The organism is Aeromonas sp. MR7, assembly GCF_963899385.1.
GTDB classification, from domain to species: domain Bacteria; phylum Pseudomonadota; class Gammaproteobacteria; order Enterobacterales; family Aeromonadaceae; genus Aeromonas; species Aeromonas bestiarum.
In genome coordinates, this window is the sequence record NZ_CAWQXH010000003.1 from 1 (window position 1) to 57671 (window position 57671).

54 protein-coding genes, 1 tRNA gene and 1 pseudogene (1 of these 56 running past the window's edge) are annotated in these 57671 nt (G+C 58.2%); 28 read left to right on the forward strand and 28 right to left on the reverse strand.

Features of this window, described 5'->3' with window-relative positions; translation table 11 throughout:
- The first annotated feature begins 396 nt into the window (after positions 1-396).
- Both rapA and rluA read left to right on the forward strand, forming a co-directional pair.
- On the forward strand, positions 397-3264 hold the full coding sequence (gene rapA / locus AACW87_RS01565) for an RNA polymerase-associated protein RapA (RefSeq protein ID WP_241326387.1): 2868 nt from the start codon (positions 397-399) through the stop codon (positions 3262-3264).
- Positions 3265-3373: 109 nt separating this feature from the next.
- Positions 3374-4030, forward strand: coding sequence for a bifunctional tRNA pseudouridine(32) synthase/23S rRNA pseudouridine(746) synthase RluA (gene rluA, locus AACW87_RS01570; RefSeq protein ID WP_043142040.1), 657 nt, complete (start codon positions 3374-3376; stop codon positions 4028-4030).
- Between the two features lie 58 nt (positions 4031-4088).
- Here rluA and AACW87_RS01575 read toward each other — a convergent pair whose 3' ends face one another.
- The 5 genes from AACW87_RS01575 to AACW87_RS01595 all read right to left on the reverse strand — a co-directional run bounded on the left by AACW87_RS01575 (position 4089) and on the right by AACW87_RS01595 (position 8852).
- A complete protein-coding gene (locus tag AACW87_RS01575) occupies positions 4089-4277 on the reverse strand; it encodes a hypothetical protein (RefSeq protein WP_080741189.1) in 189 nt (62 codons plus the stop codon).
- Between the two features lie 58 nt (positions 4278-4335).
- Positions 4336-6267: a putative bifunctional diguanylate cyclase/phosphodiesterase gene (locus AACW87_RS01580; protein WP_098980676.1), complete on the reverse strand. Its 1932-nt coding sequence runs from the start codon at positions 6265-6267 to the stop codon at positions 4336-4338.
- A 23-nt stretch (positions 6268-6290) separates the two neighbouring features.
- Entirely contained in the window at positions 6291-6788 is a 498-nt protein-coding gene (locus tag AACW87_RS01585) for a molybdopterin-binding oxidoreductase (RefSeq protein WP_172955411.1), read from the reverse strand.
- A 96-nt stretch (positions 6789-6884) separates the two neighbouring features.
- Positions 6885-8519: a chaperonin GroEL gene (gene groL, locus AACW87_RS01590; protein WP_043554921.1), complete on the reverse strand. Its 1635-nt coding sequence runs from the start codon at positions 8517-8519 to the stop codon at positions 6885-6887.
- 39 nt (positions 8520-8558) lie between these two features.
- The gene (locus AACW87_RS01595; protein WP_005318973.1) at positions 8559-8852 is read right to left on the reverse strand and encodes a co-chaperone GroES; all 294 of its coding nucleotides are present in this window, start codon (positions 8850-8852) and stop codon (positions 8559-8561) included.
- Between the two features lie 233 nt (positions 8853-9085).
- Here AACW87_RS01595 and AACW87_RS01600 point away from each other — a divergent pair, with 233 nt between their 5' ends.
- Entirely contained in the window at positions 9086-10438 is a 1353-nt protein-coding gene (locus AACW87_RS01600) for an MATE family efflux transporter (RefSeq protein ID WP_445206840.1), read from the forward strand.
- A gap of 24 nt (positions 10439-10462) precedes the next feature.
- Here the strand turns inward: AACW87_RS01600 and AACW87_RS01605 are convergent, their stop codons facing one another.
- Complete coding sequence (locus tag AACW87_RS01605) at positions 10463-10939, reverse strand: FxsA family protein (protein ID WP_043142052.1); 477 nt, start codon at positions 10937-10939, stop codon at positions 10463-10465.
- A 451-nt stretch (positions 10940-11390) separates the two neighbouring features.
- Between AACW87_RS01605 and aspA the strand changes: the two genes are divergently transcribed.
- The 3 genes from aspA to AACW87_RS01620 all read left to right on the forward strand — a co-directional run bounded on the left by aspA (position 11391) and on the right by AACW87_RS01620 (position 15566).
- On the forward strand, positions 11391-12833 hold the full coding sequence (aspA, locus tag AACW87_RS01610) for an aspartate ammonia-lyase (protein WP_098980678.1): 1443 nt from the start codon (positions 11391-11393) through the stop codon (positions 12831-12833).
- Between the two features lie 127 nt (positions 12834-12960).
- Positions 12961-14280, forward strand: a complete 1320-nt coding sequence (locus AACW87_RS01615; RefSeq protein ID WP_042872604.1) for an anaerobic C4-dicarboxylate transporter — start codon at positions 12961-12963, stop codon at positions 14278-14280.
- Between the two features lie 200 nt (positions 14281-14480).
- Positions 14481-15566: a porin gene (locus AACW87_RS01620; RefSeq protein ID WP_241326388.1), complete on the forward strand. Its 1086-nt coding sequence runs from the start codon at positions 14481-14483 to the stop codon at positions 15564-15566.
- A gap of 88 nt (positions 15567-15654) precedes the next feature.
- On the opposite strand, the gene mdtH is transcribed toward AACW87_RS01620, so the two are convergent.
- Positions 15655-16848, reverse strand: coding sequence for a multidrug efflux MFS transporter MdtH (gene mdtH, locus AACW87_RS01625; protein ID WP_241326389.1), 1194 nt, complete (start codon positions 16846-16848; stop codon positions 15655-15657).
- A gap of 209 nt (positions 16849-17057) precedes the next feature.
- On the opposite strand from mdtH, the gene AACW87_RS01630 reads away from it, so the two are divergent.
- Positions 17058-17957: a LysR family transcriptional regulator gene (locus AACW87_RS01630; RefSeq protein ID WP_043142060.1), complete on the forward strand. Its 900-nt coding sequence runs from the start codon at positions 17058-17060 to the stop codon at positions 17955-17957.
- Positions 17958-18008: 51 nt separating this feature from the next.
- Here AACW87_RS01630 and AACW87_RS01635 read toward each other — a convergent pair whose 3' ends face one another.
- Entirely contained in the window at positions 18009-19778 is a 1770-nt protein-coding gene (locus tag AACW87_RS01635) for a M4 family metallopeptidase (RefSeq protein ID WP_043142062.1), read from the reverse strand.
- Positions 19779-20130: 352 nt separating this feature from the next.
- Between AACW87_RS01635 and AACW87_RS01640 the strand changes: the two genes are divergently transcribed.
- Genes AACW87_RS01640 through AACW87_RS22595 form a run of 3 tightly spaced genes read left to right on the forward strand, consistent with a single transcriptional unit; the run spans position 20131 to position 21452 of the window.
- Positions 20131-20685, forward strand: coding sequence for a GNAT family N-acetyltransferase (locus tag AACW87_RS01640; RefSeq protein ID WP_043554929.1), 555 nt, complete (start codon positions 20131-20133; stop codon positions 20683-20685).
- 55 nt (positions 20686-20740) lie between these two features.
- A complete protein-coding gene (locus AACW87_RS01645) occupies positions 20741-21292 on the forward strand; it encodes a GNAT family N-acetyltransferase (RefSeq protein WP_043554930.1) in 552 nt (183 codons plus the stop codon).
- Entirely contained in the window at positions 21258-21452 is a 195-nt protein-coding gene (locus tag AACW87_RS22595) for a hypothetical protein (RefSeq protein WP_445206841.1), read from the forward strand. The genes AACW87_RS01645 and AACW87_RS22595 overlap by 35 nt, the downstream gene beginning before the upstream one ends.
- Before the next feature lie 99 nt (positions 21453-21551).
- On the opposite strand, the gene AACW87_RS01655 is transcribed toward AACW87_RS22595, so the two are convergent.
- The 3 genes from AACW87_RS01655 to AACW87_RS01665 form a co-directional block, all read right to left on the reverse strand.
- A complete protein-coding gene (locus tag AACW87_RS01655; protein WP_043142271.1) occupies positions 21552-21785 on the reverse strand; it encodes a hypothetical protein in 234 nt (77 codons plus the stop codon).
- 309 nt (positions 21786-22094) lie between these two features.
- On the reverse strand, positions 22095-23144 hold the full coding sequence (locus AACW87_RS01660; RefSeq protein WP_241326390.1) for an oxidoreductase: 1050 nt from the start codon (positions 23142-23144) through the stop codon (positions 22095-22097).
- 102 nt (positions 23145-23246) lie between these two features.
- A complete protein-coding gene (locus AACW87_RS01665; protein WP_043142070.1) occupies positions 23247-24410 on the reverse strand; it encodes a multidrug effflux MFS transporter in 1164 nt (387 codons plus the stop codon).
- A 236-nt stretch (positions 24411-24646) separates the two neighbouring features.
- Here AACW87_RS01665 and rdgB point away from each other — a divergent pair, with 236 nt between their 5' ends.
- Both rdgB and hemW read left to right on the forward strand, forming a co-directional pair.
- Positions 24647-25243, forward strand: a complete 597-nt coding sequence (gene rdgB, locus AACW87_RS01670) for an RdgB/HAM1 family non-canonical purine NTP pyrophosphatase (protein ID WP_241326391.1) — start codon at positions 24647-24649, stop codon at positions 25241-25243.
- 82 nt (positions 25244-25325) lie between these two features.
- Positions 25326-26471 carry a radical SAM family heme chaperone HemW gene (gene hemW, locus AACW87_RS01675; RefSeq protein WP_241326392.1) on the forward strand — a complete coding sequence of 382 codons (1146 nt, stop codon included), beginning with the start codon at positions 25326-25328 and terminating at the stop codon, positions 26469-26471.
- A gap of 117 nt (positions 26472-26588) precedes the next feature.
- Here the strand turns inward: hemW and AACW87_RS01680 are convergent, their stop codons facing one another.
- The 3 genes from AACW87_RS01680 to zntR all read right to left on the reverse strand — a co-directional run bounded on the left by AACW87_RS01680 (position 26589) and on the right by zntR (position 27935).
- Entirely contained in the window at positions 26589-26807 is a 219-nt protein-coding gene (locus AACW87_RS01680) for an alternative ribosome-rescue factor A (protein ID WP_043554937.1), read from the reverse strand.
- Between the two features lie 134 nt (positions 26808-26941).
- Positions 26942-27508 carry a dihydrofolate reductase family protein gene (locus AACW87_RS01685; RefSeq protein WP_241326393.1) on the reverse strand — a complete coding sequence of 189 codons (567 nt, stop codon included), beginning with the start codon at positions 27506-27508 and terminating at the stop codon, positions 26942-26944.
- Entirely contained in the window at positions 27498-27935 is a 438-nt protein-coding gene (zntR, locus tag AACW87_RS01690) for a Zn(2+)-responsive transcriptional regulator (protein ID WP_043142084.1), read from the reverse strand. Before zntR ends, AACW87_RS01685 begins: the two co-directional genes overlap by 11 nt.
- A 420-nt stretch (positions 27936-28355) precedes the next feature.
- Here zntR and purH point away from each other — a divergent pair, with 420 nt between their 5' ends.
- From purH to AACW87_RS01760, 15 genes and pseudogenes are all read left to right on the forward strand, one after another.
- Positions 28356-29948 (forward strand): bifunctional phosphoribosylaminoimidazolecarboxamide formyltransferase/IMP cyclohydrolase, encoded by a 1593-nt coding sequence (gene purH / locus AACW87_RS01695; protein ID WP_241326394.1) that lies wholly within the window; start codon positions 28356-28358, stop codon positions 29946-29948.
- Positions 29949-30065: 117 nt separating this feature from the next.
- On the forward strand, positions 30066-31355 hold the full coding sequence (purD, locus tag AACW87_RS01700; RefSeq protein WP_241326395.1) for a phosphoribosylamine--glycine ligase: 1290 nt from the start codon (positions 30066-30068) through the stop codon (positions 31353-31355).
- A gap of 280 nt (positions 31356-31635) precedes the next feature.
- Positions 31636-32010, forward strand: a complete 375-nt coding sequence (locus tag AACW87_RS01705; RefSeq protein WP_043142093.1) for a cytochrome b562 — start codon at positions 31636-31638, stop codon at positions 32008-32010.
- Positions 31991-32554, forward strand: a complete 564-nt coding sequence (locus AACW87_RS01710) for a cytochrome b/b6 domain-containing protein (protein ID WP_241326396.1) — start codon at positions 31991-31993, stop codon at positions 32552-32554. Before AACW87_RS01705 ends, AACW87_RS01710 begins: the two co-directional genes overlap by 20 nt.
- 608 nt (positions 32555-33162) lie before the next feature.
- Complete coding sequence (locus tag AACW87_RS01715) at positions 33163-34608, forward strand: site-specific integrase (protein WP_241326397.1); 1446 nt, start codon at positions 33163-33165, stop codon at positions 34606-34608.
- Entirely contained in the window at positions 34601-35611 is a 1011-nt protein-coding gene (locus AACW87_RS01720) for a DUF6387 family protein (RefSeq protein WP_241326398.1), read from the forward strand. Before AACW87_RS01715 ends, AACW87_RS01720 begins: the two co-directional genes overlap by 8 nt.
- 98 nt (positions 35612-35709) lie before the next feature.
- Positions 35710-35940: a helix-turn-helix domain-containing protein gene (locus AACW87_RS01725; RefSeq protein WP_212540074.1), complete on the forward strand. Its 231-nt coding sequence runs from the start codon at positions 35710-35712 to the stop codon at positions 35938-35940.
- A gap of 17 nt (positions 35941-35957) precedes the next feature.
- Positions 35958-36123: pseudogene (locus AACW87_RS01730) on the forward strand (ogr/Delta-like zinc finger family protein); the annotation flags it as partial.
- Positions 36124-36134: 11 nt separating this feature from the next.
- A complete protein-coding gene (locus AACW87_RS22600) occupies positions 36135-36290 on the forward strand; it encodes a hypothetical protein (RefSeq protein ID WP_445206842.1) in 156 nt (51 codons plus the stop codon).
- On the forward strand, positions 36287-36919 hold the full coding sequence (locus tag AACW87_RS01735; protein WP_241326399.1) for a GPO family capsid scaffolding protein: 633 nt from the start codon (positions 36287-36289) through the stop codon (positions 36917-36919). The genes AACW87_RS22600 and AACW87_RS01735 overlap by 4 nt, the downstream gene beginning before the upstream one ends.
- A 13-nt stretch (positions 36920-36932) precedes the next feature.
- Entirely contained in the window at positions 36933-37898 is a 966-nt protein-coding gene (locus AACW87_RS01740; protein WP_241326400.1) for a P2 family phage major capsid protein, read from the forward strand.
- Between the two features lie 4 nt (positions 37899-37902).
- Positions 37903-38628, forward strand: coding sequence for a hypothetical protein (locus tag AACW87_RS01745; RefSeq protein WP_241326401.1), 726 nt, complete (start codon positions 37903-37905; stop codon positions 38626-38628).
- A 389-nt stretch (positions 38629-39017) separates the two neighbouring features.
- Positions 39018-39185 carry a host cell division inhibitor Icd-like protein gene (locus tag AACW87_RS01750; RefSeq protein WP_241326402.1) on the forward strand — a complete coding sequence of 56 codons (168 nt, stop codon included), beginning with the start codon at positions 39018-39020 and terminating at the stop codon, positions 39183-39185.
- Positions 39182-39433, forward strand: coding sequence for a hypothetical protein (locus AACW87_RS01755; protein ID WP_125601595.1), 252 nt, complete (start codon positions 39182-39184; stop codon positions 39431-39433). The genes AACW87_RS01750 and AACW87_RS01755 overlap by 4 nt, the downstream gene beginning before the upstream one ends.
- Positions 39430-42150: a DUF927 domain-containing protein gene (locus AACW87_RS01760; RefSeq protein ID WP_241326403.1), complete on the forward strand. Its 2721-nt coding sequence runs from the start codon at positions 39430-39432 to the stop codon at positions 42148-42150. The genes AACW87_RS01755 and AACW87_RS01760 overlap by 4 nt, the downstream gene beginning before the upstream one ends.
- A gap of 41 nt (positions 42151-42191) precedes the next feature.
- Here the strand turns inward: AACW87_RS01760 and AACW87_RS01765 are convergent, their stop codons facing one another.
- From AACW87_RS01765 to rpsU, 6 genes are all read right to left on the reverse strand, one after another.
- Positions 42192-43877 carry an ATP-dependent nuclease gene (locus AACW87_RS01765; RefSeq protein WP_241326404.1) on the reverse strand — a complete coding sequence of 562 codons (1686 nt, stop codon included), beginning with the start codon at positions 43875-43877 and terminating at the stop codon, positions 42192-42194.
- A gap of 1614 nt (positions 43878-45491) precedes the next feature.
- Positions 45492-45568: transfer RNA gene (locus AACW87_RS01770), tRNA-Ile, on the reverse strand.
- A gap of 196 nt (positions 45569-45764) precedes the next feature.
- Positions 45765-47660: an RNA polymerase sigma factor RpoD gene (gene rpoD / locus AACW87_RS01775; RefSeq protein ID WP_290019324.1), complete on the reverse strand. Its 1896-nt coding sequence runs from the start codon at positions 47658-47660 to the stop codon at positions 45765-45767.
- 183 nt (positions 47661-47843) lie between these two features.
- Entirely contained in the window at positions 47844-49631 is a 1788-nt protein-coding gene (gene dnaG, locus AACW87_RS01780) for a DNA primase (RefSeq protein ID WP_043142101.1), read from the reverse strand.
- Between the two features lie 88 nt (positions 49632-49719).
- Positions 49720-50163, reverse strand: coding sequence for a GatB/YqeY domain-containing protein (locus AACW87_RS01785; protein WP_043554942.1), 444 nt, complete (start codon positions 50161-50163; stop codon positions 49720-49722).
- A 15-nt stretch (positions 50164-50178) separates the two neighbouring features.
- On the reverse strand, positions 50179-50394 hold the full coding sequence (gene rpsU, locus AACW87_RS01790) for a 30S ribosomal protein S21 (RefSeq protein ID WP_005309452.1): 216 nt from the start codon (positions 50392-50394) through the stop codon (positions 50179-50181).
- 179 nt (positions 50395-50573) lie between these two features.
- Between rpsU and tsaD the strand changes: the two genes are divergently transcribed.
- The gene (gene tsaD, locus AACW87_RS01795) at positions 50574-51587 is read left to right on the forward strand and encodes a tRNA (adenosine(37)-N6)-threonylcarbamoyltransferase complex transferase subunit TsaD (protein ID WP_241326405.1); all 1014 of its coding nucleotides are present in this window, start codon (positions 50574-50576) and stop codon (positions 51585-51587) included.
- A gap of 88 nt (positions 51588-51675) precedes the next feature.
- Here the strand turns inward: tsaD and rpoS are convergent, their stop codons facing one another.
- The 8 genes from rpoS to ispD form a co-directional block, all read right to left on the reverse strand.
- Positions 51676-52659, reverse strand: a complete 984-nt coding sequence (rpoS, locus tag AACW87_RS01800) for an RNA polymerase sigma factor RpoS (RefSeq protein WP_042872653.1) — start codon at positions 52657-52659, stop codon at positions 51676-51678.
- A 47-nt stretch (positions 52660-52706) separates the two neighbouring features.
- Complete coding sequence (locus AACW87_RS01805; protein WP_241326406.1) at positions 52707-53750, reverse strand: peptidoglycan DD-metalloendopeptidase family protein; 1044 nt, start codon at positions 53748-53750, stop codon at positions 52707-52709.
- A gap of 9 nt (positions 53751-53759) precedes the next feature.
- Complete coding sequence (locus AACW87_RS01810; RefSeq protein ID WP_043142110.1) at positions 53760-54341, reverse strand: YqaA family protein; 582 nt, start codon at positions 54339-54341, stop codon at positions 53760-53762.
- Positions 54338-54955 carry a protein-L-isoaspartate(D-aspartate) O-methyltransferase gene (locus AACW87_RS01815; RefSeq protein WP_043142113.1) on the reverse strand — a complete coding sequence of 206 codons (618 nt, stop codon included), beginning with the start codon at positions 54953-54955 and terminating at the stop codon, positions 54338-54340. Before AACW87_RS01815 ends, AACW87_RS01810 begins: the two co-directional genes overlap by 4 nt.
- A gap of 4 nt (positions 54956-54959) precedes the next feature.
- Positions 54960-55721 (reverse strand): 5'/3'-nucleotidase SurE, encoded by a 762-nt coding sequence (gene surE / locus AACW87_RS01820; RefSeq protein ID WP_043142115.1) that lies wholly within the window; start codon positions 55719-55721, stop codon positions 54960-54962.
- On the reverse strand, positions 55702-56760 hold the full coding sequence (gene truD, locus AACW87_RS01825; RefSeq protein ID WP_241326407.1) for a tRNA pseudouridine(13) synthase TruD: 1059 nt from the start codon (positions 56758-56760) through the stop codon (positions 55702-55704). Before truD ends, surE begins: the two co-directional genes overlap by 20 nt.
- The gene (ispF, locus tag AACW87_RS01830; RefSeq protein ID WP_042872662.1) at positions 56760-57236 is read right to left on the reverse strand and encodes a 2-C-methyl-D-erythritol 2,4-cyclodiphosphate synthase; all 477 of its coding nucleotides are present in this window, start codon (positions 57234-57236) and stop codon (positions 56760-56762) included. The genes truD and ispF overlap by 1 nt, the downstream gene beginning before the upstream one ends.
- A gap of 168 nt (positions 57237-57404) precedes the next feature.
- Positions 57405-57671, reverse strand: the 3' end of a protein-coding gene (gene ispD / locus AACW87_RS01835) for a 2-C-methyl-D-erythritol 4-phosphate cytidylyltransferase (protein ID WP_098980695.1). It continues 420 nt past the right edge of the window; the window shows 267 of its 687 coding nt (coding positions 421-687); its start codon lies beyond the right edge, outside the window; it ends in the stop codon at positions 57405-57407.

A 57671-nucleotide genomic window follows, 5' to 3' on the forward strand; every position in this document is an offset into this window, starting at 1 on the left:
GTGTTGCTGCGGGAGTGGAATTCTACTCAACCGCCTTCTCGAGTCAAGCCTTATTTTCAAAGGCTTTTCGAGGCACCGACTGGGGTGTTTGCGTTGCCGCTTGCCCTGTCGATGTGGCGCATTATAGGGATCTGGATCACGCTGGCAAGAGATGTTTCGAATTAAATTCGAATTATTAGCTCAACCGCTCATCAATCCACCAAAAAGCCTATTTATCCCGCAATAAGACGCTCATTTGACGACATAGAGCTGTCTTCAGTGATGCCTTGCCGGTTACAGATCAAGGTTGTGGTGATTTGGTGTCACCACATCTATATGCATGGTGATCGAGGTCACGCCTTCGGGTAACATAGCGCCCCTTTGCGATTCACACACTCTTGGGCTTTGGAGAGTTTAATGCCTTTTGCACTTGGCCAGCGTTGGATTAGTGATACAGAGACGGATCTGGGGTTGGGGACTGTCGTTGCTGTTGAAGGACGCATGGTGACCCTGTTGTTTCCGGCTACCGGTGAAAACCGCATGTATGCCAAAGAAGAAGCGCCGGTCACCCGGGTCAGCTTCAATGTGGGCGATCAGATAGCCAGTCATGAAGACTGGACCATGACGGTCGAAGAAGTGCAGGAGAAAAACGGTCTGCTTATATATGTAGGTGTACGCACCGACAACGATGAGCCCGTTGCCCTCAAGGAAGTGTTTCTCAACAACTTCATCAAGTTCAACAAGCCGCAGGATCGCCTGTTCGCCGGTCAGATTGACCGTATGTCCCGTTTTACCCTGCGCTACGAAGCCCTGATCAACCAGCACCAGCGGCGGCGCAATCCGACCCGAGGTCTGGCCGGCGGCCGGGTCAGCCTGATCCCGCACCAGCTTTATATCGCCCATGAAGTGGGCCACCGCTACGCTCCGCGCGTGTTGCTGGCTGATGAAGTGGGCCTGGGCAAGACCATAGAAGCGGGCATGATCATCCATCAACAGCTGCTCTCGGGGCGTGCCCATCGCGTGCTCATCCTGCTGCCCGAGACTCTCCAGCACCAGTGGCTGGTCGAGATGCTGCGCCGCTTCAACCTGCACTTCTCCCTGTTTGACGAGGAGCGCTGCATCGAGGCGTTCGCCGATGCGGAGAACCCCTTCGAAACCGAACAGCTGGTGATCTGCAGCCTCGACTTCCTGCGCAAGAAGCGTCGTCGCTTCGAACAGGTGCTGGAAGCCGAGTGGGATCTGCTGGTTGTCGACGAGGCGCACCACCTGGAGTGGAGCGAGGAGGCCCCGAGCCGCGCCTACGAGATGGTGGAAGCGTTGGCCGAACAGGTGCCTGGCGTACTGCTGCTGACCGCGACCCCGGATCAGCTGGGCCACCAGAGCCACTTTGCCCGTCTGCGCCTGCTCGATCCCGAGCGCTTCTACGACTACGACGCCTTCCTCACCGAGGAGCAGGCCTATGGCCAGGTCGCCAGCGCCGCCCAGGAGCTGCTGGATGGCGAGAGCCTGAGCGACGAAGCGAAGCAGATCCTCGCCAGCCAGCTGGAAGGGCTGGATCTGAGCGATGCCGCCGCCCGCCAGCAGGCCGTCGCCACGTTGCTGGATCAGCACGGCACAGGCCGGGTGCTGTTTCGCAACAGCCGCGCCAATATTCAGGGCTTCCCGGAGCGTCACCTCAACGTCTACCCCATGCCGCTGCCGGAGCAGTACAAGACCGCCATCAAGGTGATGGGCATGATGGGCGGCAACGGCGGTGAGCTGCAGACTCGCGCCCTGCGCTACCTCTATCCGGAGAAGATCTTCCAGCAATTTGAAGGCGAGAACGCAACCTGGACCCAGTTTGATCCCCGCGTTGACTGGCTGCTGGAGCTGCTGCTCTCGGCCCGCCAACAGAAGGTACTGGTGATCTGCTCGGAAGCGGCTACCGCCATCGCGCTGGAAGAGGCGCTGCGTACCCGTGAAGGGATCCGCGGCACAGTATTCCACGAAGGAATGTCCATTCTGGAGCGGGACAAGGCCTCGGCCTATTTCGCCCAGCAAGAGAGCGGTGCTCAGGTGTTGCTCTGTTCCGAGATAGGTTCAGAGGGTCGCAACTTCCAGTTTGCCAGCCATCTGGTGCTGTTCGATCTGCCCCTCAACCCGGATCTGCTGGAACAGCGCATCGGCCGCCTGGATCGCATCGGTCAGCAAAATACCGTCGAGATCCACGTTCCCTATCTGGAAGGGACTGCCCAGCGTGCCTTGCAGCTCTGGTACCACGATGGACTGGATGCGTTCGAGCAGACCTGTCCGACCGCCCGCCCGGTATTCGAAGCCGTGCGTGAGGAATTGTTTGAACTGCTTGCCGCCAACACGGGTGATCAAGCCGCTCTGGATGCCCTTCTGGCAAGGACACGGGAGATCCACGAGCCGCTCAAATCCCGCATGGAGCAGGGGCGCGATCGCCTGCTGGAGATCCACTCCAGCGGTGGCGTGGCTGCGCAGCAACTGGTCGACAAGCTGACTGCCGAAGACGATGACACCGGCATGATCTCCTTCGCCCTCAAGATGTTCGACGAGATCGGCGTCAATCAGGATGACCGTGGCGAGAATGCTCTGGTGCTGACGCCGGGGGATCACATGCTGGTCTCCAGCTTCCCGGGTCTGCCCCAGGATGGCATGACCATCACCTTCGATCGTCCGACCGCCCTGTCGCGAGATGACATGGCGCTACTCTCCTGGGATCACCCCATGATGCGCGGTGGCATCGACCTCATCCTGGGCTCCGAGATCGGTGCCACTTCGGTGGCCCTGCTCAAGAACAAGGCGCTGCCGGTCGGCTCCATCCTGCTTGAGCTCATCTTCGTGGCCGAGTCTGCGGCTCATCCCCAGCTCTACCGCTTCATGCCGCCGACGCCAATTCGCCTGCTGATGGACAAGAACGGCCAGAACCTGGGTGAGAAGGTGGCGTTCGATGCCTTCAACCGCCAGCTGACCCCGGTCAACCGCCACCTTGGCAGCAAGCTGGTGACCGCTTCCCAGCCGGTGATCCACGGCCTGATTGGCAAGGGCCAGCCGATTGCCGAAGAGCTGAAAGCCGGGATTGTCGACAAGGCGCGCGCCCAGATGGCGCAGACCCTGCAGCAGGACCTGGATCGTCTCGAAGCACTCAAGGCGGTCAACCCGAACGTGCGCGACAGCGAACTGGATTATCTGCGCAATCTGCAGGCAGAATTGCACCACCTGATCGATCAGACCCAACTCAAGCTGGATGCCATCCGCTTTATCGTGGTCACCCATAACTGACGCGATACTGAAGAGACATGACCGGCTCACGCGGGATCCCATGCCCTTTATGATTGTGGTTACCCATAACCGATGGGGGCTTGCTCCCACCTTCTGATGCGAGACATTTATGTTTGAATACTCACCGCCTCTGGAACCCTGGCTCGATATCCTGTTCAAGGACAAGGACATCATGGTGGTCAACAAGCCCACTGGCCTGCTGAGCGTCCCCGGGCGCGGCCCCGAGAATGAAGACAGCGTCCTGCATCGGGTGAAGCAGCAGCACCCCAAGGCGGCGGCAGCCCATCGCCTCGACATGTCTACCACAGGCGTCATTGTCATCCCTCTTACTCCCAATGCCCATCGGGAGCTGAGCCGGCAATTTCGCGAGCGGGAGACCGAGAAGCACTACCTCGCCTGGGTGTGGGGCGAGCCGGAAGCGGACTCGGGTCAGGTCGACCTGCCACTCTGTGTCGACTGGCCCAACCGTCCGAAACAGAAGGTGGACTTTGAGGAGGGGCGCCACGCCCTGACCCTATGGGAAAAGCTGAAGGTGGAGAACGGCAACAGCCTGATCAAGCTGACCCCCATCACGGGCCGTTCACACCAGTTGCGCGTCCATATGCTGGAGCTGGGGCACCCCATACTGGGTGACAACCTCTATGCTCATCCAGACGCACTGGCGGCGGCCCCCCATCTCTACCTGCATGCGGCCATGCTGACCATCAGCCACCCGCGCAGCGGCGAGCGGATGACCTTTGAAGCTCCCGCACCTTTTTCGCTATAGGCCAGATCGTGGACATAAAAAAAGCCCCCATCAACTGATGAGGGCTTTTTCATTATGATCAGACGCGAATATCGATTTTACTCCCCAGTGTGGAGCTGGCCGATGTCGCTGCGGTCGGGGCTGATTGAGCAGCCGTCTGGAGCAGTTTCAAAGCGGCTTCACCATCCTGGGTTTGCTGTTTCTTGGCCAGACTGGCTGTCAGCAAAGCAGAACCAAATGACGTTGATGCAGAACTAGATATATCCATGGTGTACCTCCTGCCCTAAGACTATCGGCCATCCTGTGCCAGACATGAATCATTTTGGCTAGATTAAATACGTCTTGTTGGGTTGACGCCGCTCCAGCCACTGCTCTTCCATCTCCAGCAAGGTCTGATAGACCTTCTCTGCCTGCTCGGGGCGACTGAACAGATAGCCTTGTCCGTAAAGATGAATGTCGGTGAGGGTGCGCAGCACATCGAGCTGGGCCTGGGTTTCGATTCCCTCACACACCAGACTCTTGCCCAGCATGGAGCCCATGCGGCAAATGTTGGCGACCAGCTCCGAGGCTTCTACCGAGGTATCGATCCCCTGAATGAAGGAGCGATCTATCTTCACCTTGCTGACCGGCAGTTTCTGCAGATAGCTGAGGGAGGAGTAGCCGGTCCCGAAGTCATCCAGTGCCAGCTGTACCCCCTGCTGATTGAGATCCTGCATCAGCTGCAAGGAATTTTTCACCTCACGCATGGTGGTGTCTTCCGTCACTTCCAGTACCAGGCTGGCAGCCGGGATATGGTGCTCCATCAAGGCCTTGGCCACCAGCTTCAACAAGTTGCGCTGGTACATGCCAGGCGAGATGTTCACGCACATCTGCAAGTCAACCAGCCCGAGCTGCTGCCACTGATAGAGCTGTTCACAGGCGGTATTCAGCACCCAGCTGCCCAGTTTCTCGGCCAGCTGGAACTCTTCCGCCACCTGGATCACCTCATTGGGCGGAATGAAGCCCAATTCGGGGTGGCGCCAGCGCAGCAACGCTTCGACCGCCTCGCAGCGGCCACTTTCGAGATTGACGATGGGCTGGTAATAGAGCTCGAGTGCGTTGTGCTCCAGCGCCATTATCATGTCGCTGGCCAGATGCTTGCGACGCGCCGTCTCATTGAGCAGCGAATTGTCATAGATGACATAAGGGACATGGGTCTTGCGACTGTGGAACAGCGCCTGCTCGGCCCGACTGAGCAGCTCCTGCGTCAGCTTGCTGTCCATCGGGAAGAAAGCGATACCAATCCCCACTTCCAGCCGGAACGGATAATTGTCGATGATGATGTCCTGCTTGAGCGCATGGAGCAGGCGGGCCACCAGCTCCCTTACCTGCCGCAGGTCACTGCTCTCGCGCTGGATCATGGCAAACTGATCGCCCCCCAGGCGCGCGACCCACTCGCCATTTTCACACAGACTGCGGATCCGCTTTGCCAGCTCCTGCAGCAGGAAGTCACCTGTGTTGTAGCCGAACTTGCTGTTGATATCGCGAAAATCATTGATATCCACCAGCACCAGGCCAAATGGCGTTTCCTTGGTCGCGTAGGACTCCATCTTCTCCAGCAACGCCAGCCGGTTGGCTAGCCCGGTCAGGGGATCGACCCGTGCCGCACGGAAGTGCCGGCGAGCCTCGCGGATCAGCAGGCCACTGAGCAGCATCACCGACAGCACTAGGCCGGATACCATGAACAGCAGGGCATTGCGCAGCTGACCGAAACGCTTGTCATTGCCCGAATAGACGTTGATGTTCTTCTGCATGACAGACGCAAGGGAGTAAGAGAGGGGTTCCTGCAAGGGGGCCAGTCGCATCATTATTTGCTGATAGTCCGGCGTACCAGACTTCAGCTGGGTGATGTTGGGCTCCATCTCGCGGATATTGCTTTCGATCAGCTGCACCAGCCGTAGCGTCTTCTGCTTGTCCTTCATGCTCTGGCGCAGCTGGCCACTGAGCAGAATGGGCGTGCGGCTCCAGAGGATGTCGTAACGCAGCATCAGGGTGTCGTGATCGATACCGCCATAATGATAGATCTCGACGGAGTTGAGGAAGCGCCCCAACTCCAGCTGCAGTTGCATCAGGGCCCAGGAGACATCATAGGTATATTTCTCCATCACCCGGGTCGCATTCTGTATCTGCGCGAGGCAATACAGGGTACTTCCCGTGAACAACAGGATGGATAGATAAAGCACCACAAGTAAAGGCCACGCCTTGGTCTTTGCTTTCACCCGCACTCCCGCAAACCATTCTATCAATGCTGGATATCAACCGAACTCAGTTGCCAGATCATCATGTCGGTAAATTCTGACCGTTTCAGCTCAGGATACTGATCCAGCGGTAGGATAAACCAAAGCGGCCCCTTATTCCGTACCCGCATGGTAACCCCGTCATCCTGCCAGGCCAGAATAGGATCATATTGTTTGACCTTATCCCAGTTGATCCTGATCTGGAAACTGTTCAATGCGGTCAGAGTAATGGCCTTGCCATCCGCCCCGACGGCAGTCAGCACATCTGCCAGTTTGGGCCCCACATACTTGTGCGGTTTGTCGACCCAGGGGTTGCTCGTCACTATCTCGTGCTGTGGCAGCGCCTTGAGCATGGCCAGATCGAAGGCAACGACCCCCTCGGTCGCCTCGGCGGGCATCACATTGCCGGTCACCTTCAAGATGACGGGTCCCTGCGGCGCCTCCAGGGCCATGGCTGGCATTGCCAGAGAAAACAGTAATGTAATCAAACCCAGTACACGCATATTCACCTCAGATAAAGTTGCCAACGATAGACTCAGTTTAGTCGCCATAAAAAAAAACGGCTCGCAAAAGCGAGCCGTTTGGTAACCATGGCCGAATTACATCATGCCCATGCCACCCATGCCGCCCATGTCAGGCATGGCAGGGGTATCTTTCTTCGGCAGCTCGGTGATCATGCACTCTGTGGTGATCATCAGGCCGGCGATGGAAGAGGCGAACTGCAGCGCAGAACGGGTCACCTTGGTCGGATCCAGGATACCCATGGCCAGCATGTCACCGTACTGTTCGGTGTAAGCGTTGTAACCGAAGTTGCCTTCACCATTCTTCACGGCGTTGGCAATGACGGAGGCTTCTTCGCCGGCGTTGATGACGATCTGACGCAGCGGAGCTTCCATGGCGCGCAAGGCAACCTTGATACCCACGTTCTGGTCTTCGTTGTCACCGCGCAGATTGGCCAGCTTGGCAGCGACGCGCACCAGCGCGACACCACCACCGGCAACCACGCCTTCTTCTACGGCGGCGCGAGTTGCGTGCAGGGCATCGTCAACGCGGGCTTTCTTCTCTTTCATCTCGACTTCGGTAGCGGCGCCGACCTTGATCACGGCAACGCCGCCAGCCAGCTTGGCTACGCGCTCTTGCAGCTTCTCACGGTCGTAATCGGAAGAGGTATCTTCGATCTGCTGACGGATCTGGGCCACACGGCTCTCGATCAGGGCTGCATCACCTACGCCATCGATGATGGTGGTGTTTTCTTTGGTGATGACGATGCGCTTGGCACGGCCCAGGTCTTCCAGGGTCGCTTTTTCCAGCTCCATGCCCACTTCTTCGGAGATCACGGTACCACCGGTCAGCATGGCGATATCCTGCAGCATGGCCTTGCGACGGTCACCGAAACCGGGTGCCTTGACGGCAGCCACTTTCACTATGCCGCGCATGGTGTTGACCACCAGGGTCGCCAGCGCTTCGCCTTCCACGTCTTCGGCAACGATCAGCAACGGCTTGCCTGCTTTGGCAACGCCTTCCAGCACCGGCAGCATCTCGCGGATGTTGGACACTTTCTTGTCAACCAGCAGGATGAAGGGATCATCCAGCTCGACGGAACCGGTTTCCGGCTTGTTGACGAAGTAGGGGGAGAGATAGCCGCGATCGAACTGCATGCCTTCTACTACAGCCAGCTCGTCGTCCAGGCCCTGACCGTCTTCAACCGTGATGACGCCATCACGACCGACTTTATCCATGGCTTCGGCAATCAGCTTGCCCACTTTCTCATCGGAGTTGGCGGAGATGGTACCCACCTGAGCGATGGCATTGTTGTCGGCACACGGCTGGGACAGCACTTGCAGCTCGGCAACGGCAGCGATGACGGCCTTGTCGATGCCGCGCTTCAGATCCATCGGGTTCATGCCGGCGGCAACGGCCTTCAGGCCTTCGTTGACGATGGCCTGAGCCAGTACGGTCGCCGTGGTGGTACCGTCACCGGCAGCATCGTTGGCCTTGGAAGCAACTTCCTTGACCATCTGGGCACCCATGTTCATGAACTTGTCTTCCAGCTCGATTTCGCGAGCAACGGAGACGCCATCCTTGGTGATGGTCGGGGCACCGAAGGACTTGTCCAGTACCACGTTGCGGCCTTTCGGGCCCAGGGTGACCTTGACGGCATCGGCCAGGATGTTGACGCCTTCGAGCATCTTGATGCGGGCTTCGTTGCCAAACTTGACTTCTTTAGCTGCCATTTTCTTCAATCCTTATATCAATTCGGGGAAAAGGGTGAATTACGCTTCGACAATCGCCAGGATGTCGGTCTCGGACAGGATCAGCACATCCTGACCATCCAGCTTCTCGGTCTTCACACCGTAGCCTTCGTTGAAGATCACCTTGTCACCCACCTTGACGGCGAGGGCTTTGACGTCGCCATTGTCCAGAATTCGGCCAGTCCCCACGGCAAGTACTTCACCACGGGTGGACTTCTGGGCCGCAGTACCAGTCAAGACAATGCCGCCAGCGGATTTGGCTTCAGCTTCGATGCGCTTGATGATGACGCGGTCGTGCAGTGGACGAATTTTCATCGATAACTCTCCCAAAATGAGTCTCTGTGTTGCTTTGAGGAATGGCCATTCCTGGCCAAATTAGATATGCCTCTGATGTGGGGCGTTTTTGTTAACCCTTCAAGGGCAAATACAAAAAAAATATTTTCACGTACTATGAATATCTTCGATGGATCGCCCGTGTCCCGGTCAGGAAACCGGATTTGCGCTGCTTGCAGCCAGAACGCACTTCGCCAGATGCAAGAGACGAGCCCGTGACCCGACCCAATCCCATGCTGACCGCCCCCATGACCTCCGTGTTGTTGCGCATGACGGGCCCCATGATACTCGGCATAGTCGCCATACTGGCGTTCAACCTGGTCGACACCTTCTTCATCGGCATGCTGGGCACCCAGGCGCTGGCGGCCATCAGTTTTACCTTCCCGGTCACTTTCGTGGTGACCTCGCTGGCGATGGGGCTGGGGGCCGGGCTCTCGGCCGTGATTGGTCACGCGCTCGGCCAGGGCCGGCATGACGAAGCCGCCCGCATCACCACCGACAGCCTGTTTCTGGCCGTTGTGCTGGTCACCCTGCTCTCCGTACTGGGCGCCCTGACGATAGTTCCCCTCTTCACCCTGCTCGGGGCTAGCCGTGAGCTCATCTCGCTGATCCACGACTACATGCTGATCTGGTACCTCACTGTGCCTCTGCTGGCGCTGCCCATGGTGGGCAATGCCGCCATCCGGGCCACCGGGGATACCAAGACCCCGAGCCTAGTGATGGGGGTGGCGGGACTGGTCAACGGTATGCTGGATCCCCTGCTCATCTTCGGCATAGGTCCTTTTCCCGAGTGGGGGATCCGCGGGGCTGCCATTGCCACCTCGATCTCCTGGTTGATGGCCATGCTGGTCAGCCTCTATATATTGCGCCATCGGGAAGGCTTGCTGCGCTGGCGCCTATCCCCGCGCCCGCAGTTGCTGGTTCACTGGCGCGCCCTGCTGCACGTGGCGGTACCGGCCTCCTTTACCAACATACTCAACCCGCTGGCCAATGCCGTGTTGATGACCATCTTCGCCGGATTGGGCACCGAGGTGGTGGCCGCCTATGGCGCCGCATCGAGAGTGGAAGCCTTGCTGCTGATCGTGATGATGGCGCTCTCTTCCGTGCTGGCCCCCTTCATTTCTCAAAACTGCGGAGCGGGCAACCCGGCTCGCGCCAAGGCGGCACTGCAGTTCTGCATGCGCTTTGCCCTGCTGTTCCAGCTCGGCGTCTACGCCCTGACCTGGCTGCTGGCACCGCTCATCGCCAACCTGTTCAGCGATCACCCGCAGGTGGTGCGTCTCATCATCCTTTATCTGCATCTGGTGCCCATAGGTTACGGCTTCCAGGGCATGGTGATGCTGCTGGCCTCGGCGCTCAACGGTGTCAGGGCCTCGAGCGTCTCGTTTCTGTTCAACGGGTTGCGACTGTTTGTCTTCTTGCTGCCAGGAGCCTGGCTGGGGGCGGAACTGGGTGGGGAACAGGGGGTCTATCTGGGGATACTGCTGGCCAATCTGGCGGCGGGCATACTGGCCTGGTGGTATGCCCGTCACCGCTTCGAACGGCTGTGCCATCAGGGCAGGCCCTGACAGGCACAGTCTCAATACTGAGGTTTATTCTTTACGTTCAAATTCGCCTTCTATGGTGGTCCCGCCACGATTGGCCTCACCCGGTTGTTCCTCACCAGGACGCGCCTCGAACGTAGGCTGCTGCGCCTGAAAACCGCCCATCTGCATCCTGAACTGGCCGCTGCCCACCAGCTTGTCGGCCAACCTGTTGCGCAGCCAGGGCTGCAACAGCAAGATACCGAAGATATCGGTCACAAACCCCGGAATGATCAGCAGCAAGCCGGCCAGCGCCAGCATCATGCCCCCTATCACCTCGCGGCCCGGCATCTCGCCCTGCTGCATCTTTTGCTGCGCATTGAGCAGGGTCTTGATGCCTTCACTGCGCACCAGCGATGACCCGATCACGGCGGTCAGCACCAGCAAGCCGACGGTTGGCAAGGCGCCAATCACTGAACCCACCTCGATCATCACGGTTAGCTCGAGCAGCACCAGACCGACCAACAACAGAAATAACTTGCCCATAACAACCTCAGTGCGGGTGAATTTGAATGAATCTCAGGTCGGTGGCAGCCACCGAAATAATCTTGCTGCCAACCCACCATGATATAGGTCCTTGATAATTAAAATGGGGGTACCCCCTCGTTTTTCAAGTCTGAAGGGTGATAGCACGCCGGATATTCAGAAAAAACGGCCTGCTGGACTGTGATTGAAGTCCTTGTTCTGTCAAAGTAAATCGTTCGATTGCAATATCTGTTTAATGACCACAAGTTATTTGAGGTTGTCTCAAATTTAGTGATCCAGGTCTAATATCAGATACCTCAATTGAGGTAATATCGACGCCAGTAATTAAGGGAGCAAAAAAGCCCCCAACTGCCCCACTCGATGTGTGGTGCTTCAGGATGAGCCGTGCGTAAGGAACTCGCGACCACTCGGTGAGGATCGTTTCCATTTATCTGATTTCTGAGGCATTACAATGAGCGACATCAAGAACGTCCGCATTGAAGAAGACCTGCTGGGCACCAAAGAAGTTTCCAATAATTTCTACTACGGTGTGCACACCCTGCGCGCTGTCGAGAACTTCAAGATCAGCTCTCAGAAGATTTCTGACGTTCCGGAATTCGTCCGCGGCATGGTACTGACCAAGAAGGCCGCCGCCATGGCGAACGGCGAACTGGGCACCATCCGTCCTGAGATTGCTGACAAGATCGTAGAAGCCTGCGACCTGATGCTGAACACCGGTAAATGCTTCGACCAGTTCCCGGTCGACGTTTATCAGGGTGGTGCCGGCACCTCCGTCAACATGAACACCAACGAAGTACTGGCCAACATAGCCCTCGAGATCATGGGTCTGGCGAAAGGCCGTTACGACGTCATCAACCCGAACGACCACGTCAACAAGTGCCAATCCACCAACGACGCCTATCCTACCGGTTTCCGCGTTGCCGTGGTGAACAGCACTGACACCACGCTGCATGCGCTGGAAGCGTTGATCGCCGCCTTCGATGCCAAGGCCGCCGAATTCAAGAGCATTCTGAAGATGGGTCGTACCCAGCTGCAGGACGCGGTTCCCATGACTCTGGGCCAGGAATTCCACGCCTTCGCCGTCACCCTGCGTGAAGAGATCAAGTCCATCAAGCGTTGCCAGGAGCTGCTGCTGGAAGTGAACCTGGGCGCGACCGCCATCGGTACCGGCCTGAACACCCCGCCCGAGTACTCAGCCCTGGCCATCAAGCGCCTGGCCGAGATCACCGGTCGTGCCTACGTACCGGCTGAAGATCTGATCGAAGCGACCTCCGACTGCGGCGCCTACGTGATGCTGCACGGCGCCATCAAGCGTCTGGCCATGAAAATGTCCAAGATCTGTAACGACCTGCGTCTGCTCTCCTCCGGCCCGCGCACCGCACTCAAAGAGATCAACCTGCCGGAAATGCAGGCGGGTTCCTCCATCATGCCGGCCAAGGTCAACCCGGTTATCCCGGAAGTGGTCAACCAGAGCTGCTTCAAGGTATTCGGTAACGACGTCACCATCACCTTCGCCGCCGAAGCCGGTCAGCTGCAGCTGAACGTCATGGAGCCCGTGATTGGTCAGGCCATGTTCGAATCCCTGAGCCTGATGGAAAAAGCCTGTATCTCCCTGCGCGAGAAGTGCGTCGAAGGCATCACTGCCAACCCGGAAATCTGCATGAACCACGTGCTGAACTCCATCGGTATCGTGACCTACCTGAACCCCTTCATCGGCCACCACGAAGGGGACATAGTCGGCAAGATCTGCGCCCAGACCGGCAAGAACGTCCGTGAAGTCGTGCTGGAACGCGGCCTGCTGACCGCAGAGCAGCTGGATGAAATTCTCTCCATCGAGAACCTGATGAACCCGCAATACAAAGCCAAGCGCTACACCCGCGAAGCCACCGTATAAGCGAGCAAATGGGCCGGGTTTATCCCGGCCCATAAAGTCAGTTCCCGATCGGTCTCACCCAGCCCCATCGGGAATTGGCTTTTCTGCCAAATAAAACCTAAAAAAACTGGAAAATGGAGTGTTCACTATGATTGTTATCGAGTTACTTGTCGTGCTCGCCGCTATCTATCTGGGAGCCCGGATAGGCAGTATCGGTATCGGCTTTGCCGGTGGTCTGGGTGTGCTGGTACTGACCTGGGGCCTGGGGGTACAAATTCCGAGCGACCAGCTGGTCACCTTCATCCCCTGGGACGTGATCATGATCATCGCGTCCGTCATCTGTGCCATTGCCTGTATGCAACTGGCCGGTGGCATGGACTACCTGGTGTCGCTGGCAGAAAAAGCCTTGCGCAAGAATCCCAAGTACATCACCTTCGCCGCCCCCATAGTCACCTATCTGATGACCATGCTGGCCGGTACAGGTCACACCGCCTTCTCCACCCTGCCGGTGATCGCCGAAGTGGCCAAGGAGCAGGGCATTCGTCCTTCCCGTCCGCTCTCCATCGCGGTTGTCGCCTCCCAGATCGCCATCACGGCTTCCCCGATCTCCGCGGCCGTGGTTGCCTTCTCCGGCATGCTGGAGCCGTTCGGTGTCGACTACCTGACCCTGCTGGCCATCTGCATTCCGTCCACCTTCCTCGCCTGTATTCTGGGCGCCTTCATTGCCAACATGATGGGCAAACCGCTGGAGCTGGATGAAGTCTATCTGGAGCGTAAAGCCAAGGGGCTGATCAAGCTGCGTGGCACCACCAAGCTGGAGCTGAAGCCTTACGCCAAGGTTTCTGTCTGGATCTTCATCGCCGCCATCGTGGCCGTCATGGCCTATGCCACCGCCATCTCGGGTAAAGTGGGCCTGATCGCCAATCCGCCGATCCCCCGTGACGGTGCCATCATGGGCATCATGCTGGCTGCTGCCACCATCATGACCCTGGTCTGCAAACTGGACGCCACTCAAGTGACCAACATGCCGACCTTCAAGTCCGGTATGTCCGCCTGTATCTGCGTACTGGGTGTGGCCTGGCTGGGCAACGTCTTCGTGAAAGGCAACATGGACACCATACAGCTGATCGCCGGCGACCTGCTGAACCAGTACTCCTGGCTGCTGGCCGTGGTGCTGTTCTTCGCCGCCATGCTGCTCTACTCACAAGGCGCCACCACCAAGGCCCTGATGCCGGCCGCACTGGCACTGGGTGTCAGCCCGCTGACCGCCATCGCCTCGTTCGCAGCCGTGAGCGCCCTGTTCGTACTGCCGACCTACCCGACCCTGCTGGCCGCGGTCGAGATGGACGACACCGGCTCGACCCGCATCGGCAAGGCCGTGTTCAACCACCCCTTCTTCATCCCCGGCACAGCGACCATCGCTTTCGCCGTGGCACTGGGCTTCTTCTTCGGCGGTCTGATACTCTGATCAGCATTTCATGCCATAAACCTTCAAACGGCCCGCTCTGGGCCGTTTTTTATGCCTCGTTTTTACGTCAAATCATTAATTAATCCTCATGCGCTTCAGTTTCTATCAAGGTTCGCAGATCTACTCTGGGGTATCGGAACAGAGACCGATCAACAGGGCCGAGCACAGGTCCGACAGTGTTTACACCAGAGGAATGAACAATGAAAAAGACCGCATTTACTATGGCCATCTCCAGCGTGCTGCTGGCCGGTGGTGCGCAAGCCGCTACCGTCTATGACCAGAACGGCACCAAACTCGAGATCGGTGGCCGTGCTCAAGGCATGTACTACGGTACCGATGACAACGGCGCCGAAGGTGATCAGAGCTACTTCCGTCTGCACGTTGGCGGCGAAACCAAGATCGACAACGAGCTGACCGCGTTCGGCTTCGCTGAATACAACCTGCCTGTCTCCGGCTCAGACAACGATGAGCTGCGTTTGGCTTACGCCGGCATCAAGCACGATCGTTTCGGTGCCTTCAGCTATGGCCGTCAGGATGGTCTGTTCACCAAAGCCGTGAACGACTACACAGACGTGCTGCCTGAGTGGGGCGGTGACGGCCTGGGTAAAGACACCGAAGTGTTCGGCACCGGCCGTACCAACGGCCTGGCCCAGTACATCTACACCTATCAGGGTCTGACCCTGGGTGCCCAGTTCACCGGCAACAACGATCCGCAGAACGCCGACCGTTCCGTGATGCACGGCCCGAACAGCAACTGGAATTCTGAAGGGTCTGCTGAAGGCTTCGCCCTGTCCGCCAACTATGACTTCGACATGGGTCTGAGTCTGGGTGCCGCCTATAACCAGGCTGGCAAGACCGACGAGCAGGCTGACAACGCCGCCTTCGGTGGCGACCGCGATGCCAAGCTGTACGGCGTGGGCGCCAAGTACGAAGCCGGCGATCTCTACCTAGCCGCGACCTACTCCCACGGTGAAGACCACCTGTTCGTCAACAACGGCTACGCCGAGAAGATGGATGGCTACGAAGCCGTGGCCCAGTACACAGTTGGCAAGTTCAAGCCGTCCCTGGCCTACCTGCGCACCGACGTGAAGGACAACGCTCGCGGTATCGATGACACCGCCACCGAATACGTATCCATCGGTGCTTGGTACAACTTCACCGACAACTTCAACGCCTATGTTGATTACAAGATCAACCTGCTGGACAACGTCAACGGTACCCACACCAACTCGCTGGGCAAGAACACCGACGACGTGGTCGCCGTGGCCCTGCAGTACAACTTCTAAGTAATTGGAAGTCAGTTATACCCTGTGATACCAATGTCTACTGTTTGAATTACTTCCGGCCGCCCTGCGGCCGGTTTTTTATTGCCCGTCAGATGTTGACCCGAGCGAGACTCGGCTCGCGGTGAAAGCAGTTCACCAGCAGCAGCAAGGTCGTCACGCCGACCGTCCCCAGCACCAGCCAGGGTAACCAGGGCTGCCCCTGGGCATGGGCGTAATCATGCAGGGCACCGCCCCCCACGTATCCCGTCATGCCACCCAGCGCCAGCCCCAGCCGGCTGAAGCCCATGTAACTGCCACGCGCGCCCGGCTGCGCCAGCTTGGTCATGAGGGTCTCCCGCGCCGGCTCGGCGATGACGATCCCCAGATAGAAACAGGCAAGCAGCATGAAGACGGCGGGCAACGTGGTCGCAAACGCCACCAGCCCGATACCGGCCGTCATCAGCAACACGCCCGCCATCAGCCGGCTCTCCAGCTTGAAGTGCTTCTCGCCATAACGGGCGAGAGGGTAGAGCAGCGCCAGCGAGATGGCGGTCTCCAGGGTATACATCCAGCCCACCGCAGTGGTGCTGCCCGCCATCTGTTTCACCAGGATGGGGAAGATCAGCATCACCTGCACCCAGAGCGCGTAGTAGCCGCTCAGGATCAGCACCAGCCGGCAGAAGGCCTTGTCCGCCAGCACCTGGCCGAGACCGGCCCGGATCGGAGTCGGCCGCTGCGAGAGCTTGTAGGGCGGCAGGATCAGCAGGTTGCACAGGGCCGCACAGACAAACAGACCGGCCCCCAGCAGGCAGACATACTCGAAGTCGAAGTTGAGCAGCCAGCTGCCGAGCAGGGCCCCCACCACGGCGCCCGCGCTCTCCAGCATCATCAGCAGGGAGATGTAGCGACCCCGCTGGCGCGGACGGGTGAACTTGATCACCAGGGCGGCGCGGGGTGGGTCGAACAGACAGCCCCCCAGCCCCGAGATGATGCAGGAGAGGATCAGCTCAAGCCCGCTCTGGGCATAGGCCAGACTGGCAAAGCCCGCGGCCCGCAACAGCATGCCGCCCACTATGAGTGGCCGGGCGCCAAACTTGTCCGCCAGCGATCCCCCCAGCACCCCCAACCCCTGCTGGGTCAGCTGACGCAGCCCCAGCGCCAGACCGACCACCCCGGCCGCCCAGCCAAGCTGATCCACGAAGCGCAGGCTGATCATGGGCATCACCACGAAAAAACCCAGGATCACCAAGAGGGAATCCAACGCCAAAAACCACCGCCCCAACCGCCTCGCCCGCTCTACCATGACTGCCTGACCCCTGCTTCGCTAATGACATCCAACTCGCTCGTCTCATCGCCCGGATGACGCCGTCGCCAAACCGGGTCAAGGGTGACTGCAACCCTCTGACCCGGCATGGCAATATGCCAATGCACAACGATTGATACTGCTATTCTGGAAGGCCGCCAGATATAGTGGTAGCCGACAACTGGCTATATTTCATATTGGATTACGTTATGGCTATGACCCTGGATGACTTGCAATTACTACTGGATGTGGTCAATCGCGGCAGCTTCAGCAAGGCGGCGGCCATTCGCGGCTGGTCACAACCCATGGTCAGCCAGCGGATCGCCGTGCTGGAACAGGCGCTGGGACAACCCCTGTTTCGCCGCCACAGACGCGGCGCCACGCCCACCCCAGCCTGTGAGCAGTTTCTGCCTGCGGCGGCGGCAGCCCTGAGTGCACTGGAAGGGGGACGCCTGGCGATGCAGGGGGCGCCTGCCCTGCCCCGCATCAAGCTCTCCTGCCTGCCCTCCCTGACGACCGTGGTGTTTGGCCCCCTGCTGCTGGCGCTGGTGGATGAAGCGTTCGAGATCCGCTGCAACACGGATCACTCCGGCATCATAATGCAGGAGCTGCTGACCGGTGAGACAGACGTCGGCTTCATCCTCAAGTGCCCGGCCATCGCCGGCATCCAGCTCGAACTGCTCTACCGCTCCCCCATCATAGCGGTGGCCTGCGCCACCCATCCGCTGGCCGGGCGGCAGGGGCTGACCCTGCAGGACATAGCCAACGAACGGCTGGCCCCTCAGCAGTGGGGCACAGGCTGCGACGAGCTGATCCTGCAACTGCGACTGCTGCGCCAGGTGGCGAGCCCGCTGCACGCCATCCAGCCCGCCAGCGCGGCGCGGGAACTGGCGCTGGAGCACGGCTTCATCACCCTGATGCCGGCGCTCGCCATCAGCCGGGACCTGGAGTTTGGCCGCCTGGTCCAGCTGGATGTGGTTGATCTGCCGCAGGATCACTGGGATGTCATGATGGCCTGGCGCAGCGGCAAGCGGCCCAACCCCGCCAAGGAGCGGGTACTGGAAGCCGCTCGCACCCTGGCCCGGCGCTGGTCTGGCAAACCCGCATAAAAAAGCGCCGGACAAGTCCGGCGCCAAACGCTAGGTCACATCAAGCAGGGATCAGTAAGTCGCCTTGAGGGTCACACCGGAGAAGGCGCTGAAGCCGCTCAGCTGCACATACCAGGTACCCGCCTTGGGCGAATTCAGGGTGCAGGTCTCGGTGTTGCCACTCTTGTAGGGGCGGCAGTCATAGCTGGTGCCGGTCGGCAGCGCCCCGAACTTCACGTAGAGATCCGCATCGCCTGTGCCGCCACTGCTGGCGACCACCAGCTGGCTCTTGCCGGCCGGCACGTCGATGGTGAAGTTCACCTTGCCACCCTTGGCGGCGGAGAGCCCGCTCACCGGGACCCCGTTTTGCAGCACGCTGCCGGGTGGTGGCGGTGTGGTACCGCAGGAGGCGTTGACGCCGACCGTGGTGAAGGCCGCCGCCACGTCGGTCAGGCTGTAGCCCAGATCGGTGGCCGCCTTGGTCACGCCGCAGGCGCCCTGATCGTAGGTGGTGTTGGCGCCCCAGTAGAGGCGGTTGGCCAGCACGAACACTTCGAAGGCCTTGCGGGTATTCCAGCCACTGGTGTTGGCCAGCAGGTAGAAGGCACGGTTGTAGACACCCGAGCTGTGGTGCACGTCGATGCCGTCATAGTAATCACTGGCATGACCGATGGAGCTGCCGTCCCGGGTCGGATCCTCGAAGTAGCGCAGCGAGCCGTTGCCCTTGAAGATCTGGGCCCCGACCAGCCAGTCGTTGCTGCCCTTCATGTAATTTTCAGCCGCTTCCCCCGCCATGTCGGAGAAGGCCTCGTTGATGCCGCCCGATTGGCCCGAGTAGACCAGCCCCGAGTTCTGCTCGGTGAAGCCGTGGCTCACCTCGTGGGCGGCCACGTCCAGACTCACCAGCGGGTAGAAGGTGGTGGCGCCGTCGCCGAAGGTCATCTGGCTGCCGTCCCAGAAGGCATTCTCGTAGTTGCGGCTGTAGTGCACCCGCATCTTCAGCTTGAAGCTGAGCGGCGCCGTGTTGTACCAGTTGCGGTACATGTCGAACACCACGTTGCCGAAGTAGTGGGCATCGTTGAGCGGCGAGTAGGCACCGTTGATCTCCTTGACCGTGTTCTCCGGGCAGGTGAACTGGTGTACGGCACCACCCGTGGTGGCGTGATTCATGTTGACCGTGTCCACGTTCGGGCTGGTCATGCGGCAGCTGTCGTCCACCAGCAGGGGGCCGAAGTCGGAGCCGTAGAAGTATTTGCCGGTCTTGACGTTGCCACCCGGGCCTGTGGCGTCCTTGTGGTTGATCCCCTCCCAGCGCTTGAGCTCGGCCCCGCTCTGGGCATCGATCACCACGAAGGGACGGCTCGGCTGCTCGCTTGCCGCCAGCCAGGAGACCAGATAGACCAGACGGGCCTGACCAGCCTCATCCTGCATCACGAACAGCTTGACCCGCTCGTTGCTGCCCTTGGCCCCGGCACGGGCCTTGCCAGCGGCATCGGCCGGTGACAGGGCCGCGGTCGGGCTGGCCACGTCGGCATCGATCTGGCGCAGGATCTGGCCGGAGACCTGGCTTATCTGACCACCGAGGGACTGTTCGGCCACCAGCACCTGGCCCCAGACCGGGATGCCGTGCCAGGTCTGCTCATAGCGCACCCGCTGCTGGCCATTGGGCAGCTTGACCGCCCTCACCTGACGAAACTCGCCATCCCCGGCCAGCGCGCTCACCCCCGCGGCACCGCTCGGTGCCCCCTGAATGCCCGCCACCTGATGTACGTCAACCTGTTCTGCAGCCAAGGCTGCGCTTCCCCAGCAGGCCAATACCACGGCCAAATAGACTTTGTTCATCTCGTCTTTCCTTAAGTCGATGAAGATTGCACGCCGGGTCCGTTGCCCGGCGTTCCTACACTAGTTGGCACGATCGAAATTGCTGCCTGTCATATGTGACAGCGCAGCACGAACCGGTAGCAGGATCTGCTGTTTCATATGTTTGGTAGCGAAAACATAACCAAAGGCAGTGAATGACGCTAAAAAAGGGTGGAGAATGACAAGGCCTCGTACAGCCCCCAAGACAGGCCCCTCCATATGGGGATAGCGAACGCAGGCGAGAGACTGAAAGTCCTTGGCGCACAAGGGGTTGATTGGCTACATTGGCTGTTTGGCGGCCCGCACCGGGCCAAGACGCGGCAGGGAGGTAAGGATGTTTTCATGGCAACTGGACGATGAGTTGGCGCTGCTGTTCCTGCAGCCCGACATGGCCAGCGAACTCTTCGGCCTGTGCCGGGAGAACCGCGACTACCTGACCCAATGGCTGCCCTGGCCCCCCTACATACAGCAACCGGCCGACAGCGCCACCTTCATCCGTCACGCCATCGAGAAGTTTGCCCGCGGCGAGGGGCTGACCACCGCCATCGAGTATCAGGGCGAGGTGGTCGGCGTCATCGGCTACAACCAGATCGATCAGGCGCTGGCCAAGGTCACCATAGGCTACTGGCTGGCGGAACGCTGGCAGGGCAACGGCATCATCACCCGCGCCTGTCAGGCCCTGATCCACCACGCTTTCGAGGAGATGGGGATGGAGAAGGTCGAGATCAGCGCGGCGGTGGAGAACGAGCCCAGCCGGGCTGTGTGCGAGCGACTCGGCATGCAGCAGGAGGGGATCAGCCGGCGGGCCGAACGGCTGGCGGACAGGGTGGTGGATCACGTCCATTACGGCCTGCTGCGCGATGAGTGGTTAAGGCAACGAGATCACTGATGGCCGAGGCCGCCCTGGCCGGCACCATGCCTATGAATCCACAGAGGGAACCTTGATGGCACTACCGCACCTCAGCACGGCCCGTACCCGACTCACCGTATTGCCGCCCGAGCGGGCCGACCTGATGCTGGATTTCTATCTGCGCAATCGCGCTCACCTCACCCCCTGGGAACCCAGCCGGGACGAGAGCTTCTATACCCTGAGCCATTGGCATGGCCGCCTGCGCGACAGCTATGGCCAGTTCTTCAACGGCAGCGCCGTTCATCTGGTGGCGCTCGACCCCCAGGGCGAGCAGGTGATCGCCACCTGCAACTTCACCCACATACTGATGGGCATGTTCAAGGCCTGCCATCTTGGCTATGCCATCGATCAGGCCCATGAAGGCCAGGGTCTGATGCAGGAGGTGGTCGAGGCCGGCATCGAGTACCTGTTTCGGGAGCACGGCCTGCACCGCGTCATGGCAAGCTATATGCCCACCAATCTGCGCAGCGGTGCCCTGCTCGAGCGCCTCGGCTTCGAGCGGGAGGGCCTGGCCCGGGACTATCTGATGATCAACGGCCGCTGGGAGGATCATGTGCTCACCGCCCGGCTCAACCCGGCGGTCTAACGCCATCAGGCCAGCCATATGCCAGTCCATCACACTGCGCAGCGCCGCCCTGCTCGAGCGCCTCGGCTTCGAGCGGGAGGGCCTGGCCCGTGACTATCTGATGATCAACGGCCGCTGGGAGGATCATGTGCTCACCGCCCGACTCAACCCGGCGGTCTAGGCAAGAAGGGGCTGGCCAACCGCGGGGACCTTGCCCGTCAGGCATAAAAAAACGGGTCCGGAGCTTGGCTCCGGACCCGTCTTCAGCAGAGGTGCAGGCTTAGTTGGCCTTGGCATCGCTCACTGCGGCTTCAACCTTGGAGGCAGCTTTCTCGACGGTTGCAGTCGCTTCGGAAGCAGCCTTCTCTACGGTAGAGGTGGCTTCGCTAGCGGCTTTCTCAACAGTTGCAGCAACGTCGGCGGCCGGAGTAGCAGCCGGAGCGGCGGCTTCTTCTTTCTGACCACAAGCGGTCAACATCAGACCCAGGATACCGGCTACCAGTACTTTGTTCATGTGCATACCCTCAAAAAAATATGGAGAGATGGTTCGTTCAACCATCACAGTGCGTCCTTTCACCCGGTTAGAAACCCATAGGCCGGGAGCCAAGAGGCGCGCGAAATATATCCCCATACGCGCCCAATGAAAACGAGTATCACAATGATATTTTCTCGTTGGCTGGATGAAAAGAACTGCTACAACGACAAACATTAATACAAAACACTCGCCATTCAGTCAACCTGTACAATAAAACACCGCAACTGGCGTGATTACTGGCGATAAACGGCGATTCTCCCCATTCGGGTGAGAAGCGAGGTATGCATCTCAGTCAGACAAGTTCTGACAAGCCAGCCGTTTCCCTTGCTGGTGGCTGTCACGGGCCAGATCCAGCAGCGCCATCACCGCCAGTGCCTCGCTGGCCGGCACCGGATTCTCTCCCTCCCCCCTGATGGCGGCGCAGACGCCGCGATAGTAGGCGCCGTAATTCCCCGCCTCACCGACCACAGTCTGCTGCTGGAGCTGACCATCCCGAATGCGGCTGAGCTGGCCGGGTTCGCTGTCGAGGCCCCAGTCCGCCGCCGGTGGCCGCTTGCCGAGCTTGAGCTGATCTTCCTGCACATCCATGCCGAACTTGATAAACGAGCCTTCACTGCCGTGGATGACGAAACGGGGCATGGTGGCCGACACCAGACAGCTGCCGTGCAATATCACTCTCAACTCGCCATAGCCCAGCACCAGGTGGAAGTAGTCATCCGCCAGAGCGCCTGGGCGCTGCTGCGCCAAATCCGCCTGCAGCCAGTCCGGTTGGCCGAACAGTTGCAATGCCTGATCTAGGATATGGGGACCGAGATCGAACCACAGACCCGAGCCCGGGCCGCCTGCCTCGCGCCAGCGCTGGCGCACTTGTGGACGATAGCGATCGAAGTGGGATTCGAACTGGGCGACCTGCCCCAGGGCACCTTCTACCAGCAGGCGGCGTACGGTGAGAAAGTCTCCGTCCCAGCGCCGGTTGTGAAAGATGCTGAGCAGCCGCTGCTGCTTCCCGGCCAGCTCCACCAGGGCCTTCGCCTCGGCCAGATCCAGCGCGAACGGCTTGTCGATCACCACATGCTTGCCGGCCAGCAGCGCCTGACGGGCGATGGGGGCATGGGTATCGTTCGGCGTGGCGATCACCACCAGATCCACCGAAGGATCGGCCAGCACCTGCTCCAGCGAGCCGACCCGGCAACCGGGCAGTTCGGCCTGCACCTTGGCGGCGTCCCGGCTCACCACCCAACCGAGGGAGAGCCCCGGAGTGCTGGTCAGGAAGGGGGCGTGAAAGGTCTGGCCTGCGAAGCCATAGCCCACCAGGGCGGCGTTGAGAGTCTGGCTCATCCGGTTTTCTCCACGGGTCTGTCATTAGGGTCAGGCGAGGTATCGCCTGCAAAAAAGAAGGGGGCTCATGGCCCCCTGAGTGTGCCCATCAGAGCACAGGATTTATTGCAAACACAAGCGCCGGCCCTGCCGGGTCAACAGCAGCAACAGCGGCGGCAACAGCAGCCACATGTGCAACGCCAGCTGATTGAGCGGATCCGGCATCAACCAACCTGTGATCCCCACCAGGGCGCCAGAGCCGCTCATCTGGAACAGACCGAGCAGGGCCGCCGCCGTCCCGGCGCAGTGGCCGAAGGGGGCCAGTGCCATGCCGGCTGCCGCCCCCAGCACCATGGCAAAGCCGATGCTGGAGAAGAACACGGGCCCCATCATGGCCAGCGGATGCTCGACGTGCTGCACCAGGGTCAGTGCTATGGCCGACAGCGTGATCACCAGCAGGCCGATGCGCAGCGTGCGTCTCGGCCCCACTCTGGCGATGAAGCGGGGCGCCAGGAAGCAGGCCAGTATGTTCAGCGCCGCATTGGCGGTGAACCAGTAGCTGAAGCCGCTCATGTCCAGCCCCAGCTTCACCATCAGCTGCACTGGCGCAGCCGTGACATAGGCCAGGATCACCGCCATCGCCAACATGCAAAGAGAGGCGTTGAACAGGAAGCTCGGGGAGCGCAGCACAGGGCTGTAGCGGGACCAGCTGATGAGCGGGCCGCTGCTACTGGTCTCGTCCGGGCGGGTCTCCGGCATGCGCCACAGCAGCCAGCTGCCGACGACGACCGCATAACCGGCCATGAACCAGAAGTTGGCAGACCAGCCAGCCTTGGCGGTGAGCCAGCCGCCGAGCAGCGGCGCCAGCGCAGGAATGAAGCAGATGGCGCCGTTCAGGTAGGAGATCATCTGGCCGCTCTTCTTGGGGCCATAGCTGTCACGCACCACAGAGAAGGCGGCGACCGAGGTGGCACAGGCACCGAAGCCTTGCAGCACCCGCGCCAGCATCAGCTCACCCAGGCTGGCGGCAAAACCGGCCGCCAGTGCGCTCAGGCCGTAGAGCAGCACGCCGCCCAGAGCGATGGGCTTGCGGCCATAACGGTCGGCGAGCGGCCCTACCAGCAGCTGACCCAGTCCCATGCTGAACAGGAACCAGGTGATGGTGCCCTGCATCAGGGTCACTTCGGCACCGAGCTGCTCGGCCATCTGCGGGATGGCGGGCAGGTAGATGTCGATGGCCAACGGACTGAACAGCACCAGCAGGACAAGCAGAAGAATCAATGGCATCAGTCACCTCAAGCCGTAAGGGAAAATCGATTGGGGCGCGAGTCTACTGACTCACAGTAATGAATTGAAATGGTATTTAATCACTTTGGTTATTCCTATATGGAAACATGTATGTTGTTGGCATCTCCACCGGGGTCACAGGAGTGGCAAGCCAGGGCGGTATTGAGGGCAATTGGCGCTTTTACTCAAGGCGTGCCCCGCATAGAATGCGCAGATTATTTTTGCGGAGGTGCTCGATGAACAAGCTTGTCCTGGCAACAGGTAACCAGAAAAAGGTGAAGGAATTGGCCGCCATGCTGGCCGATATGAAGATCCAGGTGATCCCACAGAGCGAGTTCGCTGTGCCTGATGCCGAAGAGACAGGCACCACCTTCGTCGAGAATGCCATCATCAAGGCCCGCCACGCCGCTCGCATCACGGGTCTGCCCGCCGTCGCCGACGATTCGGGTCTGGAAGTGGATCTGCTGCACGGTCGCCCCGGCGTCTACTCAGCCCGCTTCGCCGGCGAGCATGCCAGCGACAAGGACAACATCGAGAAGCTGCTGGCCGAGCTCAAAGGCGCCCCCGATTACCTCAAGAGCGCCCGCTTCTGGTGCGTGCTGGTCTACATGCGCCACGCCGACGATCCCACCCCCATCATCTGCCAGGCGAGCTGGGAGGGGATGATCATCGACGAACCGCTCGGTCAGCACGGCTTTGGCTATGATCCCGTGTTCTTCGTGCCCGACCATGACTGCACCTCGGCCCAGATGCCGAGCGAGCTGAAAAACCAGCTCAGCCATCGCGGCCAGGCGCTGGCCAGGCTGAAAGCCGCGCTGGCGGCAACTCACTGAGTCCGGACCATACGCCGGCACGCATTTCATCTACAATGGGGGCCGTCAGCCCCCGTTTTTATGTTTGATTATTGGAAGCCCCATGCTGCAACTGCCGCCCCTCTCCCTCTATATCCATGTGCCCTGGTGCGTCCAGAAGTGCCCCTACTGCGACTTCAACTCCCACGCCCAGAAAGGGGAGCTGCCTCACCTCGAGTACGTGGCGGCCCTGCTGGAGGATCTGGATCAGGATCTGAAGTGGGCCCAGGGGCGTCCGCTCTCCTCCATCTTTATCGGTGGTGGCACCCCCAGCCTGTTGACGGTAGAGGCGATGCAAACCCTGCTGGATGGGGTGCGCGCCCGTATCGCGCTGACCCCGGATTGCGAGATCACCATGGAGGCCAACCCGGGCACGGTTGAGGCGGACAAGTTCGCCGGCTTCCAGCGGGCTGGCATCAACCGCATCTCCATCGGGGTGCAGAGCTTCCAGCAGGAGAAGTTGACCCGGCTCGGCCGCATCCACGGCCCCGAAGAGGCGCGCAAGGCCGCCGAACTGGCCCACGCCATCGCACTGCCCACCTTCAACTTGGATCTGATGCACGGTCTGCCGGATCAGAGCCTGGACGACGCCCTCTATGACCTGCAGAAGGCCATCGACTGCGCGCCGCCGCACCTCTCCTGGTATCAGCTCACCATAGAGCCGAACACGGCCTTTGCCTCCAAGCCGCCCACACTGCCGGAGGATGACACCCTGTGGGACATCTACGAGCAGGGTCACGCCATGCTCACCGCCCAGGGCTATCAGCAGTACGAGATCTCGGCCTATGCCAAGGCGGGCTATCAGTGCCGCCACAACCTCAACTACTGGCGCTTCGGCGATTATCTCGGGATCGGCTGCGGCGCCCACGGCAAGATGACGGATCTGGCCTCCGGCCAGATACTGCGCAGCGCCAAGGTGAAGCACCCGAAAGGCTATCTGGATCCCGCCCGTCCTTATCTGGACAAGCAGTGGCAGGTGAGCGAGGACGAACTGCCGCTGGAGTACTTCATGAACCGGTTCAGGTTGTTCGAGCCGGCCCCCAAGGCGGAGTTCGAAGCTTACACCGGCCTGGGCCTGGAGCGGGTGGAGACCATGCTGGCGATTGCCCAGACCAAGGAGCTGATCGAGGATCTCGGCGACAGCTGGCAGCTGACGTCCCTCGGCCATCGCTACCTGAATGTGCTGCTCGAGCTCTTTATGGATGAATGAGCACCAGCTCACTGTCTTGCTGCAAGACCGGGATCTCGTTTTGCAGACAGAGAAAAACAATCGGGGCGCCATTGGCGCCCCGATTGTGTTTACTTCCTGCCTTCGGCAGAAACCCGCTCAGCAGCAGACGCTCATCATCTGCTGTTGGCCGGGCTCCCACCGCTTGCCGTGCTTGGCCTTGCGCTGATAACTGCCCTTGCCCTTCTTGCTGGGCTCAACCCTTGCCTGGAACAGGGGGGAGGTCACCAATGCCTTGAGGTGATTGTCCTGGATGACCCCGCGCTGATGATCGTGAGCGGGCTCTGTGGTGGCGATGGCCACCTTCTGCTTGGCCATATCGGCTCCTTTGCGATGGCTGACTCTAATAAGCGATTGTTCAACGCCTGGCCGAAGTGGATCCCCAGGTGGCGAAAAACGCGCCGATTGTGCGCCTCCCCGAAGCCCAGTGCAAGCGGGGGTGGCGCAAGGATTCAGGCGGCGGGCGGCAAGGATCCCGGCCGGTAGGCGACCCGCACCAGACCACTCGGCAGCAGAGTGCTGGAGGCGGGGTTGAGGCCGCCGGGCAGGGCCCCGGCAAACAGCGGCACGCCGGCCCCCAGGGTGACCGGCACCCAGAACAGGGTCAGCTCGTCGACAAGCCCGGCTTGCAGGCCCTGGCGCACCAGATGACCACCGTCCAGATAGAGGTGGCGCGCCCCCTCCAGCCACAGCTCGCTCAGTACCTGCGCCAGGGCGCCTTGCCGGAAAGAGACGTTCACAGCCGGCTCGGCCGACCTGTGGGTCAGCACCATCACCGGCTTGTCACCGTAGGGCCACTCCGGGAAGGCGCGCACGACATCGAAGGTGTTGCGCCCCATCAGCAGTGCATCCGCGCTCGCCATCAGGGCGTTGTAGCCGGTCTCCTCCGGCGAGTCGCCGGAAAAGGGGGTCAGCCAGTCGAGACTGTCCCCCTCCCCGGCGATGAAGCCGTCGAGGGAGAGCGCCAGGAAGGCGGAGATCCGGGGGCGCGGCTTGGTGCTGATAGATTCAGTGCTCATGATCGTGATGCTCGTGGCGGGACGGGGCTCCGGACTCCAGGGTCTCGAGGATGGCGCAGTGCTCCGCCGAGCGCGGGCCGCCACAGCAGATATTGGAGAGCTCGCGCAGGTTCTCGCGAAAGCGGGTCAGCTCCATGATCTTCTGCTCCACCTGGGCCAGCTTGGTGTCGGCCACCGCCTTCACCTCCTGACAGGTGACTTTGGCCTTGTTGGTGTCCAGATCCAGCAGCTCACCTATGTCGGCAAGGGAGAAGCCCACCGACTTGGCACGTATGATGAACTCCAGTCGCCGCCTGTCCTGCTCGCCGTAGAGGCGGTAGCCGGACTCGTTGCGGATCCCGGGCGAGATGAGGCCGTTCTTCTCGTAAAAACGCAGGGTATCCGCCTTTACCCCGCACGCCTTGGCCAATTCCCCGATCCGATACATGCCCTCTCCCCCATTGGATTTGCCGTTCAAAAAACCGGAACCCACTATCGCCCCTTTGCCAATGGATTGCCAGCCAGAGGCAGAAAACGGGCAAGCAAAAGGTGCCGCGGTCACTTTTTTCCATCAAAACACTGAAAAGACAAACGTTTCACAAAAAACCGCCAGAAAACGTTTAACACCGCACCAGACAAGGCTTTGTCACCTTAAAAAATCCACCACGGCTCACATTTTTTGTGTAGAATACGCGCCCACAAGAGAGCGTCGCGTCAAGCGGGCATTTCCTAAAACACGTTTGCCAACAGCAGGTCTTTTTGGCGAGAGTGGTTTGCGAAATCCCCCACTTCCATTTATTTGGGGACTCTCTGTGTTGAGCCTCGTCTCCCATGGAACGGTCCCCGTTATGCTGAGGACGATAGTGTGATGGAACAAGCTCGACCCATTCGCCGTGCACTGCTGAGTGTGTCTGACAAGACTGGCATCCTGGAATTTGCCAAGGCACTCAACGAACGTGGCGTGGCCTTGCTCTCCACCGGCGGCACCGCCAAGCTGCTCGCCGACGCGGGTCTGCCGGTGACCGAGGTCTCCGACTACACGGGTTTCCCCGAGATGATGGATGGCCGGGTCAAGACCCTGCATCCCAAGGTCCACGGCGGCATTCTCGGTCGTCGCGATCAAGATGACGCCATCATGGCTCAGCACGCTATCTCCCCAATCGACATGGTTGTCGTCAACCTCTACCCCTTCGCCGCGACCGTGGCCAAAGCGGGCTGCACCCTGGCCGATGCGGTCGAGAACATCGACATCGGCGGCCCGACCATGGTTCGCTCCGCCGCCAAGAACCACAAAGACGTGGCCATCGTCGTCAAGGCAGCCGACTACGCGCGCGTGATCGCCGAGATGGATGCCAACGGCAACAGCCTGCAGCTTGCTACCCGTTTTGACCTTGCCATCGCCGCCTTCGAGCACACAGCCGCCTATGACGGCATGATCGCCAACTACTTCGGCACCATGGTGCCTAGCTATGGTGACAACAAGGAGGGCGATGCAGAGTCCCGCTTCCCGCGCACCTTCAACAGCCAGTTCATCAAGAAACAGGACATGCGCTACGGCGAAAACAGCCATCAGGCTGCCGCCTTCTATGCCGAAGAGCAGGCCGCACCGGGCTCAGTCGCAAGCAGCCAACAGCTGCAGGGCAAGGCGCTCTCCTACAACAACATCGCCGATACCGATGCGGCGCTGGAGTGCGTGAAGGAGTTCAACGAGCCGGCCTGCGTCATCGTCAAGCATGCCAACCCCTGTGGCGTGGCCATAGGTGACAACCTGCTGACTGCCTACGATCGCGCCTACCAGACCGATCCCACCTCGGCGTTTGGCGGCATCATCGCCTTCAACCGCGAACTGGATGGGGCCACCGCCGCCGCCATAGTCGCCCGCCAGTTCGTGGAAGTGATCATAGCCCCGAGCGTCAGCCAGGCAGCCCGTGACGCCGTTGCCAGCAAGCAGAACGTACGCCTGCTCGAATGCGGCCAGTGGACTGCGCCGGCCCAGGGCTTTGACCTCAAGCGGGTCAACGGCGGCCTGCTGGTGCAGGAGCGGGATCTTGGCATGGTGACCCAGGACGACCTGAAGGTGGTCAGCAAGCGCCAGCCGACCGAGGCCGAGCTGAAAGACCTGCTGTTCTGCTGGAAAGTGGCCAAGTTCGTCAAATCCAACGCCATCGTCTACGCCAAAGAGGGCCAGACCATAGGGGTCGGCGCCGGCCAGATGAGCCGGGTCTACTCCGCCAAGATCGCCGGCATCAAGGCCGAGGATGAAGGGCTGACGGTGGCGGGCTCCGTCATGGCCTCCGATGCCTTCTTCCCGTTCCGCGATGGCATAGATGCCGCCGCGGCCGCCGGCATCGCCTGCGTCATCCAGCCGGGTGGCTCGATGCGCGATCAGGAGGTGATCGACGCCGCCGACGAACACGGCATGACAATGGTGTTCACCAACATGCGCCATTTCCGTCACTGATGGGTCAGGGTCGCCGCTGGCGGCCCTTTTGTTGTCTCTTTTCCACTGACTATTTTCAACCGGCGACGCGCCATCTGCGGGCTGAGCCGGTTACCACGAATAGAAGCGAGCGATACGATGAAAGTACTGATCATTGGCAACGGCGGTCGTGAACACGCCCTGGCCTGGAAGGCCAAACACTCCCCACTGGTACACCACGTCTTCGTGGCACCGGGCAATGCGGGCACCCAGCTGGAGCCGGGCGTCGAGAACGTCGCCATCGAGGCGACCGACATCGAGGGGCTGCTGGCCTTCGCCAGGGAAAAACAGATAGGCCTCACCATAGTCGGGCCGGAAGCACCGCTGGTGAAAGGGGTGGTCGATGCCTTCCGCGCTGCCGGTCAGCCCATCTTCGGCCCGACCGCCGCCGCCGCCCAGCTGGAAGGCTCCAAGGCCTTCACCAAGGATTTCCTGGCCCGTCACGCCATTCCGACCGCCGACTACCAGAACTTCACCGAGGTGGAGCCGGCACTGGCCTACCTGCGTGAGAAGGGCGCCCCCATCGTCATCAAGGCCGATGGTCTGGCGGCGGGCAAGGGCGTGATCGTCGCCATGACCCTCGCCGAGGCGGAGGAAGCGGTGCGCGACATGCTCTCCGGCAATGCGTTCGGGGAAGCGGGTGCCCGGGTGGTGATCGAAGAGTTTCTGGACGGGGAAGAGGCGAGCTTCATCGTCATGGTGGATGGCGAGCACGTGCTGCCCATGGCCACCAGTCAGGATCACAAGCGAATCGGCGATGGCGACACAGGCCCCAACACAGGTGGCATGGGGGCTTATTCCCCGGCCCCTGTGGTGACGGCTGACGTGCACCAGAAGGTGATGGAGCAGGTGATCATGCCGACCGTGCGTGGCATGGCGGCCGAAGGTAATGTCTATACCGGCTTCCTCTACGCCGGCCTGATGATAGATGGCCAGGGCAACCCCAAGGTGATCGAGTTCAACTGCCGTTTCGGCGACCCGGAAACCCAGCCCATCATGCTGCGGATGCAATCCGATCTGGTGGAACTCTGCCTGGCCGCCTGCGCCGGCAAGCTGGATCAGAAGGAGGCCATCTATGACCCCCGCGCCGCCATCGGCGTGGTGCTGGCAGCGGGTGGTTATCCCGGCGACTACAGCAGCAATCGCCCCATCAGCGGGCTGCCGGTGGATGAAGTGGCCGGCGAGAAGGTATTCCATGCCGGCACCCGGCTGGAAGGGGATACCAGCCTGACCCAGGGTGGCCGCGTGCTGTGCGCCACCGCCCTCGGCCATACCGTCGCCGAAGCCCAGCAGCGGGCCTATCAGCTGGCGGCTCGCATCAAGTGGGACGGCCTCTTCTACCGCAAGGACATCGGCTGGCGTGCCATCGAGCGCGAGCAGCAGCAGTAATTTCCACCTGTGACACACAGATTATGATCGGGGCCTGCGGGCCCTTTTTCATATGGTGCGACCGGCTGGATTTGTTAACGGCTCTCACCCTTGCCCCAGGGGGATCCCTCGCCACCGCCCTCACATTTTCCCCTCTGGCGTTACCATTTGTGACAAAAAACAGCAATTTTCACAAACAGTTCACGGTGGCTCATGGCATCATGCCTGTCATGAACGCCAAATAAGGGTTCATAAGAAACCAATCTAAATTGATAAGCATGTCGTTAAATAAGGAAATCCCATGTTGAAAACTGTTCGCCCCCTGTTGCTGCCCCTGATGTTTGGCCTGATGACCCTGCCCGCCATGGCCGGCGAGCTGGAACAACCGATGAAGAAGATCGGCTTCAACTACAAGCAGGCCGTCAAGGCCGGCGACGCAGCCTCCATGGAGAAACACATCAACGAGATGAAGGCTCAGCTCGACGTCGCCAAGCAGAAGAACATGCCGGCCGCCAAGAAAGAGAAGTTTCTGGAAGGCATGAACGAAGTGCAGACCGAGCTGGATGCCAGCCTGGCAGCCCTCAAGGCGGGTGACGAAGCCAAGGCGCGCGAGCACCTGGCCAAGGTCAATGACCTGAAGAAGGAGTACCACAAATATGCCAAGCAAAAAGGCTGAGCCCTTTCACTGGGATAGTCTGGTCCGCCTCACCCACTGGGGTGTGGCGGCCGCCTGTATCGGCAACCTCTGGCTCAACGAGGCCGGGGAAGAGTGGCACGAATGGCTGGGGTATGCCGCCATGGCACTGATCAGCCTGCGCCTGGTGTGGGGGCTCTCTTTCGCCAGGGGCCATGCCCGGCTGCGAGCCCTGATCCCGAGCCGGGCAGATTTTCGCCAGCAGGCCGTGGAGTTGCGTGAACGCACCCCGGCGACCCCAGGCCATCACGGCAGCGGCAAGCTGGCGGCATGGGCGCTCTGGCTGACCGTACTGGCCACCGCCGGTAGCGGCTGGTTCCAGAACACAGAGCTGGGTTTCGAACTGGGAGCCGACGACTGGCACCTCTGGTGTACCTGGGCGCTGCAAGGGCTGATCGCGCTGCACCTGACGGCCCTCGCATTCACCTCCTGGCGCCAGCGCAGCAATCTGGTGGCACGCATGTTGCCTGCGGTGCGCGGCGCACGCCCGCAGCAAGCGCCGGCGCGTCAGGATCAGCACTCCTGACATGTCAGACAGACCAGCACCCCTGGCCGGGTCTGTCCCTTGTCGACTCACCATTGCCCTCTATTCCGCCGATCTGGATCTAGGCTGTTAAATAGCCAGAAACAAAAAGGCCGCTCATGATGAGCGGCCTTTTTACGGAATTTGGTGGCCCCTGCCCGACTTGAACGGGCGACCAATCGATTATGAGCGTGGGAAAAACGCATTTTACTGTATTTACGTACAGTATATGATGTTATATAAATCAATACCTTAGGCTTCATCGCTCATTTTATGACCTTCCCCACTCTTCCCCCATATTCTCCCTCTGACGTATCCTATACGTATCCTTTTTCGACCAATCGATTTCTAGGATACCCGGATCGATTGGTCGGCCAAGAGCAGGCTAGCCAGGGAAAGGAGCAGCAAACGCCACTCCCCCCCCCTTGGGCCAAAAAGGTCGCATAGGGTTTAAATATTGAGGTTACAGAGGTTACAAGGTTACAACCTCCTACAAGCCACGGTTTAACTGGGTTTGTTTGTAACCTCACCATAAATAGTCAGAGGTTACAGAGGTTACAAGACCTGTCTTGCCTGCCCTTCCTCTGGCTAGCCTGTTTTGTGGGAGGAAGATGAAAGCGTTCAAATTCACCAAGGCCACGATCGATGCACTGCCCCCCGCACCAGAGGGGAAGCAGGTCGAGTACTGTGATGCCATGGTGCAGGGGCTGAGGCTCCGGGTCGGGGCCACTGGGAGCAAGTCGTTTAGCGTGGCCAAGAGCAAAGAGGGACGCTTTATCAGGGCGACCTTGGGGCGCTACCCGGCACTGACCATCGACATGGCCCGCGCCAAGGCGTTGGAGATCCTGGGCGATGTGGCCATGACCGGCCAGAACCCTAACGTGATCCGGCGTGAGCAGGACAAGTTGAAGGTCACTCTGGGCGAAGCCATTGATGCCTACCTTGCCAGCCGGGGGGATCGGATCAGGTCGGAGACAGCCAAGCACTACCGCGCCGATCTCAACAACTACTCCGGCGACTGGATGACGATCTGCTTGCTCAAACTCACTAGGGAAAAGATCGAGGTACGGCACAAGGCCATCACCGAGGGCTTGCCCGGTTCTTGGCATGGCGCGGCCCGCGAGTTTCGCAAGGCGGGGACCGGCAAGGGCAGCAAGGCACAGGCCGACCGCTGGGCGCGTACCCTTCGGGCCGTGTGGCGCTTTGCCCGCGACCATTACCGGGACGCCAATGATCGGGTCATGCTGCCTGAGCCACCCACCGAAGTCTTGAGCAGCAAGCGCCTCTGGCACAATAGCCCCAGACGCAATGACCGGATCCGCACTCACGAACTCCGGCGCTGGCTGGATGCGGTGGAACAGGTCAGGCAACACGCCATCGACTGGCGAGACGACACCACCGCCACCGTCTGCGATGCCATCGACATGGCACTGTTTACCGGCTTGCGCCGCTCCGAAGTGTTCCAGCTCACCTGGGATCGCGTCAGTATGAGCGGCGGTTACTTCTGGATTGATAAGACCAAGAACGGCGACCCGCTGGAACTGCCGATCACCGAAACCCTGCTCACCATCTTCCGCCGCCGCTGGCACTGGAACCTCAAACAGAGCCTGTTCGTATTTCCTGGCCGTAACCCTGATCGTCCCATTCATGAGCCGCGCCGGGTCATTGCCAAGATCTGCGCCGCTACCGTGCCCCACCCGAACCCGGACGGCCTGCCGCCGCTCGAGTTCAAATGCCACGATGCCCGCCGCACCTTTGGCACCGTGGCCGAACTGGCCGAGGTCGGCCAGTACACCATCAAGCGGCTGATGAACCACCGCACTCTGCGCAGTGCTGACGTGACGCAAGGCTATATCCATTTCACAGCGGACGAGCTGCGTAAACCGGCGACCAGGATCGAGCGGGATATTTTGGAATATGCAGGCCGCCTGGATAGTACAAATAATGCCAATAGCAATCTAATGACTATTTTTGCAACGTTATCAGAGCAGGAGCAAAGACGCTTATTGCTAAGCCTGCATGAAGCCCCGAATAATAGAGGAGAGAACGGTGTTTAAAGCTGATTACATGGAAAATGAAGAGTTCAAACTCTCTCTAAAAAATGGTGTGATGCACACTAAAATAATCACTGCCTTTCAAAATGAAAAATATAAAAACATTAGTGAATTAACCACTCAAGAGGTAATTGAACAACTTCACTTGCGGGCTAATATCCATGACCTGTTAGTAAATAATGACCCAGCCGCAGGCCACTATATCGAGCCATGGCTGAAAATGTATCTATCCGACAGCCTTACTATTCATCGGCCAGATGACATACAAATAAATATATTCGACTTTATGAAAGAAAGGTTCGATGCAACAAAGATTAGAGAAATAATAAAATCGACTGGAATTTCAGAAATAACTACATTAAGAGAGATCCGGGCCAAGGCATACGAACTACAAGCTTTTATGAACGACATTATATTGGATGAGCCAAAGGTACTTTCATATCTGAACAGTGTGACACCACTATCCGTTGAAAAAGTCTATGAAATGGCACGGGTTGCAGAGTCTAAAGAACTAAGTCCTGTCGACTCGTTCAGTGCACATCATACCATTGAAGCCAATATTGATGTTTTTGCGCCAAAACTCCAATATTCTCCAGGTGAAAACATTGTGGTGGCAATCAACTTAAGTCACTACACAAACAAAGAAATCCTCGAGGATATAAGTCGTCTGCTGGACACATGGCGTCAGGAGTGCGCCATCGAATTAAGACAAGACAGCATGAAGGTAAGTAATAACTCACTGAGGAAAATCATTACCAACAAATACATTATGCTGCTAGATACGATGATCGCCAATCAGCTTTACCCTGGTGTTATTAGTGATGAGTTAATTCTTTCACTAGTATACCCACACTTAAATATAGAGCCTGAGTCATTGCGAAAAACATATAGGAAGAATGCACTGGCTTTTGCTGACGTACAATGTTTAAGGACCTGGGAAAGGACACTGACTCATGCTGGGGTATGGGATATGCCAATTCAGCAAGCAATAACAGAAGACTTCTAACAGCACAAGTAAAAAAACCAAGACCACTTTTATCCCTCCCGTTTTCATGGCACCCCAGAGAAAATCAGCTGCATTAAATCAATGCAGGGGGTGCCAATATGAAATCCGCAATTAACCAAAGTACGCCAGACCGTCTCACCCGCCGTGAGGCTGCCGCCTACCTTGGGTTGTCAGAGAAGACCCTCGGGGTGTGGGCCAGTAATGGCCGCTATGAACTCCCTTACTACAAACTAGGCAACCGCACCCTCTACGAACGCGCCGATCTGGATGCGTTCCTGGCAGCACGAAAAATGCTGCATTCCAGCAAACCAGCGAATCCCATCCAATAACCTTGGAGGTACTCACTATGCGTGTGATGTGCACCGAGTGCGGCCAGTTGGGCCGCATCACCAAAACCAACCGCATAACAGCGGGGGTCGCCAACCTCTATTGCCAATGCACAGATGTTAATTGCGGGCACTCCTGGGTATCCACCCTGGCCTATAGCCACACCCTAAGCCCATCCGCAAAAAGTGCCAGCGACATGGCTATCAGCCTGGTGCGTGGCCTGTCGCCGGAAGCACATGGCACCTTGAGCCAAAGCGTGACAGCGCACCAACAGCAATTAGATATGCAGGCTGCTCTGGAGCAGACCAATTCACTGACGAAACCACTTGTAACCCGGAGAGCCGCACAATGACGAGCCAAGTAAAAACCGGCTGGATTTGCATCGCCAGCACGGGGGCAACACTGGATGGCCGCACCATCACCCCCGAGTGTCTGCGCCAGTTGGCCGAGACGTACGACCCGAACTTTTACGTGGCCAACCTCTGGCCAGATGGGGTACGGGGTCGCCCGCTGGGGCACGTCCACGCCGTGAAGCTGCAAGAGCAAGGCGACCAGCTCAAGCTGCTGGCCGAGCTGTGCCCCACTCTGGAACTGATAGACCTCAACACCAGCGGCGCCCATGCCTTTTGCGCCATTGAGGCCAGTGAGAATTTCGCGGGCACTGGCAAGTGGTATCTGTCCGGTGTGACCGTCACTGACCAGCCGACCCTGACGGGGCTAACCCAGCTGCAATTTAGCGCCAAGCCGCCCAGCAGGCGTCCCCTGCTGGTGCCTGTCTCTGCGCCCACACCTGCAAAACCCGCTTTCCGGACATCAAAACCTGAGCAGATGTTTAGCCAGATAGAGGCCCTGTCAGCGGAGGTGACGGCCCTTTGCCGCAAGCTCGACAGCTTCACCCCGTATCGACCCAACCAGCCGAGCGCCCCCGCTGCTGACCGCAGTGACGACCCCACCCACGCCAACCATTACCGTGTTTACTAAGGAGCCCCATCCAATGAGCTTATCTGACCTGCTGCACGATGTGCGCCTGAGCTTTATCCCTGCGCCTCAACCCAGCTTTGGCAACCTCGACAACGCCGCCAGCCTTGCCCTGACAGCGGCCATGCTACAGGCCGCCCCATTTTTGTGGATGGTCTCTATCCAGGGCGTGGATGACCCCCATGCGCTGCGCTTTGACCCGCTCAAGCCAGCCCTGCGCAGTGGCCGCAAGGCACAAGGCCGCTTTCTGGTGCGGGCCGAGCCGAGCAAGCGCGAACACGAATACGAAGAGCTGGACAGCAGCGCCATCTGGACGTGGCAACAGCTGGCCCAGATGCTGGCAGGGCTCGACCAGAGCCAAGCTAACAACCTGCTCGAAGAGCTGGCGTTGGCCGCCTTTGCGGATGACCTGATACGGGTCGGCTTTCATGGCCAGACCGCCGCCGTCAACACCGACCCCGAGGCCAACCCGAACGGGGAAGACGTCATGATGGGCTGGCCTGCGCTGGCCAAGTCCGCCGACCCCGAGGGGCTGCGGGTGCTGCGCGATGCCGTGACGTTCGACCCCAGCGGCAAGGGCGATTTCACCGACTTGGACGCAATGGTATATGCCCTGATTGAGAAGCTGCCGCCAGCCTACCGCCAAGACCCGCGCTTGGTGGTGATGGTCGGCGGCGACCTGCTACGCGCCCACCAGAAAGCCCACCTCAAGCCAGGGCAGGTACGGGACAAGACCCAGCGTATGAAGATTGCCGACTTGGGCTTTGTCTCGCACCAGCACATGCCGAGCACCTATCTGACCATCACGCTGGTCGAGAACCTGCAAGTGCTCACCGTCAACCACACCCACCGCCTCAACGCAGGGGACATTGACGACCTCGCCAGCTGGGGCATTCGCTACAACCGCGCCCAGTCCTACGCCCTGGGCGAGCCCACCGCTTACGCCGCCTTTGATGCCATCACCCTTGCCACCGAGGAGTAACCCCATGCAACAACAGACTTTGCAGGCCGTGCCGACTATTCAGCTCCCTAATGCCCCAATGGGCACCCGCGCCAGCCGATTGGATGAACACGTGGCCCTGTTCCAAAGCGAGCACCAAAAGCTGATGGAGCTGGACAGCGAAATTCAGGTACTGCGTGCACAACGCAAAGCCTTACTAGCCCAAATCCCAGCAGCCAAGGATCGCCGCGAGGAGCTGCGCCAAGGGCGCATTAACCAACTGATGGGCGGGGAGGTGTCACTGGAAGCGGCGCGAGAATACCGCGAGCTGGGGGAACTGCTGGAGGATGCCAAGGCGGCGACCACCTTGTCGGAGTGTCAGGAAAAGCGCTTGGCCATGCCGCTCTATCAGGCCCAGCTGGCGGTCAACAGCGCCCAGAGCATGGTGGCCGGAGGCTATGAAAGCTACCTCGACCACAAGGTGATGCCGTCCATCCTCAACGGGCTCAAGGGGCGACTGGCCGAGCTGGCCGCCCTGACCCACGCCAAGGCCACCATCATGGGGCAGGAAGGGGCGCGCAAGTGGGCACAAAACGAGCTGGCCCACGCCCTCAAAGAGGCAATGAGCGGCGAGCAGGTGGCACTGGATGGCGACAAGCCCGCCGCCCGTGAAGTGTTGGTCACCTCGACCCGCCCGCAAGCGGCTGACCTGCTGGCGCTGTGCAATAGCCCAGGCAAGCGCCAGTGCTTGCAGCGGGAGCTTGGGGAGTAACACAAACCGGAAATACAAAAGGGAGCCTGCCAGGGCTCCCTATTTGCTTACCCCACCCCCAATTCCAGAGGAGCAAGCCCATGCACCATAGCAAAGCCCCTGATCCCCGGCAAGAGTTGCATCCATGGATCAATTCGGATAGCCTCACCCCTATCAAGGGCCTAGACACCCCTTGGTATGGCTGGCGGACTAGACACCCGCAGGTCGTGAATCAACTACGGACAATACGCACCTATCCCTTGATCTTGGGCTCCATGCCCCAGATCTATCCAGTTTTGGGGGCATGGGTCGGGAGCCAAAGAAAACGCCCCCACTGCGCTTTCCTAGTTGAGCGCGGTCTTGCGGCTACCCGATCCGCCATAGTGCTAAGCAACTATGGACCAATCCTCATGATCTTCACCTTCCTGATCGCCACTCGTGGCCGGGTCTCAGACCTGCACCGTATACGCACCATTTCTGCTGTCGCTGATACCGAAGCCCAAGCGCGCGCCAATCTTCCTGGCTTGCCACTCGTGTTTGTTGCCCGTATTCCCAATGCGAAAAGGGGGCAAGCATGAATCAACACCCTCACCCCTCAAAAGAACTTACTCGTGTCACTGCTGATCTCGATGTATCTGCCTGCGCCTTGAATACCCTTTCCCGGTTGCTAACTGCCAGCGTGGATTGGGAGCGTAAAGACCGTATCGAACACGAAGAGTTTACCTATGGCCTATCTGGCCTGTTGCGTGGACTCGCCAAAGAGGTAGAAACCAACTCTTGCCGGATCAGCGAACTGAATGACCGGTTACCGGGAGGTGAATCATGATCTCCCCTCGCATTGTCTCTGATGTCTCCCTAGCAGCCCGTGGTCAATGGCCAGCAATCCTGGCAGAGCTGGGGCTTTCTATTCCCAAACGTGGACAGCATGGCCCCTGCCCTGCCTGTGGTGGGAAAGACCGGTTTCGCCTGGATGACAAGGAAGGGCGAGGGACCTGGATTTGCACACAATGCGGGGCCGGTGATGGTCTAACCCTACTGGCCAAGGCCACCCACAAAAGCACCAAGGAGGCCGCCCAAGAGGTGGCCACCCTACTCGGGCTATCCGCATCGGGTCTTGATGAACAAGAGATAGCAGCCCGCCGTCAGAATGCGGAGCAGATAGCGGCCAAGGCTCGACAGGACGAGGAAAAAGCCAAGCGCAAAGCCTGCACCAGGGCGGCCTCTATCATGCGAGATTGCATCAAAGGACGTAGCCCCTATCTGGCCCTTAAACATTTGCCAGATTGGCTGGCAGACACCAATCAGACCTTGATCCGCGAGGCCCGGCACAACTTCCCCCAAGGCTCCCTGGTAATACCGCTCACAGATGAAAATGATCAGCTGGTCAACGTCCAGCTAATCGACGCACAAGGCGAGAAACGCTATTTGGCCGGCGGCCAGAAAGCAGGGGCATTTCATCGGTTAACCGGTGGCCTGCAAGTCGCCGTCTGTGAAGGCTACGCAACGGGCGTATCCGTCCACTTGGCAACAGGCGCAACCATCTATTGCGCCATGGATACGAGCAACCTGCTGGCAGTCGCAGAGATAGCCAAACGCCGCGAAGGAGCAGATCCGATCCTGATTGCGGGGGATAACGATGCCCAGATTGATGGCAACCCAGGCCAAGCCAAAGCCCAACAAGCCGCTGCAGTGGTAGGAGGGCTAGTTTGCCTTCCTCATGAGGCCGGTGATTGGAACGATTACCACCAAGCCCATGGGCTGCTCGATACCAAGAAGGCGATCATGACCGCTTACGCAAAGACTCAGACACCGGCAGAACAGCCCCCCAAGGCCCCAGAACTACCAGACAACTACAGCATGAGCAAAGAGCGGCTCTTTGCCATGGAGTGGCGCGGCAAGGGAGAGGAGGCGGAACGCGTGCCGGTGCCTATCTGCTCCCCCCTGCACGTCACCGCGATCACCCATACCGAGCAGGGCCAAGGCTTTGGCCGATTGCTGGAATGGCGGGATACCAACGGCAAGACCCGCCGCTGGGCAATGCCCATGCGAATGCTGGTTCACAAAGGCGGTGAGGAGGTGTTCGGCCAGCTGGCAGAAAGCGGGCTCAGTTACATCAACATGAGCAAAAAGAACCTACTGCGTGATTACCTCATGAGCTGCCAACCGCAAGCCCGGATCACCTGTGTTGATCGCACCGGCTGGCACAAGCAAGCCTATGTGCTGCCAAACGGCAACTTAGGGCCGGATGCCAACGAGGTGATCCTGCAAACCACTGGCTATGTGAACAACGACTTCACCACGTCCGGCACCTTGGCTGAATGGCAAGCCCAAGTGGCTGCCCTTGCGGTCGGTAACAGCCGGTTGGCCTTTTCTCTGTCCTGTGCCTTTGCCGCCCCCTTGCTAACGCTGATTGGGGTCGAGGGGGGCGGTTTCCACCTGAAAGGAGAGAGTACCGACGGCAAAACCACCGTCATGATGGCTGCCGCCAGCGTGTACGGCCCCGAGGCATTTGCTCACACATGGCGGGCCACTGGTAACGCCATAGAAGGGATCGCCAGTCGCCGCAACGATGCGCTGCTCTGCCTGGATGAAATCAAGGAGGTGGATGGCCGGGAGGCGGGTCTGGTGGCCTACATGCTGGCCAATGGCCAGGGCAAGGGGCGAAGCCGCCAAGATGGAGAACTACGTGAGCGCAAACAGTGGCGCTTGTTGTTCCTCTCAACTGGCGAGCTTTCCCTAGAAGACCATGCCGAGCAAGCAGGCCAGCGCACTTTTGCCGGTATGGAGATCCGTACAATCCAGATCCCGAGTGATACCGGCAAGCACGGCGCGTTTGAGGAGCTACACGGCATGGCCGATGGCCGCCAGTTCGCCGATACCCTGCGCGAGCGCCTGCAAGGCCAACACGGCACCGCCTTTCGGGCCTATGTCGAGGCATTCGCCAACGACTTGAACGAGCACAGCGCCTGGATGAAGGGCGAGATCCGCCGACTGATCACCACCATGACGCCAGAGGGCGCCGGTAATCAGGTAGGCCGAGCCATTAACCGCTTTGCCCTGGTAGCCGCAGCCGGTGAGCTGGCCACACGGTTAGGCATCACTGGATGGCAATCGGGAGAAGCCACCAAAGCCGCGAGAATGTGCCTTGATGCGTGGCTGGCCGACCGTGGCCACCTTGGCAACCAGGAAGACGCCGCAACCCTGCGCCAAATCCGCCAGTTCTTTACCGCTTACCAGTACAGCCGGTTTGCTGACTGGGATGATCCGAATCATCGACCGACACAGATGGTTGGTTATAGAAAGAATCCAAAAGTTGGAAGCAATGAGTTTGTTTTATTCTATGTCCTTCCTGAGGGCTGGAAAGAAATAAATAATGGAAGGGATTCAAAAAAAGCAGCTAAATTAGCAAATGAGCACGGGATATTACTGAAAACTCAAGATAATAAAACGCAAGCATTGATTAGATTACCAGGATTAAAACCAATGCGGGTTTATATTGTAGATGGTGGAGCCATTTTTGACACTGTCACATTAAAATACTGACAGCCACAATATGGCTCACACAATTTAAGTGGAAGCGTTACTTAACGATTCCACTTTTTTATCTCATTACATAGCTTAAGAAGATTTTCATATAAATCCAAACTTTCTTTTAGCATGTCCTCTGTCATGAATGGAATCAATTGACTAGCAAGAATTGTTTTTCTGCTTTCATATGACTTTCCTTTGCTTGGTAAATACCCCTCAAGATAATCAAAGAAGTTTTCATACTGCTCAACTTGGGCAACTTCATGACTTATACCAAAAGCATTTTTTATCGAACCAGTAGGAATATAGTTCTCAATTTCCTTTCCTTTAGTGAGCCAGCAGAATGCTTTTATGTCTTCAAACTCAGATATAATTCTTTTTTTTGTATCGTTAATTCTACTTGACTTGTTTCTTTTGTCACTATCTATCAGTATAGCGGCATTTCTATTGGCTTTTAAGATAGATACCCCATTGTCTTTATCTGCCTCGGAAATTGCTGAAAGGTGGGAAAGCAATCTTCCACCATAAAATACAACCTGATAATGTGTCCCTTCTCTCAACTCTCCATTGCTTACAATTTCGATCCATCTATTAATATAAATCCTGTCAGAAGGCCCCTCAACCCAGATAATACCATTCGCTTGGAGTATATCACTGGCCCTTACATCAAGGTCATCTAAAATACCATGGTTATCAAAGTATGTTCTTGCGACTGTACACGTGGATTCGCCATCTTTTTGGCTTACATGAATAATCTGCGCATTATCTTGTTTACTAAACTGATCAATTAAAATATTAGAATGTGTAGTAATAAAATAAACAAAGTCATTCTCAATCGATGCATTATATATGTAAGTATTTAGTCTCCGTAGTAGTGATGGATGAATATTATTCTCTAACTCTTCAAAGCCAAAGATAAAATCCTCTAAGGGTCGGCGCTCTAGATGAGGGATAAGAATAAGAAATGATAGCACACTGATTACAGTTTTTAATCCACTACCAGACTTTGATAACTGCACTCGTCCTTTATTCTTTTCCTCTAGATAGATCTCCCATTCTTTAGAGTCATTATGTAGCTGGCATACTATATCAACAAAGTGAGCATCATGAGAGAAAATTGCATTCAGGCCATCTAATAACTTACTCTCAACCAAATCACTGGGTAAGTCAGCTCTATTTATGAAGTTTTGAATAGTATTTGTCAAGCCTTGGCCATTCCCTGCAATAGCCAAGCCGTCTGTAGATGGCTCTGGCTTTATATCTCGCTCAGCAAACAGTCTCTTGAAAACTTTACCTTGAAATGGTCGACTAACATTTGTAACAAAAGAATCTCTATGACTCGGAAGGTCATTTAAATGCGGATGAATATCACCATCGTCAACATAAAGCAATGTTCTTTGCCTGCTTTTGGCAGTGTCACCTTCAGACCAAATTATTTTTCTACCTAAAAATCTCATACCATATTCAAAGTCATTTCTATGGTTTATCGCTATGGTCGACGATACATGATTATCATAAAATGTTTTCCTTATCGCCTCTTCGTCAATGGACCTCCCGATTATTAATTTGGTTTTCCCCCCTAGTCCATAAGAGGGTGACACCATAATTTCTATTATATCTAAAATAGATGATTTTCCACTATTATTTCTACCTATAATAACATTAACTCTTTTTATAGAGTCAAATCCAACTTGATTCTTAAAACACTTATAATCAGATATTTTTATTGATGTAGCGTCCATGTTCCCTTCTCACCTCAACCAAACACAATATTAACAACCCTACACTCCCAGAACATAATATCCAACAATACGCTAAAGAGCTAGTTATGAATTTTATAAATGCTATCAATTAAAGCAAACAAACCCATGGATAAATAACCAAGGAGGCGCACTATCACCACTGAGCTACAAAACGTGCATCAACTCCAACATACATATTACGAGTGTCCCGTGCGTTGCAAAGACCTGACGTAATAAGGAAATTACTTAAATACGCTAGATCGCAATAGAAAATAATTAATAACACCGATGTCATTCAATAGCCCATAGCAGGTAACTCCGTACATTCCCATATTAGCTACCTTATAGGTCCTCAAAATAGCCACAGACAAGGCTGCATCACGGAATCCGCGCTCTTCCGCTCCCGCCTGCGGGCCGCACCAAGAAAAATTTTTGCAAAACTGGATTACCGCAGTTTCCTAGCTCTAGGCCGCGCCGTGCTTGGGGCTTAGGTGCACAGATGAGATTTCACAAAGTGAAAAAAATTGCTGCTTTTTGCAAAAACAGGGTCCGGCTTCAGGCCAGACAAAAAATACAACATATTGATAAATATGATAAAAACCTATTTTCCGTGGCAATTTTTTATCATGGAGTGAATCTCTTTCCTGTCCCACGAAAGAAGGTTTTTTACTTAAAAAACATATGGTTATATACGTTTTCACCAACTTCAAGAAAGTGGGAAATTTCAGTTTTCAGCCGAAGAAAAGAGTAACAGGAAGACAGAATCAAAAGACTCCTGTGATGTTATTCACAGTCATATCATTATCGGCTCGATATGCTGTTCATGGAGCCATAAGGCTTCATAGACGACAACTAAAAGGCTGATGCAATGCGCTACTACGTAAACAAGAAAGCTCAACCAAACGGTGATCACGAAGTCCATACCGCAACGTGTACCCACGGCCCTGACTCGGCTAATGCCATGTACTTGGGAGACTTCGTAAGTTGCGGGCCTGCCGTTACTCAAGCAAAGAAGACATACAGCCAATCAAATGGTTGTTACTACTGCTGTAACCCTTGCCACACTAGTTGATCCTGTAGCAACTGCGATAAGGGGCCTCCGGGCCCCTTTGTCATAGAGTGGGTAACCAATCTGGGGAAACTACTGCTGCGAGTAAGCTAATACTGCAATCTGTAACCGCTCGGGGTTACAGGTTACACCGCCAAGCAGAATGACTGTAGCCCAAGCCAGACAAGGGCTACGAGCTTGTAACCTCACACCGTTTCCATAGCGTGTAACCTCTATCAGCTTTTCAGGCCACGATAGAGGTTACAGCGTCAAGCCGCGCCAGTACTGGGCTAGAGCCGAGTTGTAACCTCGTAACCCGTGTAACCCCGGTTTTTTCGACATATAGAGATAAAAAGGAAAATGCCTAGTTACGTGAAAGAGATCCAACAGTCAGCCTCAATGGTGTCTCTTCAAAGGGGCTGGAGCTATTTTTCTACCTGAGGGCGAAAATTTTTTTAGGAGGGATACGAGCTATTTTAGAGTGGATGCTCTACAGGCTGAAATATCCTATAGGTATCCTAGTGAAAAGAGGGTTGGCGAGTACTAACTCGCCAACCCTCTGGAATTGGTGGCCCCTGCCCGACTTGAACGGGCGACCAATCGATTATGAGTCGACTGCTCTAACCAACTGAGCTAAGGGGCCAGATTGTTGGTTTTGCGGCGTGGATTATAGGGGATGTAGAGAAGCCAGTCTATAGGTAGATCAACCACTTGGCGACATTTTGTCCACTTTCCTGCCAATATTCCTGCCAACCCGCTCATGTCCCATAAAGTCCGGATAAAACAAAGCCCCGCATGGCGGGGCTTTTGAGACGACGGCTCTGGGCACATCCCCGGGACTATTCGTCCAGGAAGCTGCGCAGCACTTCCGAGCGGCTCGGGTGGCGCAATTTGCGCAGTGCCTTGGCTTCGATCTGACGAATACGCTCACGGGTGACGTCGAACTGCTTGCCCACTTCCTCGAGGGTGTGGTCAGTGTTCATGTCGATACCGAAACGCATCCGCAGTACCTTGGCTTCGCGGGCGGTCAGGCCAGCCAGCACTTCGCGGGTCGCGTTGCGCAGGCTCTCGCTGGTCGCCGCATCCGCCGGCAAAGCCAGGGTGGTATCTTCGATGAAGTCGCCCAAGTGGGAGTCTTCATCATCACCAATGGGCGTCTCCATGGAGATGGGCTCCTTGGCGATCTTCAATACCTTGCGGATCTTGTCTTCCGGCATGCCCATGCGCATGGCCAGCTCTTCCGGGTTCGGTTCACGACCCATCTCCTGCAGCATCTGACGGGAGATACGGTTGAGCTTGTTGATGGTCTCGATCATGTGTACCGGGATACGGATGGTACGGGCCTGATCCGCAATGGAGCGGGTAATGGCCTGACGGATCCACCAGGTAGCGTAAGTCGAGAACTTGTAGCCACGACGGTATTCAAATTTGTCTACCGCCTTCATCAGACCTATGTTGCCCTCCTGGATCAGATCCAGGAATTGCAGGCCACGGTTGGTGTACTTCTTGGCGATAGAGATAACCAGACGCAAGTTGGCCTCAACCATCTCTTTCTTCGCACGGCGGGCCTTGGCCTCACCTATGCTCATGCGGCGGTTGATATCCTTGATCTGGGCAATGGAGAGACCAGTCTCTTCTTCGATCTGCTGCAACTTGCCGATGGAACGCAGCACTTCTTCGTCCATCTCGACCAGACGCGGAGACCAGGCTTTGCCAGCCTGTTTCTGGTATTCAAACCAGGCAGTTTCACACTCGTTGTTGGTGAAGGCCGCGACGAAGGTTTTCTTCGGCATCTTGGCCTGCTCAACGCAGAGTTTCATGATGATGCGTTCCTGTACGCGGACCCGCTCCATCATCTCGCGCATGTTGTTGACCAGGCGATCGAACTGCTTGGGCATCAGGCGGAATTGACGGAACACATCGGCCAGCAGGGCAATCGCAGCCTGGGTGTCTTCGTGAGCGCGGCCATTCTTCTGGATGGAGAGGCGCGTTACCTCATACTGGGCACGCAGCTCGCCAAACTTTTCGCGAGCGACTTCCGGATCCGGACCACCGTCACCGTCGTCGTCCGAGCTTTCGCCGTCTTCGTCTTCATCTTCGTCTTCATCTTCGTCTTCGTCGGCCAGATCGTCTTCGCCGAGTTCAGAACCGATGTGAGTCGCGGTCGGCGCGACGTCGTCGGTCTCGTTAGGATCGATGAAACCCGAGATGATGTCGGACAGACGAAGCTGTTCGGCTTCGTATTTATCATACTGCTCAAGCAGATAGGTAATCGCTTCCGGGTACTCGGCAACGGAGCTTTGTACCTGGTTGATACCGTCTTCGATCCGCTTGGCGATGTCGATTTCGCCTTCGCGGGTCAGCAGTTCGACGGTACCCATTTCCCGCATGTACATGCGGACGGGATCGGTCGTACGACCAATCTCAGATTCAACAGATGCCAGTGCCTGGGCAGCTGCTTCGGCAGCGTCCTCATCGGCGGTGCCACCTTCAGCCATGATAAGGTCATCGGCATCCGGGGCGTTTTCAACCACCTGAATACCCATATCGTTGATCATCTGGATGATGTCTTCGATCTGGTCAGAGTCGACAATGTCTTGCGGGAGGTGATCGTTCACCTCGGCATAGGTCAGGTAGCCCTGTTCTTTACCTTTGGCAACGAGGAGTTTAAGCTGAGACTGCGGGGTTTGCTCCATAGAACTCATCCGGTTGGTGTTGCTAGGTTGCGCGTACAGTGCGCTGCTGCGCAAATAGCCAATTCTAATAGAAAACCGCCAGACATGCTATGTCTGGTTGCGGCGTCGGTCATGAGAAACCCCTGCCCGCAGTATTGTCGGGGCCAGGCGGTTATAAAATTTTTGCTTTTAATCCCGTCGATTCGGGCAACGGTATTCATATTGGGACTAATCACTCAAATATCAAGCCCCACTCTCATTTCTTTTCTCAATCTGTACCTCTCTGATCAGCATCATCAGCTCCTGCGTTTCCTCAGAGCTTAGCCCTTCCTGAGCCACCTTGGCCTGCAGTTCTTCAATTCGTTGCTTCAGAAACTGGTTGATGAAACCGACAAAGGTATCCTGCAGCTCTCCCAGAATATCCGGCTCTTGGTCGAGCTTGATCTCTTCAAACAAGTCGTGCATCGCCAGCTGGGCGAGGATCTCGCCCTCTTTGGTGCCGCGCCAGTGCTCCAGCAAGATGCCAGTGGTGATCCCGGGCTGGGCTAGGATCTGCTGATGCAGCTGCAACAGGAACTTGATGCCTTGTACCCGCAGCCCGGCCAGCTCAGGCATGGCCGGCAGCTCGGCCGTCACCGCAGGATATTGCACCATCAGAGCCAGTGCCCGACGCAGCGGCGTCAGCTTGGCGGCCTTGGGTTTGGTGAGTTCGGCCTTGGGTTGGCTATTGCGGGCGAACAGTTCGGCAATTCGCTGCTTGTTCTCACCCCAGCGCATCATGCTGGAGAGACGGGTGATCAGCCCCTCGCGGGTAAACCCCTCCGGTACCCGACGGATCAGTTCGGCAGCCTTGTTGGCCACCTCGAACTTGCCCGCCTCACCGGACAGTGCAGCATCCCGCCCCAGACGCTCGAACATGAAGTCGGCGAAAGGCTGTGCCTGATCCAGCAGGGCCTCGAAACCCTCCCTGCCAATCTGGCGGACCAGCGAATCGGGATCCTCACCATCGGGCAGGAACACGAACTTGAGTTCACGCCCATCCTGCAGATGAGAGAGGGCATTATCCAGCGCCCGCCAGGCCGCCTCACGGCCGGCCTTGTCGCCGTCATAGCAGCAGACCACCTCAGCCGTGGTACGAAACAGGGTGTGAATATGGTCAGTGGTGGTGGCAGTACCCAGTGCAGCCACCGCATAATCGATGTCGTACTGACCGAGCGCCACCACGTCCATGTAGCCCTCCACCACCAGGATCCGGCGAGGATCCTTGTGGGCCTGCTTCACCTCGTAGAGGCCGAACAGCTCCCGCCCCTTGTGGAAGATGGGGGTTTCCGGCGAGTTGAGGTACTTGGGCGTACCCTCTCCCAGCACCCGGCCGCCAAAACCTATGACCCGGCCTCGCTTGTCCCGGATCGGGAACATGATGCGATCGCGAAAGCGATCATAGCTGCCGGGACCGCTGTCACGCGTGATCAGCATGCCGCCCGAGATGAGCAGTTGCTCGTGATCCCGGCTGGCGCCAAAGCGGCGTCTCACCTGATCCCAGTCTGCGGGGGCATAACCGATATTGAAACGCTTGACCACTTCACCAGTCAGGCCGCGCCCCTTCAAGTATTCCACCGCCTGGGGGGCGCTCTTGAGATTGCTCTCGTAGAATCGGGCGATCTGGTTCATCAGCTCATAAAGATCCTTGCTGACGGCCGGTTGACTATTGGTCGAGCCGCCAATGCTCTGCTCGCGAGGCACCTGCATGCCCTGCATGCTGGCGAGCTCTTCGATGGCATCGGGGAATTCGAGACCGTCGTACTCCATGACAAAGCCGATGGCGTTGCCGTGGGCGCCACAACCGAAGCAGTGATAGAACTGTTTCTCCTGGCTGACGGTAAAAGAAGGACTTTTTTCGTTATGAAAAGGGCAGCAAGCCTGGTAGTTCTTACCGGCTTTTTTCAGCCGCACTCGCGAGTCGATCAGCTCGACTATGTCTGTGCGTACGAGCAGATCATCGATAAAGGATTGTGGGATCCTGCCTGCCATAACCGTCCTGTTTCACTGCGTAGAAAATAAAAAAGCCGCGCATTCCCAGGGAAGCACGGCTTCTTCGACCAAACAAGAGAGTTGCCTGTTACGCCAAGCGGGTTTTCACCTGAGCACTGACGGCGCCGACATCGGCACGCCCCTGAATTTTCGGCTTCAAGACAGCCATGACCTTGCCCATATCAGCCATGACGGCAGCACCACTTTCAGCGATGGCTTGCTCAATCAGTGCGGCAATTTCGTCTGCGGTCAGCTGTTGTGGCAGGAATTCCTGCAGCACAACGATCTCTGCGGACTCTTTGTCGGCGAGATCCTGGCGACCGGCAGCTTCAAATTGGCTGATGGAATCGCGGCGCTGTTTGACCATTTTGGTCACGACAGCGAGGATATCCTCATCATTGAGCTCGATACGGGAATCAACTTCACGTTGCTTGATTTCTGCCATCAACAAACGGATCGCCCCCAAGCGAGCCTTATCTCTGGCAAGCATGGCAAGTTTTTGTTGATCCTTGAGTTGATCCTTCAGAGACACGGCATTATCTCCCGATTAGTACAGGCGGATACGACGTGCGTTTTCGCGAGACAGCTTCTTGGCGTGACGCTTTACAGCAGACGCTTTGGCGCGCTTACGAATGGTAGTCGGCTTCTCGTAGAACTCACGGCTACGAACTTCAGACAGGATACCGGCCTTTTCGCAAGAACGCTTGAAGCGACGCAGAGCAACGTCAAACGGCTCATTTTCACGGACTTTGATTACTGGCATGTGCCTTTCACCTCAGTGATATATTGTTAGCTGACCATCAGTCGATCAGCATGTCTTAAAATGGTGCGAAATTATACTCTGGACAGGGAATGAAAGTAAACCCGCAGAGATCGCTCTGGTTTAAAAAACCCGCGAAGGTTACCATAGCCGTCTCATTTTAGCAGTGAAATTTTTTAGCAATGCGTGTATTGGGTATAGAGACATCCTGTGACGAAACCGGGATCGCGATCTTCGACGATCAAAAAGGGATCCTTTCCCATCAGTTATACAGCCAGGTCAAGCTGCATGCGGACTACGGTGGCGTCGTCCCCGAACTCGCCAGCCGGGATCACGTTCGCAAGACGATCCCCTTGATCCAGGCCGCATTGCAAGAGGCGGGACTGGATAAAGATGACATAGACGGCATTGCCTATACCGCGGGTCCAGGGCTGGTTGGCGCCATCCTGGTAGGGGCCACCATAGGCCGCTCGCTGGCGATGGCATGGAACAAACCGGCCATCGCCGTGCATCATATGGAAGGCCACCTGCTGGCTCCCATGCTGGAAGAGAGGGCGCCCGAGTTCCCCTTCGTGGCGCTGCTGGTCTCCGGCGGTCACTCCATGCTGGTGCGGGTTGACGGTATCGGCAGCTATCAGCTGCTGGGCGAGTCGATCGATGATGCCGCCGGTGAGGCGTTTGACAAGACCGCCAAGCTGATGGGGCTGGACTACCCGGGTGGCCCCCTGCTCTCCCGGCTGGCCGAGAAGGGCGCCAGCGGTCGCTTCCACTTTCCCCGTCCCATGACCGACAGGCCCGGACTCGACATGAGCTTCTCCGGCCTCAAGACCTTTGCTGCCAACACCATAGCCGCCAACGGCGACGATGAGCAGACCCGTGCCGATATCGCCCGTGCGTTTGAAGATGCAGTGGTCGATACCCTGGCCATCAAGTGCCGTCGGGCCTTGAAAGAGACCGACCTCACGCGGCTGGTGGTCGCCGGTGGTGTCAGCGCCAACCGTCACCTGCGTGCCCAGCTGGCCGAGCTGATGGAGAGCCTCAAAGGCGAGGTGTTCTATCCGCGCACCGAATATTGCACCGATAACGGTGCCATGATCGCCTATGCGGGCATGCAGCGCCTCAAAGCCGGTGTATTCGAGCCGCTGGCGGTCAAGGCGGTGCCGCGCTGGCCGCTGGACACCCTGGATCCGGTGTGATCCTGCGGATCCGGTTGCAATGAAAAAGGGGCTCATGGCCCCTTTTTTGTTGTTGTCAGCAGCACCAATGCCCCCTGATTGGGACTCGCTAATTGGTACGAAACAGCGCCTCGATGGAGAGTCCCTGCCCCAGCAGGATCTCCCGCAGGCGGCGCAGTCCTTCCACCTGGATCTGGCGTACCCGCTCCCGGGTCAAGCCGATCTCGGACCCCACGTCTTCCAGCGTGGCCGGTTCATAACCGAGCAGACCGAAACGACGCGCCAGCACCTCACGCTGCTTGGGATTAAGCTCCTCCAGCCAGTGCACTATGCTGGCACGCATGTCGTCATCCTGCGACTCCAGCTCGGGCCCCATGCCACGTTCGTCAGAGAGCACATCCAGCAGCGCCTTGTCGCGATCGCCACCGATGGGAGTATCCACAGAGGTGATCTTCTCGTTGAGCTTGAGCATGCGATTCACGTCGTCTACAGAACGATCCAGCGCAAAGGCGATGTCTTCTGCGGTCGGTTCATGATCGAGACGGTGAGAGAGTTCACGAGCGGTACGCAGATAGACGTTCAGCTCTTTGACCACATGGATGGGCAGACGGATGGTGCGAGTCTGGTTCATGATGGCCCGCTCTATGGTCTGGCGGATCCACCAGGTGGCATAGGTCGAGAAACGGAAGCCGCGCTCGGGATCGAATTTTTCGACCGCACGGATGAGACCGAGGTTGCCCTCTTCGATGAGATCCAGCAGCACCAGGCCGCGGTTGTTGTAGCGACGGGCGATCTTGACCACCAGTCGCAGATTGGACTCAATCATGCGCTTGCGAGCGGCTTTATCGCCTCGCAAGGCACGACGAGCGTAATAGACTTCTTCTTCGGCGGTGAGCAGGGGGGAGAAACCTATCTCCCCCAGATAGAGCTGGGTGGCATCCATCACCTTGTTCAGTTCCGGTGCCATCAGTTCGTCGGAAATAGTCTCTTCGACCTCGGCCGCGACTTCCCGAACCTCTTCCTCCTCGTGGGTCTCCAGCTCCTCGTCGAACTCTAACTCTGCATCCTGCATAACCAGTTGTTCTTGGCTCATGGCGTGTCTCCCTGACCTGAACCAGAGTAAGACTTAACTCTCTGGGGTTAACGCTTTGGCAAATGGCTCATCGGGTTTATCGATTTGCCTCGATACCGGATTTCAAAGTGCAATCGCACATCCGGTGCGTCCGTGCTACCCATGTTGGCAATGACTGCTCCGCCCTTGACGCTGTCTCCTTCCCTGACCCGCAACTCATCGTTGTGAGCGTAGGCAGAGAGGTAGTCATCATCATGCTTGAGGATGATCAGCTTGCCATAACCCCTTAGTGCGCTACCCGCATAGACGACCTTGCCGCCACTCGCTGCGTAGACGGGTTGTCCCTTCTGACCAGCGATATCTATGCCCTTGTTTCCCTGTTCTGCAACGGAGAAACCCTCGACGATCCGGCCTTGTGTCGGCCAGTGCCAAGAAAGTCTCGACTGAGGCTTGTTGTCTGTTTTTTGTTCTTTGATCTGAGCGTATTCTTTTGAAGATGGCTGAGCAATCGTTTTCTGTTTGATAAATGGGGTGGTCGTACCTGATGGCGCTGTCGCCAGAGGTTTGGGGCCGGTACTTTGTGGCGTGACCGGACGGGTCGCGGCGACCATCTGGCTCTCTCCCGTGCTGGCAGACTGCACATTCAGCACCTGGCCGACGTGGAGTGCATAGGGAGCCTGCAGACTGTTGCTCTGTGCCAGCGTCTGATTCGACATGCCAAACTGACGGCCTATGCTGCTCAGGGTATCACCGCGCCGTACCTGGTAGGTGCCGGCACTGCGGGCAACAGTCTGACTGCCAGCGGATGAATCGAACCGGATCTGTTGCCCTGGATAGATGTTATAGGGAGGGCTGATGCCGTTGAGGCTGGCCAGAGACGGCACATCATTGCCCGAGTTGAAGGCGATGGAGTAGAGGGTATCCCCTTTTTTCACCGTGTAGCTGTTGCCCTGAATGGCCGGCTGAGCCGACCCCTGACGAGTCGGTACTGTGGAGACGAGGCGATCATTGCCCAATCCCTGTACCGGAGCAGCAGTCTTGCTGGAAGAGCAAGCGAGCAGCAGCCATGACAACACGACGATACTGCTTCCTTGCCAAACACGCGAACGCATAGTGGATCCTTAACGACTAAACCAGAAATAGGCCACAACGGCCAAACCAATACAGAGCCAGCCCAGCACATCCACATAGTGCATCAGCTTGCGCTCCATCTTCTCACCGCCCCAGCGCATCAGGCCTGCCACCAGGAAAAAGCGCATGCCACGACCGATCAACGAGGTCACGATGAAGGGCAACAGCGCCATTTGCAGCAGGCCTGCCGTGACGGTAAACACCTTGTAGGGGATCGGCGTGAAGCTGGCAATAAAAATCACCCAGATGCCCCACTGCTCGAACCACTGCCGGGCCAGGCTAATTTTTTCTTCATATCCCACCGAGGCAACCAGCGGCTGCACCACGGGCTCCCACAGGGCATAGCCGAGTGCATAGCCAAACAACGCCCCCAATACGGAGAAGGTTGTCGCCAACCCGGCGTAGTGCCACGCCTTATGCGGCCTGGCCAGCGCCATGGGCGCCAGCATGACGTCCACCGGGATCGGCCAGAACACCGACTCGACAAAGGCGGTGATCGCCAGATAATAAGGGGCGTACTTGTGGCGGGCCCACTGCATCACCAGCACGTACAGACGAGAAAACAAGGTCACTCAACATCTCCGTCGATCAGGGGAACAAACCGCACCGGCTCCAGGATCTTGCTGGTCAGCTGGGAGCCGGATCGCTCGATCAGCTGCAGCGTCTGCTGGCTGTCCCCCACCGGCAGCACCAGACGGCCACCATCGGCCAGTTGATCGGTAAGGGCTGTGGGCACCTCGCTGGCCGCAGCCGTCACCAGGATCGCATCAAACGGCCCCTTGTTGGGCCAGCCCAGCCAGCCGTTGCCGTGCTTGGCGGAGACATTGTGCAGATCGAGCTGCCGCAGCCGGCGTCTGGCCTGGAACTGCAGCGACTTGATCCGCTCCACCGTGTAGACATGCTCCACCAGGTGAGCCAGCACCGCCGTCTGATAACCGGAGCCGGTGCCGATCTCCAGCACGTGGGCCGGATCATTCTGGATCAGCAACTCTGTCATCCGCGCCACCATATAAGGCTGGGAGATGGTCTGACCGTGGCCTATGGGCAACGCCGTGTTGTCCCAGGCCTTGTGGGCCATGGCTTCATCCACAAACAGCTGGCGCGGCACTTTCGCAATCGCCGCGAGTACGCGGAAATCACGAATGTCCTGTGCGATCAGCTGGTTTAACAGGCGCTGTACTATCACACCTTCATCCCTGCAGGTCTAACCAAGCCCCCAGACCCGCCAGACTGCTGTAGGCAGTCATATCGATGGTCAGGGGGGTGATCGAGACGTAGCCCTGCTCGATGGCGGCGAAATCCGTGCCTTCTCCCGCATCCTGCTGGCTGCCGGGGGGGCCGATCCAGTAGATGGGCTGACCACGGGGATCCTCGCTGCAGATCACAGATTCCGCCCGATGACGGTTGCCAAGGCGAGTCACCCTGATCCCCTTGATCTGATCGAGGGGCAGGTCCGGCACGTTGACATTGAGGATCTGATCGGCAGGCAGTGGGTGCACCATCATGCCCTTCACCAGCAGAGCCGCATAATGGGCCGCGCTGGCGAAATGGGTCTTGCCTACCAGCGAGATGGCCAGCGAGGGAAAGCCGAGGTGACGCCCTTCGGTAGCCGCCGCGACCGTGCCCGAGTAGATGACATCATCCCCCAGGTTGGCACCGTGGTTGATACCAGCCACCACCATGTCGGGTTCAGGGCGCACCAGTTCGTTGACCGCCAGATGCACGCAGTCGGTCGGCGTCCCCTTCACCGCATAGCTCTCGATCCCATTAAAACCGGTTTCGCTGAGACGGGTAACCCGCAACGGCACCTCCAGCGTCAGGGAGTGACTCGCGCCGCTGCGGTTGCGATCCGGCGCCACCACTATGACTTCGCCACAGGCCGTCAGCGCAGTGCTGAGGGCTCGGATCCCCTCGGCATGCACGCCATCGTCATTACTGACCAGAATTCGCATCGGACTGATTCCTGAAACCATGATCGGCCTCTTCGGCCTGCATTAATTCGCGTACCACGCTGGTGGCAAAGGCACCGGCCGGCAGGAAGAACGACAGGGTCAAGGCCTCGCCGTCCAGCTGCCAGCTCATCTGTTCCGGCTTGAGCAGGAGCGGGCGGCGGTCCTGATCCAGCCCGGCCTTCTCCAGACCTGCGCACCATTCGGGGTAAGCGGCCAGCACTCCCTGCTCGAACTCAGCCGCCGCCCCCTGGCTCGCCAGCCGGCCACGGCCCCACTGGGGAGCGGTCAGCTGCACGTCACCGGAGGCGAGACGCGCCTCCAGCTCCGGGGTCAGCAACTCTTCGCTGAAGATGGAGTGGCTGCCCTTTAGCATCAGGCAATCACCGGCCAGCAGCTGGTGAGCCAGCCCCTGCTCGATACGGGCGCTGACGATGGCATTGAACAGCATGCTGCGGGCGGCTGAGAGGTAGAGGGAACGCTTGTTGCGATCATTGATCCGCTTGCCGGCAAACATCGCCTTGGCCGCTTCCAGATTGTTGCCACCCCGGCCAAAACGCTGCTCGCCGTAGTAGTTCGGCACCCCCTGACTGGCGATGGCCTGCAGGCGGGACGCCAGTCCTTCGGTCTGTTCCAGCCCGGTCAGACGCAGGGTGAAGTGGTTGCCCTTGAGATAGCCAACCCGCAGCTTCTTGTTGTGGCGCTTCACCTGCAGGATCTGGATGCTGTCACTCTCGATCACCGAAAGGTTCGGCTCTGCCTTGCCCGGCAGGTGAATGCCGAACCACTGCTCGGTCACGGCGTGGCGATCCTTGAGGCCAGCCCAGGTCACAGCGTTGCGATTAACCCCGGCCGCATCGGCCAGCAGGCCCGCCACCCAGGCGGTATTCTCGCCGGTTTTGCGTACCCGCACGAAAATGTGTTCGCCCTCACCGCAGGGCTCGAAGCCGAGATCCTCAACCACCACGAAATCACTGGCCTCGGCCTTGAGGATGCCACGGGCGGCGGGCGCTCCGTGCAGATAACTGAGTTGTTCCAACATTATTGTTTCACCAGTAAGACGACGGCTTCGGTGGCGATCCCTTCCTTGCGCCCCGTAAACCCGAGTTGTTCTGTGGTAGTCGCCTTGACATTCACCCGGTTCAAATCACACATCAGGTCGGCGGCCAGCACGGCGCACATGGCATCGATATGGGGCGCCATCTTGGGGGCCTGGGCTATGATGGTCACGTCCAGATTGCCGATGGCATAACCCGCCTTTTTTACTCGGGCAAACACGTCCCGCAGCAGGATCCGGCTGTCGATCCCCTTGAATTGCGCGGCGGTATCGGGAAAGTGGCGGCCTATGTCACCGGCGCCTATGGCGCCAAGCAGGGCATCGCTCACCGCGTGCAGTACCACATCACCGTCGGAATGGGCCAGCAGTCCCTGTTCATACGGCACGGCGACGCCACCCAGCATGCAGGGGCCAACCCCACCAAATTTGTGTACATCAAAACCATGTCCAATTCGTATCACGCCTGACATCCTCCAAACACGCAGGAAACTTCTCCGCCTAAACCTTGTTCACCTCAAGATCGGCCTGACATCCTCCAAACAGGCAGGAGACTCATCCACCCAAACCCTGAGCACCTCAACCGCACGTCCCATCCGGATCATGCTCGCTCCTTGTCTGGGTGTATCGACTTATGCCTGCTGGCTTAAAAACAGCCCCGCCAGAGAGAGATCCTCCGGCCGGGTCACCTTGATGTTGTCGGCACGCCCTTCCACCATGCGTACTGTGAAACCGGCACGCTCCATGGCGGAGGCCTCGTCGGTAATGGTGGCCCCCAAGGCCAGCCCCTCCTCCAGCGCCCGCAGCAGAGTGCGGGCGGGGAACATCTGCGGCGTCAGGGCATGCCAGAGCTGCTCGCGATCGACGGTGCCGAGTATGTTGCCCATGGCGTCTGAACG

Excerpts from the sequence above, each read along its gene's own strand:
- rapA (WP_241326387.1), top strand. The coding sequence starts at position 397 with ATGCCTTTTGCACTTGGCCAGCGTTGGATTAGTGATACAGAGACGGAT.
- rluA (WP_043142040.1), top strand. The coding sequence starts at position 3,374 with ATGTTTGAATACTCACCGCCTCTGGAACCCTGGCTCGATATCCTGTTC.
- AACW87_RS01575 (WP_080741189.1), bottom strand. The coding sequence starts at position 4,277 with ATGGATATATCTAGTTCTGCATCAACGTCATTTGGTTCTGCTTTGCTG.
- AACW87_RS01585 (WP_172955411.1), bottom strand. The coding sequence starts at position 6,788 with ATGCGTGTACTGGGTTTGATTACATTACTGTTTTCTCTGGCAATGCCA.
- groL (WP_043554921.1), bottom strand. The coding sequence starts at position 8,519 with ATGGCAGCTAAAGAAGTCAAGTTTGGCAACGAAGCCCGCATCAAGATG.
- AACW87_RS01595 (WP_005318973.1), bottom strand. The coding sequence starts at position 8,852 with ATGAAAATTCGTCCACTGCACGACCGCGTCATCATCAAGCGCATCGAA.
- AACW87_RS01605 (WP_043142052.1), bottom strand. The coding sequence starts at position 10,939 with ATGGGCAAGTTATTTCTGTTGTTGGTCGGTCTGGTGCTGCTCGAGCTA.
- aspA (WP_098980678.1), top strand. The coding sequence starts at position 11,391 with ATGAGCGACATCAAGAACGTCCGCATTGAAGAAGACCTGCTGGGCACC.
- AACW87_RS01615 (WP_042872604.1), top strand. The coding sequence starts at position 12,961 with ATGATTGTTATCGAGTTACTTGTCGTGCTCGCCGCTATCTATCTGGGA.
- AACW87_RS01620 (WP_241326388.1), top strand. The coding sequence starts at position 14,481 with ATGAAAAAGACCGCATTTACTATGGCCATCTCCAGCGTGCTGCTGGCC.
- mdtH (WP_241326389.1), bottom strand. The coding sequence starts at position 16,848 with ATGGTAGAGCGGGCGAGGCGGTTGGGGCGGTGGTTTTTGGCGTTGGAT.
- AACW87_RS01630 (WP_043142060.1), top strand. The coding sequence starts at position 17,058 with ATGGCTATGACCCTGGATGACTTGCAATTACTACTGGATGTGGTCAAT.
- AACW87_RS01635 (WP_043142062.1), bottom strand. The coding sequence starts at position 19,778 with ATGAACAAAGTCTATTTGGCCGTGGTATTGGCCTGCTGGGGAAGCGCA.
- AACW87_RS01640 (WP_043554929.1), top strand. The coding sequence starts at position 20,131 with ATGTTTTCATGGCAACTGGACGATGAGTTGGCGCTGCTGTTCCTGCAG.
- AACW87_RS01645 (WP_043554930.1), top strand. The coding sequence starts at position 20,741 with ATGGCACTACCGCACCTCAGCACGGCCCGTACCCGACTCACCGTATTG.
- AACW87_RS22595 (WP_445206841.1), top strand. The coding sequence starts at position 21,258 with ATGTGCTCACCGCCCGGCTCAACCCGGCGGTCTAACGCCATCAGGCCA.
- AACW87_RS01655 (WP_043142271.1), bottom strand. The coding sequence starts at position 21,785 with ATGAACAAAGTACTGGTAGCCGGTATCCTGGGTCTGATGTTGACCGCT.
- AACW87_RS01660 (WP_241326390.1), bottom strand. The coding sequence starts at position 23,144 with ATGAGCCAGACTCTCAACGCCGCCCTGGTGGGCTATGGCTTCGCAGGC.
- AACW87_RS01665 (WP_043142070.1), bottom strand. The coding sequence starts at position 24,410 with ATGCCATTGATTCTTCTGCTTGTCCTGCTGGTGCTGTTCAGTCCGTTG.
- rdgB (WP_241326391.1), top strand. The coding sequence starts at position 24,647 with ATGAACAAGCTTGTCCTGGCAACAGGTAACCAGAAAAAGGTGAAGGAA.
- hemW (WP_241326392.1), top strand. The coding sequence starts at position 25,326 with ATGCTGCAACTGCCGCCCCTCTCCCTCTATATCCATGTGCCCTGGTGC.
- AACW87_RS01680 (WP_043554937.1), bottom strand. The coding sequence starts at position 26,807 with ATGGCCAAGCAGAAGGTGGCCATCGCCACCACAGAGCCCGCTCACGAT.
- AACW87_RS01685 (WP_241326393.1), bottom strand. The coding sequence starts at position 27,508 with ATGAGCACTGAATCTATCAGCACCAAGCCGCGCCCCCGGATCTCCGCC.
- zntR (WP_043142084.1), bottom strand. The coding sequence starts at position 27,935 with ATGTATCGGATCGGGGAATTGGCCAAGGCGTGCGGGGTAAAGGCGGAT.
- purH (WP_241326394.1), top strand. The coding sequence starts at position 28,356 with ATGGAACAAGCTCGACCCATTCGCCGTGCACTGCTGAGTGTGTCTGAC.
- purD (WP_241326395.1), top strand. The coding sequence starts at position 30,066 with ATGAAAGTACTGATCATTGGCAACGGCGGTCGTGAACACGCCCTGGCC.
- AACW87_RS01705 (WP_043142093.1), top strand. The coding sequence starts at position 31,636 with ATGTTGAAAACTGTTCGCCCCCTGTTGCTGCCCCTGATGTTTGGCCTG.
- AACW87_RS01710 (WP_241326396.1), top strand. The coding sequence starts at position 31,991 with ATGCCAAGCAAAAAGGCTGAGCCCTTTCACTGGGATAGTCTGGTCCGC.
- AACW87_RS01715 (WP_241326397.1), top strand. The coding sequence starts at position 33,163 with ATGAAAGCGTTCAAATTCACCAAGGCCACGATCGATGCACTGCCCCCC.
- AACW87_RS01725 (WP_212540074.1), top strand. The coding sequence starts at position 35,710 with ATGAAATCCGCAATTAACCAAAGTACGCCAGACCGTCTCACCCGCCGT.
- AACW87_RS22600 (WP_445206842.1), top strand. The coding sequence starts at position 36,135 with ATGGCTATCAGCCTGGTGCGTGGCCTGTCGCCGGAAGCACATGGCACC.
- AACW87_RS01735 (WP_241326399.1), top strand. The coding sequence starts at position 36,287 with ATGACGAGCCAAGTAAAAACCGGCTGGATTTGCATCGCCAGCACGGGG.
- AACW87_RS01740 (WP_241326400.1), top strand. The coding sequence starts at position 36,933 with ATGAGCTTATCTGACCTGCTGCACGATGTGCGCCTGAGCTTTATCCCT.
- AACW87_RS01745 (WP_241326401.1), top strand. The coding sequence starts at position 37,903 with ATGCAACAACAGACTTTGCAGGCCGTGCCGACTATTCAGCTCCCTAAT.
- AACW87_RS01750 (WP_241326402.1), top strand. The coding sequence starts at position 39,018 with ATGATCTTCACCTTCCTGATCGCCACTCGTGGCCGGGTCTCAGACCTG.
- AACW87_RS01755 (WP_125601595.1), top strand. The coding sequence starts at position 39,182 with ATGAATCAACACCCTCACCCCTCAAAAGAACTTACTCGTGTCACTGCT.
- AACW87_RS01760 (WP_241326403.1), top strand. The coding sequence starts at position 39,430 with ATGATCTCCCCTCGCATTGTCTCTGATGTCTCCCTAGCAGCCCGTGGT.
- AACW87_RS01765 (WP_241326404.1), bottom strand. The coding sequence starts at position 43,877 with ATGGACGCTACATCAATAAAAATATCTGATTATAAGTGTTTTAAGAAT.
- dnaG (WP_043142101.1), bottom strand. The coding sequence starts at position 49,631 with ATGGCAGGCAGGATCCCACAATCCTTTATCGATGATCTGCTCGTACGC.
- rpsU (WP_005309452.1), bottom strand. The coding sequence starts at position 50,394 with ATGCCAGTAATCAAAGTCCGTGAAAATGAGCCGTTTGACGTTGCTCTG.
- tsaD (WP_241326405.1), top strand. The coding sequence starts at position 50,574 with ATGCGTGTATTGGGTATAGAGACATCCTGTGACGAAACCGGGATCGCG.
- rpoS (WP_042872653.1), bottom strand. The coding sequence starts at position 52,659 with ATGAGCCAAGAACAACTGGTTATGCAGGATGCAGAGTTAGAGTTCGAC.
- AACW87_RS01805 (WP_241326406.1), bottom strand. The coding sequence starts at position 53,750 with ATGCGTTCGCGTGTTTGGCAAGGAAGCAGTATCGTCGTGTTGTCATGG.
- surE (WP_043142115.1), bottom strand. The coding sequence starts at position 55,721 with ATGCGAATTCTGGTCAGTAATGACGATGGCGTGCATGCCGAGGGGATC.
- truD (WP_241326407.1), bottom strand. The coding sequence starts at position 56,760 with ATGTTGGAACAACTCAGTTATCTGCACGGAGCGCCCGCCGCCCGTGGC.